Annotated in this window: 40 protein-coding genes and 3 pseudogenes (2 of these 43 only partly in view); 24 read left to right on the top strand and 19 right to left on the bottom strand. The window is 70.6% G+C overall.

The annotated features are described in order from the left end of the window. The 5 genes from OG734_RS05175 to OG734_RS05155 form a co-directional block, all read left to right on the top strand. Positions 1 to 542 carry the end of a xanthine dehydrogenase family protein molybdopterin-binding subunit gene (locus tag OG734_RS05175; RefSeq protein WP_330293570.1) on the top strand. The gene continues 1573 nt to the left of window position 1, outside the view, so the window shows 542 of its 2115 coding nt (coding positions 1574-2115); its start codon lies beyond the left edge, outside the window; its stop codon occupies positions 540 to 542. A 69-nt stretch (positions 543 to 611) separates the two neighbouring features. Then, entirely contained in the window at positions 612 to 1073 is a 462-nt protein-coding gene (locus tag OG734_RS05170; protein WP_330286266.1) for a (2Fe-2S)-binding protein, read from the top strand. A 328-nt stretch (positions 1074 to 1401) separates the two neighbouring features. After that, positions 1402 to 1980, top strand: coding sequence for an RNA polymerase sigma factor (locus OG734_RS05165; protein WP_443064828.1), 579 nt, complete (start codon positions 1402 to 1404; stop codon positions 1978 to 1980). Positions 1981 to 2070: 90 nt separating this feature from the next. Then, on the top strand, positions 2071 to 2655 hold the full coding sequence (locus OG734_RS05160; protein ID WP_330286264.1) for a hypothetical protein: 585 nt from the start codon (positions 2071 to 2073) through the stop codon (positions 2653 to 2655). A gap of 124 nt (positions 2656 to 2779) precedes the next feature. Then, a complete protein-coding gene (locus tag OG734_RS05155; RefSeq protein WP_330286263.1) occupies positions 2780 to 4333 on the top strand; it encodes an ABC1 kinase family protein in 1554 nt (517 codons plus the stop codon). Here OG734_RS05155 and OG734_RS05150 read toward each other — a convergent pair. From OG734_RS05150 to OG734_RS05140, 3 genes are all read right to left on the bottom strand, one after another. Continuing rightward, complete coding sequence (locus tag OG734_RS05150; RefSeq protein ID WP_443064827.1) at positions 4327 to 5694, bottom strand: aspartate aminotransferase family protein; 1368 nt, start codon at positions 5692 to 5694, stop codon at positions 4327 to 4329. The genes OG734_RS05155 and OG734_RS05150 overlap by 7 nt on opposite strands. Continuing rightward, positions 5691 to 6803, bottom strand: a complete 1113-nt coding sequence (locus tag OG734_RS05145) for an SDR family oxidoreductase (protein WP_330286262.1) — start codon at positions 6801 to 6803, stop codon at positions 5691 to 5693. The genes OG734_RS05150 and OG734_RS05145 overlap by 4 nt, the downstream gene beginning before the upstream one ends. 78 nt (positions 6804 to 6881) lie before the next feature. Further along, positions 6882 to 8021 carry an acyl-CoA dehydrogenase family protein gene (locus tag OG734_RS05140; RefSeq protein WP_330286261.1) on the bottom strand — a complete coding sequence of 380 codons (1140 nt, stop codon included), beginning with the start codon at positions 8019 to 8021 and terminating at the stop codon, positions 6882 to 6884. A gap of 212 nt (positions 8022 to 8233) precedes the next feature. On the opposite strand from OG734_RS05140, the gene OG734_RS05135 reads away from it, so the two are divergent. The 5 genes and pseudogenes from OG734_RS05135 to OG734_RS05120 all read left to right on the top strand — a co-directional run bounded on the left by OG734_RS05135 (position 8234) and on the right by OG734_RS05120 (position 12218). Further along, positions 8234 to 8353: a putative leader peptide gene (locus OG734_RS05135; protein WP_330286260.1), complete on the top strand. Its 120-nt coding sequence runs from the start codon at positions 8234 to 8236 to the stop codon at positions 8351 to 8353. Positions 8354 to 8441: 88 nt separating this feature from the next. Then, positions 8442 to 9310: pseudogene (locus OG734_RS05130) on the top strand (glutathione S-transferase C-terminal domain-containing protein). Between the two features lie 155 nt (positions 9311 to 9465). After that, positions 9466 to 9555, top strand: a complete 90-nt coding sequence (locus tag OG734_RS47880; RefSeq protein WP_443064826.1) for a putative leader peptide — start codon at positions 9466 to 9468, stop codon at positions 9553 to 9555. Between the two features lie 48 nt (positions 9556 to 9603). Then, a complete protein-coding gene (locus OG734_RS05125; RefSeq protein ID WP_330286259.1) occupies positions 9604 to 10821 on the top strand; it encodes an LLM class flavin-dependent oxidoreductase in 1218 nt (405 codons plus the stop codon). Positions 10822 to 10841: 20 nt separating this feature from the next. Next, positions 10842 to 12218 carry an NtaA/DmoA family FMN-dependent monooxygenase gene (locus OG734_RS05120; protein ID WP_330286258.1) on the top strand — a complete coding sequence of 459 codons (1377 nt, stop codon included), beginning with the start codon at positions 10842 to 10844 and terminating at the stop codon, positions 12216 to 12218. 191 nt (positions 12219 to 12409) lie between these two features. On the opposite strand, the gene absR1 is transcribed toward OG734_RS05120, so the two are convergent. Then, positions 12410 to 13495 carry a beta-glucuronidase AbsR1 gene (absR1, locus tag OG734_RS05115; RefSeq protein WP_330286257.1) on the bottom strand — a complete coding sequence of 362 codons (1086 nt, stop codon included), beginning with the start codon at positions 13493 to 13495 and terminating at the stop codon, positions 12410 to 12412. 100 nt (positions 13496 to 13595) lie between these two features. Between absR1 and OG734_RS05110 the strand changes: the two genes are divergently transcribed. Then, positions 13596 to 15470, top strand: coding sequence for a LuxR family transcriptional regulator AbsR2 (locus OG734_RS05110; protein WP_330286256.1), 1875 nt, complete (start codon positions 13596 to 13598; stop codon positions 15468 to 15470). Between the two features lie 162 nt (positions 15471 to 15632). On the opposite strand, the gene OG734_RS05105 is transcribed toward OG734_RS05110, so the two are convergent. Further along, positions 15633 to 18239 carry a CHAT domain-containing protein gene (locus tag OG734_RS05105; protein WP_443064825.1) on the bottom strand — a complete coding sequence of 869 codons (2607 nt, stop codon included), beginning with the start codon at positions 18237 to 18239 and terminating at the stop codon, positions 15633 to 15635. A gap of 176 nt (positions 18240 to 18415) precedes the next feature. On the opposite strand from OG734_RS05105, the gene OG734_RS05100 reads away from it, so the two are divergent. The 3 genes from OG734_RS05100 to OG734_RS05090 all read left to right on the top strand — a co-directional run bounded on the left by OG734_RS05100 (position 18416) and on the right by OG734_RS05090 (position 21137). Continuing rightward, positions 18416 to 19855, top strand: coding sequence for a S8/S53 family peptidase (locus OG734_RS05100; protein ID WP_330286255.1), 1440 nt, complete (start codon positions 18416 to 18418; stop codon positions 19853 to 19855). Positions 19856 to 19896: 41 nt separating this feature from the next. Further along, positions 19897 to 20541 carry an RNA polymerase sigma factor gene (locus OG734_RS05095; protein WP_330286254.1) on the top strand — a complete coding sequence of 215 codons (645 nt, stop codon included), beginning with the start codon at positions 19897 to 19899 and terminating at the stop codon, positions 20539 to 20541. Between the two features lie 62 nt (positions 20542 to 20603). Beyond that, on the top strand, positions 20604 to 21137 hold the full coding sequence (locus OG734_RS05090; RefSeq protein ID WP_443065064.1) for a hypothetical protein: 534 nt from the start codon (positions 20604 to 20606) through the stop codon (positions 21135 to 21137). Positions 21138 to 21209: 72 nt separating this feature from the next. Here the strand turns inward: OG734_RS05090 and OG734_RS05085 are convergent, their stop codons facing one another. The 6 genes from OG734_RS05085 to OG734_RS05060 are packed head-to-tail and all read right to left on the bottom strand — an operon-like array spanning position 21210 to position 27956. Then, positions 21210 to 22238: an ABC transporter ATP-binding protein gene (locus OG734_RS05085; protein ID WP_330286253.1), complete on the bottom strand. Its 1029-nt coding sequence runs from the start codon at positions 22236 to 22238 to the stop codon at positions 21210 to 21212. Continuing rightward, positions 22235 to 23281, bottom strand: a complete 1047-nt coding sequence (locus OG734_RS05080; protein WP_330286252.1) for an ABC transporter ATP-binding protein — start codon at positions 23279 to 23281, stop codon at positions 22235 to 22237. The genes OG734_RS05085 and OG734_RS05080 overlap by 4 nt, the downstream gene beginning before the upstream one ends. Next, positions 23274 to 24242 carry an ABC transporter permease gene (locus OG734_RS05075; RefSeq protein ID WP_164416406.1) on the bottom strand — a complete coding sequence of 323 codons (969 nt, stop codon included), beginning with the start codon at positions 24240 to 24242 and terminating at the stop codon, positions 23274 to 23276. The genes OG734_RS05080 and OG734_RS05075 overlap by 8 nt, the downstream gene beginning before the upstream one ends. A gap of 4 nt (positions 24243 to 24246) precedes the next feature. Then, the gene (locus OG734_RS05070; RefSeq protein ID WP_330286251.1) at positions 24247 to 25278 is read right to left on the bottom strand and encodes an ABC transporter permease; all 1032 of its coding nucleotides are present in this window, start codon (positions 25276 to 25278) and stop codon (positions 24247 to 24249) included. Beyond that, positions 25275 to 27014, bottom strand: a complete 1740-nt coding sequence (locus OG734_RS05065) for an ABC transporter substrate-binding protein (protein ID WP_330286250.1) — start codon at positions 27012 to 27014, stop codon at positions 25275 to 25277. Before OG734_RS05065 ends, OG734_RS05070 begins: the two co-directional genes overlap by 4 nt. Before the next feature lie 36 nt (positions 27015 to 27050). Further along, positions 27051 to 27956 (bottom strand): proline iminopeptidase-family hydrolase, encoded by a 906-nt coding sequence (locus tag OG734_RS05060; RefSeq protein WP_330286249.1) that lies wholly within the window; start codon positions 27954 to 27956, stop codon positions 27051 to 27053. Positions 27957 to 28222: 266 nt separating this feature from the next. Between OG734_RS05060 and OG734_RS05055 the strand changes: the two genes are divergently transcribed. Beyond that, positions 28223 to 28993, top strand: a complete 771-nt coding sequence (locus tag OG734_RS05055) for a FadR/GntR family transcriptional regulator (protein WP_330286248.1) — start codon at positions 28223 to 28225, stop codon at positions 28991 to 28993. Positions 28994 to 29160: 167 nt separating this feature from the next. Here OG734_RS05055 and OG734_RS05050 read toward each other — a convergent pair whose 3' ends face one another. After that, a complete protein-coding gene (locus OG734_RS05050) occupies positions 29161 to 31380 on the bottom strand; it encodes an NADP-dependent isocitrate dehydrogenase (protein ID WP_330286247.1) in 2220 nt (739 codons plus the stop codon). Between the two features lie 228 nt (positions 31381 to 31608). Between OG734_RS05050 and OG734_RS05045 the strand changes: the two genes are divergently transcribed. Continuing rightward, positions 31609 to 33177 carry a M1 family metallopeptidase gene (locus OG734_RS05045; RefSeq protein ID WP_330286246.1) on the top strand — a complete coding sequence of 523 codons (1569 nt, stop codon included), beginning with the start codon at positions 31609 to 31611 and terminating at the stop codon, positions 33175 to 33177. 33 nt (positions 33178 to 33210) lie between these two features. On the opposite strand, the gene OG734_RS05040 is transcribed toward OG734_RS05045, so the two are convergent. The 3 genes and pseudogenes from OG734_RS05040 to OG734_RS05030 all read right to left on the bottom strand — a co-directional run bounded on the left by OG734_RS05040 (position 33211) and on the right by OG734_RS05030 (position 36206). Beyond that, positions 33211 to 34335 (bottom strand): mechanosensitive ion channel family protein, encoded by a 1125-nt coding sequence (locus OG734_RS05040; RefSeq protein ID WP_330286245.1) that lies wholly within the window; start codon positions 34333 to 34335, stop codon positions 33211 to 33213. Positions 34336 to 34545: 210 nt separating this feature from the next. Then, positions 34546 to 35211 (bottom strand): annotated as a pseudogene (locus OG734_RS05035) (GTP-binding protein). 32 nt (positions 35212 to 35243) lie between these two features. Continuing rightward, on the bottom strand, positions 35244 to 36206 hold the full coding sequence (locus OG734_RS05030; protein WP_330286244.1) for a lysylphosphatidylglycerol synthase transmembrane domain-containing protein: 963 nt from the start codon (positions 36204 to 36206) through the stop codon (positions 35244 to 35246). Between the two features lie 156 nt (positions 36207 to 36362). Between OG734_RS05030 and OG734_RS05025 the strand changes: the two genes are divergently transcribed. Both OG734_RS05025 and OG734_RS05020 read left to right on the top strand, forming a co-directional pair. Beyond that, positions 36363 to 38252: an ABC transporter ATP-binding protein gene (locus tag OG734_RS05025; RefSeq protein ID WP_330293566.1), complete on the top strand. Its 1890-nt coding sequence runs from the start codon at positions 36363 to 36365 to the stop codon at positions 38250 to 38252. 195 nt (positions 38253 to 38447) lie between these two features. Next, a pseudogene (locus OG734_RS05020) lies at positions 38448 to 38537 on the top strand (DNA-binding response regulator); the annotation flags it as partial. A 13-nt stretch (positions 38538 to 38550) separates the two neighbouring features. On the opposite strand, the gene OG734_RS05015 reads toward OG734_RS05020, so the two are convergent. After that, positions 38551 to 39882 (bottom strand): Gfo/Idh/MocA family protein, encoded by a 1332-nt coding sequence (locus tag OG734_RS05015; protein WP_330286243.1) that lies wholly within the window; start codon positions 39880 to 39882, stop codon positions 38551 to 38553. A gap of 326 nt (positions 39883 to 40208) precedes the next feature. Between OG734_RS05015 and OG734_RS05010 the strand changes: the two genes are divergently transcribed. The 5 genes from OG734_RS05010 to OG734_RS04990 all read left to right on the top strand — a co-directional run bounded on the left by OG734_RS05010 (position 40209) and on the right by OG734_RS04990 (position 50610). Further along, positions 40209 to 41813 (top strand): TIGR02677 family protein, encoded by a 1605-nt coding sequence (locus OG734_RS05010; RefSeq protein ID WP_330286242.1) that lies wholly within the window; start codon positions 40209 to 40211, stop codon positions 41811 to 41813. Then, on the top strand, positions 41813 to 43150 hold the full coding sequence (locus tag OG734_RS05005; protein WP_330286241.1) for a TIGR02678 family protein: 1338 nt from the start codon (positions 41813 to 41815) through the stop codon (positions 43148 to 43150). The genes OG734_RS05010 and OG734_RS05005 overlap by 1 nt, the downstream gene beginning before the upstream one ends. Further along, complete coding sequence (locus tag OG734_RS05000; protein WP_330286240.1) at positions 43147 to 47358, top strand: TIGR02680 family protein; 4212 nt, start codon at positions 43147 to 43149, stop codon at positions 47356 to 47358. Before OG734_RS05005 ends, OG734_RS05000 begins: the two co-directional genes overlap by 4 nt. Beyond that, positions 47355 to 48653 carry a TIGR02679 family protein gene (locus tag OG734_RS04995; RefSeq protein ID WP_330286239.1) on the top strand — a complete coding sequence of 433 codons (1299 nt, stop codon included), beginning with the start codon at positions 47355 to 47357 and terminating at the stop codon, positions 48651 to 48653. The genes OG734_RS05000 and OG734_RS04995 overlap by 4 nt, the downstream gene beginning before the upstream one ends. Before the next feature lie 304 nt (positions 48654 to 48957). Continuing rightward, on the top strand, positions 48958 to 50610 hold the full coding sequence (locus tag OG734_RS04990; RefSeq protein WP_330286238.1) for an N-6 DNA methylase: 1653 nt from the start codon (positions 48958 to 48960) through the stop codon (positions 50608 to 50610). A 39-nt stretch (positions 50611 to 50649) separates the two neighbouring features. On the opposite strand, the gene OG734_RS04985 is transcribed toward OG734_RS04990, so the two are convergent. Genes OG734_RS04985 through OG734_RS04975 form a run of 3 tightly spaced genes read right to left on the bottom strand, consistent with a single transcriptional unit; the run spans position 50650 to position 55905 of the window. Beyond that, on the bottom strand, positions 50650 to 52776 hold the full coding sequence (locus OG734_RS04985; RefSeq protein ID WP_330286237.1) for a UvrD-helicase domain-containing protein: 2127 nt from the start codon (positions 52774 to 52776) through the stop codon (positions 50650 to 50652). A 40-nt stretch (positions 52777 to 52816) separates the two neighbouring features. Beyond that, positions 52817 to 54094, bottom strand: a complete 1278-nt coding sequence (locus OG734_RS04980; protein ID WP_330286236.1) for an McrC family protein — start codon at positions 54092 to 54094, stop codon at positions 52817 to 52819. After that, complete coding sequence (locus tag OG734_RS04975) at positions 54091 to 55905, bottom strand: DUF4357 domain-containing protein (RefSeq protein WP_330286235.1); 1815 nt, start codon at positions 55903 to 55905, stop codon at positions 54091 to 54093. Before OG734_RS04975 ends, OG734_RS04980 begins: the two co-directional genes overlap by 4 nt. A 128-nt stretch (positions 55906 to 56033) precedes the next feature. Between OG734_RS04975 and OG734_RS04970 the strand changes: the two genes are divergently transcribed. Continuing rightward, positions 56034 to 57671 carry the 5' portion of a DUF2786 domain-containing protein gene (locus OG734_RS04970; protein WP_330286234.1) on the top strand. The gene runs 654 nt beyond the window's last position, so 1638 of the gene's 2292 nt are visible here — the first part of the coding sequence; the start codon lies at positions 56034 to 56036; its stop codon lies beyond the right edge, outside the window.

The following is a 57671-nucleotide window of genomic DNA, read 5'->3' as shown; positions in this document are numbered from 1 at the left end:
GCCTCGGCAAGGACCCGGTCGCCTTCCGGCGCACCACACTCCGGAGCAGGGCCGTGCGCGCCGTGCTCGACAAGGCGGCGGCTGCCGGGAGTTGGGGCCGGGCCATGCCGGCCGGACACGGGCAGGGCATGGCGGTCCATGAGGAGTACGGCTCCTGTGTGGCCTGCCTGATCGAGATCGACGCCACCGACCCGAAGAACCCGCGCGTGACCCGGGCGGTGATGGCGGCCGACGTCGGAACGGCCGTGAATCCACGCGGACTTGAGGCCCAGCTCATGGGCACCACCATCGATGGCATCTCCACCGTGCTGCGGGCCGGCCTCCACATCGACCGGGGCGCGGTGCGCGAGGGCAGCTTCGCCGACTTCCACTACGCCCGCCAGCGGCACGCCCCCCTGCGCTTCGAGGCGCACATCATGCCGTCCAAGGGGGAGCCCGGCGGGGCCGGGGAACTCGGGGTGCCGGCCGCGGCGGGCGCGGTCGCCAACGCGTACGCCCGGGCCACGGGCACCAAGCCCCGGCGCTTCCCGCTCAACTTCTGACCCCCCGCCCCCTGTCCCAGACTCCTGTTCCGGCCCCCCCGCCCCGAACTCGCCTCCGAGAGGGTTCCGATGCCCCGCTACACCTTCGTCCTCAACGGCAAACCGGTCACTGTCGAGGCCCCGGCCGACATGCCGCTGCTGTGGGTGCTGCGCGACCTGCTGCAGGTGACCGGCCCCAAGTACGGCTGCGGCGTCGGGGTCTGCCGCGCCTGCACCAGTCATCTCGACGGCGCCGAGATCCAGCCCTGTGTCGTGCCCGTCGCCGACTGCGCGGACCGCAAGGTCACCACCATCGAGGGGCTGGCCGACGGCGACACCCTGCACCCCGTCCAGAAGGCGTGGCTCGACCGCGACGTCGCCCAGTGCGGCTTCTGCCAGCCCGGGCAGATCATGGCGGCGGCGGCGCTGCTCCGGCGGACGTCCGAGCCGACCGACGCGGACATCGACGCCATCGAGAACGTCTGCCGCTGCGGCACGTACTCCCGGATCCGCGAAGCCATCAAACAGGCCGCCGCGGAGACCGAGGGCTGATCTGCGGGGCAGAAGCAGGTCGGCCGGTATTGGCGAGTTCAGTGCCTCGATGGCCGATATGGGTATGCTGTCGCGGAATGATTCCATCGGCCTGATCCTGATGTGACGTTTCTGCGTAAAAGCGCCGCCCCGGCAGTCGTGGGGATTTTATAGCACGATGCGCTGGGCGCCGGATGTGGTTCTTTCTTTTTCCATTCGGACGAGTGGTAGGCAATCGGCTCGGTTTGTCCGTGAGTTGACCCGGACAGTCCTTTCCCGTCGGGTTGGGGATAGGACGTGCGAATATTCTGGTTCGCACCCAAGGAATCATTTCGGGGCCGTGTACTGCATGAATTCGGAAGCCCGCTCAGATGAGTTCGTAATCGTCGATCGAGTCACTCATGAAGCCGAGGGAGAAATTCTTCGGGAGTTGTCCTGGGGAGAGATCGCCGGCCACCGGGAACGACTGATGCGACTGGTCCGCCAGCGGCTGCCGACCGCCCAGGACGCGGAGGACTGCGTCCAGGAGACGATGTTGAGGGCGGCGGCCCACGACAACCTCGACCGGGAGCGGATCGGGCCCTTTCTGACCTCGGTCGCGCTGCGGCTGTGTGTCGACCACTATCGCGAACTGGAGCGCAGACGGCGGCTGGTGGGCCGTACCGCGCACGTCAGCAGGCCCGAGCTGCCGGACGAGGACGTGTGCGACGAGGACTTCGGACGCTGGCTGCTGCGCCAGGTCCAGCAGCTGCGGGGCCGTGAGCGTCAGGTCATGCTGGCCCGCGCCGACGGTATCTCCACGATGGAGTTCGCCCGTATGCACCAGATCTCGCTGAAGGCGGCCGAGGGCGCGTTCACCCGGGGGCGGGCGCGGCTGCGGCTCGTGTGCGCCCAGACGCTGGACGGGGTCGCGGCACACCACAGGTAACGGACGGCCGAAATATAATTCGGTGGATGTCCGGCCTCTTGTGAACGACTTCCGGGTTACGGGAGTTCAGTCGACAGGGAAGGCATCGTAGTGGGCAGGAACAATGCGCAGGACACGATGAAGGACTTCATCGGCGATATCGCCGACAGTACGAAGAAGGCCTTCGACGAAATTCTCGACCGAAGGGGCGACGACTCCCGTGGCGCGGACTGGATCTCCGCGGGGAATCCGTACCAGGTGCTGAACGGATTGCCCGGGGATGTGCTGCGAACCGTCAGTGCGCTCTCAGCGCTCGGCGGGGTGGCAAATCCCGTGGCGGCACTGGCGAACGCCGCGGGCGTCGCCGGCGGCGCCGCCAATCCGCTCGCCGCTCTGACGGGCGCCGCCCCCAATCCGTTGGCCGCTCTCACCGGCGCGGCCCCGAACCCCCTCGCCGCACTCACCGGCGGGGGCGCGAATCCGCTGGCCATGCTCGGACAGGTGGCGGGCGGGGCGTCGTCGGCCGTGTCGGGAGCGGCCGACATGGCGGAGGGGCTGGCGGCACTGCCACGCCAGATCGCCCAGCTCTCCGAGCTCGTCGCGAACCTGGTCGGCGTCCTGGAGAGCGTCCAGGGAGTCGCCGGAGCGGTGACGGGCGGTGGCGGCCGGGCGCCGGCGGCGAGGAAGAGCGGCTGACACAGGGCAGCTGACGGCGGGGCGGGGCCGGTACCGCCCCGCCGGGTCGGCCACCGCCCACTCCCACACCCCGTACGCACGCACGCACTTCAGGAAACGCGGCACACACAGAAGGTCGTGACACATGGGCAGTGCCCTGCTCGGCAGTCGGCTTCGGCTGGTCGTGAAGGTGCTGGGAAGTCTCGCAGCCGAAGAGGCCGGCCGACTGGCCCGGGACCGGCGCCGCTCCCGGCGCGGAACCGACGGCGAGGACGACGGAGCGGAGGGCGACGACGGATCCCGGCGCGCCAGGGCCGTACGGCACGCGCTCGAAAGTCTCGGCCCCTTCTACGTGAAGCTCGGGCAGATCCTCTCCACCCGGCCGGACATGGTGCCCGCCTCCATGATCGCCGAGCTGCAGAACCTGCACGACCAGGTCGACGTGCAGCCCTTCGCCGTCTTCGAACCCGTGCTCAGGGACCAGCTCGGACCGGACTGGAAGCTCCGCTTCGACGACATCGACACCGTACGACCGCTCGGCGCGGCCTCCCTCGCCCAGGTGTACCGGGTCACCCTGCCCGGCGGGCGCCCGGCGGTGGTGAAGGTGCAGCGGCCCGGCATCCGGGACGCGGTCCGCGCCGACATGGCCCTGATGCGCAAGGCGTCCAGGATCCTCGCCCGCACCGCACCCCGCTTCAACGAGGTCATCGACATGGAGGCGATGCTCGGCTCGATCTTCGACGCCATGGAACCGGAACTCGACTTCACCGGCGAGGCCCGCAACATGGACGAGGCCCGCGAGCACATCCGGCGGTATCCGACCCTGGCGGTGCCCCGGGTCATCCACGCCACCCCCAAGGTGCTGGTGCAGTCCCTCGCGCCCGGCGCCTCCGTACGGCATCTCGACCGCGGCACGTTCAGCGACCGGGAGCGCACCGAGATCGGCAAGGACCTGCTGCGCTTCATGTACCGCGGCTACTTCGTCGACCGCATGTTCCACGCCGACCCGCACGCCGGCAATGTCTTCGCGCTGCCCGGCGGCCCGGCCACGCTCATCGACTGGGGCATGATCGGCCGCCTCGACCGGCGTACGAGCCTGCAACTGCTGCCCCTCCTCATGGCCCTCGCCCAGAACGACGGCCACGGCCTCGCCTGGGCCTGGGCGGACATGGGGCGGGTCACCCCGTGGTCCAACCTGCCCGCGTTCGCCGCCGACATGGCCGCGCTGGTGCCCAAGGTCGCCACGGCCTCCCTGGAGGACATCAACTTCGGGGTGTCCCTGACGACCGTGCTGGAGAAGGCGACCAAGCGGGGCATCGGCTCGGCGCCCGCCATCTCCCTGCTGGGCAAGTCCTTCGCCAACCTGGAGGGTTCGGTGCGCTGCCTGGCTCCGGACATCGCCCTCGCGGACGTCTTCAAGGCGGAGGCGCGGGGGATCGTCATGGCTCTGCTGCGCGAGTACTTCTCGCTCGACCAGGCGGCCCGCAACACGATGGACTTCCTGTCCTTCGCCGTGTCCGCCCCCGAGCAGCTGCGTGGCCTCCTCTCCGACGCCGCGAACCGGCAGTTCGCCCTCCAGCTCCACGAACCGCACACCCCGGCCGGCATGGGAGGGCAGCGGCCCTGGACCCCCTCGCGGGGTCTGCTGGCGCTCGGTGCCGCCGCCCTCCTCTTCGACCGCCGCCGCCCGCATCACTGAACGGGGTCTCGGCCCACCCGTCGCGCCACGTCGCGCATCGACTCCGCCAGGGTCGTGAGGAAGAGCCGTACCTCGTCGTCGCCGACGATCGCGGGTGGTGTCAGGCGCAGCACCCGGGAGGCGTTGAGGGAGTGGTTCACGAGGACGCCCCGGCCGACCAGTTCGAGGATCAGCTCGCCGACGGCCCGCTCCTCGGTGAACTCCAGGCCGATCAGCAGTCCCCGTCCGCGCACCTCACGGACGAGCCCGCCGAGGTACGGCGCGCAGACCGCGCGGACGCCCGCGAGCAGTCGCTCGCCGAGCGTGCGGGCCCGGGCGACGACATCCTCCCTGGCCAGCGCCTCGACCGCGGCCCGCGCCGCCGCACAGGCGATCGGCGAGGCGGCGAACGTCGAGGTGTGGAGGTAGGGGTCACGGGAGAACGGGCCGTACGCCGCCCCGGTCGCGACCATCGCCGCGACGGGCACCACCCCGCCGCTCAGCCCCTTGCCGACGAGGAGGACGTCCGGTGTGACCTGCCCGGCGCCCTCGACACCCTCCTGCCCCTCCCCGTCCAGACCCCACCACGAGCCCAGCCGTCCCAGTCCCGTCTGGATCTCGTCGACGATCAGGAAGGCGCCGTACGCCCGGCACAGTCGGCTCACCTCCGCCAGATATCCCGGTGGCGGAATCCGTACCCCGCCCTCGCCCTGCACCGGCTCGACGATCACACAGGCCCGTTCGCCGAGCAGGCCGAGCATCGCTTCCAGCGCGTCCGGGTCGCCGTACGGGACGACGTTGCTGTCCGGCAGCAGCGGACGGAACGGCTCCTGGTACTTGGCGTTGGCGGTGGCGGAGAGCGCGCCCAGAGTCTTGCCGTGGTAGCCGCCGGCCGTGCTGACCAGCGCGGTGTGCCCATGGGCGCGCGCCAGTTTCAGGCCCGCCTCGGTCGCCTCCGCGCCGGAGTTGACGAAGTGCACCCGGTCGAGGCCGGCCGGGGTGCGGGCGGCGAGGGCCTCGGCGGCGCGGGCCGCGACCGGCTCCAGGAAGACCCGGGAGGCCAGTGGATGGGCGTCCAGCTGGCAGTGCACGGCCGCTGTCACGGCGGGGTGCCGGTGGCCCAGGATGAAGACCCCGTAGCCGCCGAAGTCGAGGTAGCGGCGGCCGTCGTCGGTGAAGATCCACGCCCCCTCGGACGCGGTCTCCAGCATGCCGCCGAGCACGGTTCCCATGACGGCACGGCCGGAGGAGAGGTGCTCGCGGTAGAGGTGGGCGATGCGATCGCGGCTGTCGACCGTGGCGTCGGTGGGGGCTGTGGTGGCTGTGGGTTCGATGTCCGGCCGGAGCAGGGAGCCGACAGGGACGGTGGGGACAGTGGTCACGACGCCAACTCCCTTGTCTGGGTTGCCTTCTGGGATACGGCGGAGGCAGTCGCCGACTGGCTGCGCTGTCGGCCGCGCATTCCGCCCGGGCGGACGGCCCAGGCGACCAGATTGCGTACCAGGGCCTGGCGCAGCTCGTCCTTCGACACCGGACGGCCGCAGTGCGGTGTGCCGAGGGACGACTCGAAGGGCAGCGCCCGCTGGAAGACCAGCAGCAGTTCCGCGTACGTGTGGAAGCGGCGGCGCAGCGACTCCGGGAACGTGGGCCCCTCGATCAGCGGCAGCAGCAGCCGGTGCACCGACTCCAGCGGAATCAGCCGGGGCGGATGCGGCCGGGGCCCGTACAGGTCGGCGAACTCCAGGCAGGTGTCGATGACTTCGGTCTGGAGCAGCACCTCCGAGCCGGCCGTCAGCCAGTACTCGCCGCCGGTGACCCCGCCGCGCATCAGGTCGCCCACCGCACGGGCGACGACATCCTGCGGCACCATGTCGATCCGCGAGTCCGGCCCGCCCGGCATGACCGGGACCTGGCCCTTGACGATGGCACCCAGCGCCCGCGTCAGCCCCTGTACCCCGGCGATCCGGCCGGTCACCGAGTCGCCCATCACCACCGACGGCCGCATGATCACCCCGGGCACCGGAGCCTCCCGCACCGCCTGTTCGGCCGCCGTCTTCGAGGCGAGATAGGCGGCGGCGCCGGGAAAGCGCTCCTGCTCCTCCGGGGCCAGCGGATTGGCGACGAACGCGGTGCTCATGTGGAAGAAGGGCGCGTCGGCGAGGGCGGCGAGGTCGAGCATCGTGCGGGTGCCGTCGAGATTGGCGCGCCGGATCAGGTCGGGCTCCCACTGCCAGTTGGTGGCGGCGGCGGAGTGCAGCACCAGGTCCACGTCGGCGGCGAGACGCGCGAACTCGACCCGGGACAATCCAAGTTGAGGCTCCATCAGATCGGCGCGGAACTCATGCACCCGCGGGTCGTTCACCGGGGTGCGATGGCGCAGACAGACGATGCGGAAGTCGGGCAGGAGCTCGTCGATCAGAGCTCTGCCGAGCACTCCGGTGCCACCTGTGAGCAGTACGGTGGGCCGGGTTCCGGTCCAGGATTCGGGCATGGCGAATTTCCCCCTCGGTCGGTTGGGCGTCGGTTGGCGTCAGGTCGTACGGCGCTGTGGGCCTCGTACCGGAAACCCTCAGGCGACCGTCAGCGGTGCCTCGTCCAGATACGCGGCCAGTGGGCCCGTCATCCGTGACCTCGACGGCGGGTGCAGGGCGAGACCGTTGGTGCAGGCGGCGAGGTAGCCGATCTCGTCCGAGGTCATGAAGCCGAGCCCGCCGAGCAGTTCCACCGCACGCGGGACAACACGGGCGAGCGCGTCCTGCACGGTGTAGCGGACGTACAGGGAATCGGCGAGCGCGGACTCGTCAGGGGTCGCCTCGTCCACCCGCCGGGCCAGGCCCTCCACGGCGGCCATCGCGCCCTCCGCCTCCACCAGCAGCCGCACCCGTTCGGCCTCGGGCACCCGGTCCTTGCGCAGCACCCGCTCCACCAGGGCGCTCGCGGCGCCGAGATAGCTGCCGGTCATCAGCAGCTCGAACCAGACGAGCCCGGCGGTCTGCACCTCGTCGAGCCGGGCCCCGGCCGGAGACGCGGTGCGCACCAGCAGTTCCGGTGGCACGAGGACGTTGTCCAGCGTGACCTGGTCGCTCTCGGCGCCCGCGAGGAAGCTGCTCGCCCAGAAGCCGCTGACGCTCAGCCCCTCCGTCTCGGCCGGCACCAGAGCCACGGCCAGTTCCTCGCCCTCGCCGTTCTCGCACGGCACCATCACGCTGGCGGTGAGCAGATCCATGGAACGGGCCAGACTGCACGGCCGTTTCACCCCGGTGATGCGTACGCCCTCGGGGGTCACCGTGGCGGACATCGCGGGGGAGAGGATGCCGGTGCCGCTGCGGCCCTCCGCGAAGCCGGACGCCATGAGCCGGTTGTCGGCCGCGACGCCCTGGACGAGCATCCACTCCAGCCCCTCGCCCGTGCCGGACTCGCTCAGCCCGACGAGCGTGGCCATCGAGAAGTGGTGCATGGTCGTCGCCACGGCCAGCGAGGGGGAGCGGCTGCCCAGCGCCCGCTGCACCCGCACCGCTTCGAGGGCGGTGGCTCCCCGCCCCTGGAGGGCCGTCGGTGCCAGCAGCCCGGGGCCCCCGCACTCACGGAACAACCCGATGCCCGGACTCTTCGGGCTCTCCAGCGTCATCAGCGGCAGGGCCCGCAGCCCGTCGTCGAGGCCGGGCAGCAACTTGGTGAGGGCCGCGCGCTCGCGCTCCAGGAATCTCATGTCGTCCCCTGCTTTCTGGGTCCTCGAAGCCCGTCGGCGTCGTCGTTTCTCTGTTCACGAGCTTTACGAGCCAACTGGGAGGACCCCTCGGCGGAGGGGACACGGAGGTCTGCCGGGCCCGGCGCCGTCCGCCGTGCGAGACGCCCTTGACGTGGGCCGTGAGCCGATCGACACTCCCCTTGGGAATCCTAGTGAAAAGGTAGGGAAACGTGATGCGCGTGGAGTCGAGAGCCAGTCGGGTGGTTCACACACCCAGGCCGACCCCGCTGCTGACCTCCCGCCGACACATAGACCTCCAGCGCGTCTGCAGCTCCCTCAGCCCTCAGCACTGAGCCCGGCCGCCCTCCACGCGCCATACCGGCGGCCCACGACTACGCCTTCCGCCGCGCGTACGTCTGCGCACCACACCTGGGGAGACTCATGTCCGTCACACCACTGGCCGCCACCTCCGCCCGCCCCGGCCCCGCCTTCCGCGGCCGACTCGGCCGGGACTCGCGCAGCGGCCACTACGCCGTGCCGCGCCGCTACCGCCTCCACCTGTCCCCGGCCGACCCCGACTGTCTCCGGATCGCCGTCACCCACAGCCTCCTTGGCCTTGACGCGGCCTGTCCGGTCACCGAGTTGCCGGCCGTCCCCGACGCCCCGGCGGCGGCCACTCCGCACTGCGCCCGCTGTACGAGGCGAGCGCACACCGCTACTCCGGCGCGGCCACTGCCCCCGTACTCAGCGACGACTGGTCGGGGCGGATCGTCAGCACGCACACCCCGGACATCCTGCGCGACCTGTCCCGGCACTTCGGTGCCGGCCGCCCCACGCTGTACCCGTGCGGCCTGGAGGCGGAGATCGAGGCCGTCGAGCGGTTGTGCGCCCACGGCATCGACGCGGCGGCCCAGCGAGCGGGAGATGCCGTCGGCGAGGACGACGAGCGTGCCGACGCGCTCGCCTCCCTGCTGCGCACCCTGGGCTCGCTGAACGCGCGGCTTGCTGCGGACCCGTATCTGCTGGGTCAGCAACTGACCGCTGCGGATGTGGAGTTGTGGGTCAGCCTGGTCCGCCTCGATACTGTGCACAGGTGGCACCTGGACGCTGCGGCTGTGCACCGCGTTGCCGATCATCCGGCCCTGTGGGCCTATGCCCGCCGTCTTGCCGCCCATCCGGCCTTCGGGCCGCACCTCGACCTCGACGCGATCGCCCGTCGGCACCATGCCGATTGCCGGGGGCTGGAGGCGGCTGGGGCGGCTGTGCAGATCCTGGACTGGGCGGCGTATGCGGGGCGCTCCGCGGGATAGGCGGTTTGTTGGCTGCGGGCCGGTGGGGGCTGGTCGCGCCCCGCGGCGGAGCCGCATGTCGACACAGCCCCGCGCCCCTTTGGGGCGCTGCCGTTGTTCATCCGGCCGACACAAAGAGCCGGAACACCCAACGTCATCGCATTGTTGACCACATCGTGCCGAAGCCAATTCCGTGCCGTCCGAGGTTGTACTCGCGGCGGCACATCGACCTGCTGCGTGTGGCAGGCGCGCTCTGTCGTTCCTGAGCCGCTGTCTCGTTCCTTCGTGCGGTCGATCAGGAAGGCACCACACTCGTGTCCTCGTCACACTCTTCTCTCCACCTCGCCGTCGCCCTCGACGGCGCCGGCTGGCACCCGGCCGCCTGGCGCGAACCCGTCGCCCGGCCCCGGGAGTTGTTCACCGCCCGCTACTGGGCCGACCTGGTCTCCGAGGCCGAGCGCGGGCTGCTCGACTTCGTGACCATCGAGGACGGCCTGGGCCTCCAGTCCTCGCACCCGCTCGAACAGGACGGCCGCACCGACCAGGTCCGGGGCCGCCTCGACGCGGTCCTGATCGCGGCCCGCGTCGCCCCCCTCACCCGGCACATAGGCATCGTCCCGGCGGTCGTCGCCACGCACACCGAGCCGTTCCATCTCTCCAAGGCGATCGCCACCCTCGACTACGTGAGCACCGGACGCGCGGGCCTGCGCGTCCAGATCACCGCCCGCCAGAACGAGGCCGCCCACTTCGGCCGCCGCCCGATACCGGACGTCGGCTCGCTGAACGACCCGCGTGCGTGGGAGTCGGTGGCCGGCCTCTTCGACGAGGCCGCCGACTACGTCGAGGTGGTCCGCCGGCTCTGGGACAGCTGGGAGGACGACGCGGAGATCCGCGACACCGCCACCGGCCGCTTCATCGACCGGGAGAAGCTGCACTACATCGACTTCGAGAGCCCGCACTTCAGTGTGAAGGGACCGTCGATCACCCCTCGCCCGCCCCAGGGGCAGCCGGTCGTCACCGCGCTGGCCCACGACACCGTCCCCTACCGGCTGGTGGCCCGCTCGGCCGACGTCGGCTACGTCACGCCGCACGACACGAGCCAGGCCCGCGCGATCGTCGAGGAGATCAGGGCCGAGCAGTCGGCGGCCGGCCGTGCCGGTGAACTCGTGCACGTCTTCGGTGACTTGGTGGTCTTCCTCGACGACACCCCGGCCGCCGCGACCGCCCGTTGGGAGCGCCTGGACGCCCTCGCGGGGTACGAATACACCAGTGACGCCCGGATCTTCGCCGGTACGCCCACCCAACTCGCCGACCTGCTCCAGGAGTTGGAGTCGGCCGGGCTGAGCGGCTTCCGGCTGCGGCCCGCCGTCGCCGGACACGACCTCCCGGCGATCACCCAGGGACTGGTCCCCGAACTCCAGCGCCGGGGCGTCTTCCGGCAGGCCTACGAGGCCGACACCCTGCGCGGGCTGTTGGGCCTGAGTCGCCCGGCCAACCGCTACGCCACCACTGCTGCTTCTGTCAGCGCCTGAGCCGGAGGGACCGTACGACCATGAGCAAGCCGCTGAAGCAGATCCATCTGGCCGCGCACTTCCCCGGTGTCAACAACACGACCGTGTGGAGCGACCCGCAGGCCGGCAGCCATATCGAGTTCAGCTCCTTCGCGCACTTCGCGCGGACCGCCGAACGCGCCAAGTTCGACTTCCTGTTCCTCGCCGAGGGGCTGCGGTTGCGTGAACAGGGCGGAAAAATATACGACTTGGACGTCGTGGGACGGCCCGACACCTTCACCGTGCTGGCCGCGCTCGCCGCCGTCACCGAGCGCCTCGGCCTCACGGGCACCATCAACTCCACCTTCAACGAGCCCTATGAGGTGGCCCGCCAGTTCGCCAGCCTCGACCACCTCTCCGACGGCCGCGCCGCCTGGAACGTCGTCACCTCCTGGGACGCCTTCACCGGCGAGAACTTCCGCCGCGGCGGCTTCCTCCCCCAGGAGGAGCGCTATTCACGGGCGAAGGAGTTCCTGCAGACCGCGGGCGAGCTCTTCGACTCCTGGCGCGGCGACGAGGTCCTCGCCGACCAGCAGACCGGCACCTTCCTGCAGGACGCGAAGGCCGGCGCGTTCGTGCACCAGGGGCAGCACTTCGACATCGAGGGCCAGTTCAACGTGCCCCGCTCCCCGCAGGGCCGCCCGGTGATCTTCCAGGCCGGTGACTCCGACGAGGGACGCGAGTTCGCCGCCTCGACCGCCGACGCGATCTTCAGCCGGTACGCCACCCTCAAGGAGGGCCAGGCCTTCTACGCGGACGTCAAGAACCGCCTCGCCAAGTACGGACGCCGCGCCGACCAGTTGCTGATCCTGCCCGCCGCGAGCTTCGTCCTCGGCGACACCGACGCCGAGGCGGAGGAACTGGCCCACGAGATACGCCGCCAGCAGGTCAGCGGCGCCACGGCGATCAAGCACCTGGAGTTCGTCTGGAACCGGGACCTGTCCGCGTACGACCCGGACGGCCCGTTGCCCGACATCGACCCCGACCTCGGGGAGCACACCATCGCCCGCGGCCGGGCCCAGGTGCGGATGTACCGGGACCCGCTGGCCACCGCCCGCGAGTGGCGGGAGCGCGCGGAGGCCAACAACTGGTCCATCCGAGACCTCGTCATCGAGACCGGCAACCGCCAGAACTTCGTCGGCTCCCCGGCGACGGTCGCCGCCACCATCAACGAGTTCGTCCAGGCCGACGCCAGCGACGGCTTCATTCTCGTCCCCCACATCACCCCGACCGGCCTCGACCCCTTCGCCGATCAGGTGGTCCCCCTGCTCCAGGAACGCGGCGTCTTCCGCACGGAGTACGAGGGCACCACCCTCCGCGACCACCTGGGCCTGGCCCACCCCGACGCCGAGGCGGCGGGGCAGCGGGCGGCGTCCTGACGGCGCCCCGGCGACGCCGCCACTCCGGCCGGTCGAACCGCAGCCCGACAGGTTCGAACACGGCGCACATGGCGTGGTCGAGGACGTCACCCTCCCCCCAGAAGGTGACGTCCTCGACCGCTCCCCCGAGTGCCCGATGGTGGCTTGGTTCGTCCGTGGCGGCCGTCATGTGCTGGTTTCTTCCCCCAGCTTCACCAGCACATGACGGCCGTTTCCCCCGATCCCCAGGTGGAGTAGAGGCGGACGCGGACGAAGTAGTGGCGGCCCTTGACGAGCCGGACCCTGACGTGGGCGGTGTGCGGAGCGCCGCCGTCGTCCTCGGCGGAGAGGTAACGGGGCTCGCCGTCGATCTCCTCGAAGACCGCGACGACCGTGTCGCTCTCCCCGAAGGTGCCGACGGTGTAGTCGCGGGTCTCCGGCGGCGCGATGCCGAAGTCGGCCTGCTCGCCCGCGCCGAGCCGCAGCGGAGCGGACCGGAACGGTACGAGTTCGGGCGGCCTGCGCGTGCCCGTCGGCGGATACCAGCGGAGCACGAACTCCTTGTCGGCCGGGGAGAGGGTCCCCGGCGGCCGAACCCCGGACCGGAACTGCTCCGGTTCGAGGATGAGCCCCGCCGAGAACGGATACTCCATGATCGACAGCGGGTCCCAGACGGAGCCGTTGACCTCGTCAGGGTCGAGCTTGCGCAGAATGTTGACGTATGTCTTGTCCCGGCCCCAGAAGTTCGGCGGCCCGGCAAGGTCGTCGTAGACGGCCTCGTCGTCCCAGTGGAGGCCGGCGAACGGGCTCTGGTGCTCGTGCAGCAGGCCCAGGGCGTGCCCGATCTCGTGCAGGGCCGTCGCGCGCTCCCCGGGCGCGGTCAGGTCCCAGCCGAAGTTCATCGTGCGCCGCCCCAGGCCCACCGAGAGTGCGTCCCGCCCGACCGTGGAGTACGAACCGTCACCGGTCTGGAACCCGATGCGCAGTTCGGCCTCCGAGCGGTCGCGCACCTCCACGAAGGAGAGCCCGATCCCCAGGTCGAGCCACTCCCTGAAACAGTCGCGGACGACATCGCGCTGTGCGGCGCCGCCGACCCACGACTCCCACCGGGTCTCCCCGGTCCCCGGCAGGGGGATGACCGAGCCGTCGCCGTCCCGGTCGAAGAAGTAGTAGTGGAGCACGGTGCCGTTCACCCACATCAGGCGCCCGGAGAGGAGCGCACTGAGCCGCTCGGCCGGCAACCCCGGTGGGAACGTGGGGGCCGGCTGCTGCGGGAGTGAGCAGAACCGTGCGTTCATGTGGAACAGGTTGCGGGTCACAGGCGCTCGGGCGCCTGAGTCGGGGGGTACTCAAGTCGGCCTGTATCAAAGCTGAGTAGCCCGGCTCTTGTTCAACGTGATGACTTTCGAACGGGACGCCAAGACCCTGGAACTGCCCTGGCCGTTCACCGGCCGGGACAACGAACTGGAGCTGATCCGCCGGTCACTGGCGGCCGAACGGCACGGCGTCGTGGTGACGGGTCCGGCCGGGCACGGCAAGACCCGTCTCGTCACGGAGGCCGTCCGAGGCACCGACTGCGCGAAGGTGATCGGCACGCCGGAGACCCGGGGCATCCCCTTCGCCGCGTTCGCCCACCTCCTCCCGGAGCAGGTCTCCTTGCACCGCGCGGTCCAACTCCTCACCGGTGTACGGAATTTGCTGGTCGACGACGCCCATCTGCTGGACGACTCCTCCGCCGCCCTGGTCCACCAGCTAGCGGTGCACGGACGTACCCGGCTGCTCGTGGTGGCGACGGACGGCGCCCCGGCGCCCGGCGCGGTGTCCCGGCTGTGGACCGGCGAGGTGCTGCCGCGGCTCGCGCTGGAGCCGCTGCCCCGCGAGGACACCGCCCAGCTGATCGCGGCCGGCGCCGGCGGCCAGGTCGAGCCGCTCACGGCACGACGCCTCCACCACCTCTGCCAAGGCGACCTGCGGCTGCTGCGCGACCTGATCGGTGCGGTGCGCGAACGCGGCGAACTCACCTTGGAAGCAGGCGAGTTGATGTGGCGTGGCCCGGTTCCGGTGACGACGGCGGTGCGTGAACGAGCCGGGCAGGCCCTGGACCGCGCCCGCGCCGAGGAGCGGGACGTGCTGGAACGCCTGGCGTTCAGCGAACCGCTCCCGCTGGACCTCGCGGCCCTGGATCTGCGCGCGCTGGAGTCCCTCGAAGCCGACGGCCTGATCCGCGTCGACGCCCTGTCCGAGGTCCGCCTCGCCCACCCACTGCACGGCCCCGTCCTGCGCGCGGTCGCCGGGCGACTCCGGGCCCGGCGGCTGTCCCGCACCCCGGCCGAGTGCGCGTCTGCCCTGGACACGGAGCGTGCGGAACTGGCCGACCGGATCGAACGCACCGACGTCCAGGAGCCGGCGGGCCCCGTCGGAGACTGGCTGACGGCCGAGAACACGGCTCCGCACCCCGCCGTACCGGCCGACTACGCGACCGTACGGGCCCGCTTCGCCCGACTGCGCGGAGAACTGCGCGAGGCCTTGTCCTGGGCCAGGGAAGGCTTGCGCGCCGCCCCGGGCGACCGGCCCTGCCGTACGGAACTGGCGCTGGCGGCAGCCCAGTTGAGTGAGGTCGCCACCGTGGGCGAGGCCCTCGCCGGCCACGCGTTCCCCGGGCGGGCGACCACCTGGCTACGGTCGGCGCACGGTGACCTCACCGGCGCCCTGGAGCCGACCACCGACCCCGACCCCGAGGACGGGGAGGGCGAGGCGTACGTCCTCTACGACGCCGTACGCCTCGGGGCCCCGCACCTGGTCGCGGACCGGCTCGCCCAACTGCCCGGCGAGCAGGCCGAACCCCTGGCCCGGCACGCCGACGCACTCGTCCGCCAGGACGGCCCCGCGCTGGACCGTGCCGCCGAACTCCTGGAGCGGCGGGGCCTGTTGCTCTTCGCGGCCGAGGCACACGCCCAGGCCGTCCCGGCACACCGCGACCCGCGCGCCGCCCGCAGGTCCCGCTCCCGTGCGATGACCCTGGCCCGACGCTGCCAGGGCGCCCGCACCCCGGCCCTGTCCGGTCTCGTACTCGGCGAACTCACCGCCCGCCAGCGCCAGATCGTCACCCTGGCGGCGGCGGGCCTGAGCAACCGCCAGATCGCGGACCGTCTGACGCTGTCCATCCGTACGGTCGGCAACCATCTGTACAGCGCGTACACGCGCCTCGGTGCGAGCGACCGGGGCGCCCTCCCGTGGCTGCTGGAGGAGGTGCCGGCCGCGCAGTCGGCGTGACCGCCGGGGGCGTTTCAGCGGGCTCTGGTGGCCCCGAACGCCGAGAACGCGCGGCCGACCGTCGTCTGGTGCGTCGCGTCCGCCGCGGCGTCGACCGGCGCCCTCCCGTGGCTGCTGGACGAAGCCCCGGCCGCGCAGCCCGCGTGACCGCCGGGGGTCGGCTCAGGCGGAGCCGAAGGCCGAGAACGCCCACCCCGTCGCCTGGTGGGTCGCGTCGCCGGGCAGGGACGCGCGGGCGTCGCGGAGGGCCTCGGCGAGGGAGAGGCCCACGCTGAGACCCTTGTGGAGGGCCAGCATCAGGGGGACCACCGCCGCGTCGTTGACCGGCGCGCTGCTCGCCACCACACCCGCCGTGCCCAGCGGCAGCAACGCCGTGACCAGGCCGAGGAGTTCGTCCGCGCCCACCGTCGCGAGGCGGCCGGTGTCGCAGCTGGACAGGATGATCCGGTAGGGACTGCGGCCGAGGCGTTCGAAGTCGTGGACGATGAGCGGGCCGTCGGCCATCCGCAGCGACGAGAAGAGCGGACTGTCCGCCCGGAAGGTGCCGTGGGCCGCGATATGGGCCAGCGCGGCCCCGTCGAGCGCGTCCAGCACCGCCGGTACGCGCGCGCCCTCGTGTTCGAGGACCGTCGGTCTGCCGTACCGGTCGACCAGGTCGGGCACCTCCGCCCCACCGCTCGCCAGGCCCGGCCCCCGTACGAGGACATGCCGGCCGCCCGGCGGGGGCCCGGTCTCCTGGGCGCGCAGCCAACTGCTCGCCGACGGGGACACGCTGAGCACCCGCTCCCGCAGCGAGGGCAGCAGGGCCCAGGGGACCCGGTGCAGCCGCCCCGGCGGGACCACGACCACCGGGCCGGAGCCCAGATGCGGCACCGCCGCGCCCAGCAGCAACTCCTCCAGCCGGCGGCCCGACGCCTCCAGTACCGGCAGCCTGCCCTCCGCCCCTGGGTGCGCGAGCCGCCGCAGCCCGGCCTGTACGTGCTCCGCCTCCGTCACCGCGTCCGCGATCAGCCCCGCCTCGAAACGGCGCACCCGCCCCTCGCCGCACAGCAGCACCTGCACCCGGCCGTCGACGACGGCGATCTCGATCAACCGCGCACCGCTGCCGAGACGTTCGAGCAGCCGACCGGGTTCGAAGCGGCTCCCGCTGCCGGGGGACTCGCCGCGGATGTGGAGGGTGCGGGAGCGCACCTCCCGTTCCAGGCGCCGCTGTTCGCGCTCCAGCGCCGGTACGGGACGGCCGTCGATCCGGGCCTCCTCCGCGCGGGCGGCGATCTCCCGGAAGGCGGTCAGGCTCTGCACGAGCGCCAGGTCGTCGGGGGGCCGGGCGGGCGGCGCCGACAGGACCGTGGCCCGCCACCGCTCGCTCCACACCAGCAGCCGCCGAGGCCCGCCGGACACCAGGGTCACCCGCTGCGCCAGCGCGGCCAGTTCGGCGCCCTGCGCGGTGGCCCGGGCCCGCAGTTCCGAAGCGCCGAGCGTCATCCGGTGGTCGTCCAGGACGGCGAGCCCGCGCCAGCAGGCCTCCAGCACGCCCCGCCCCGACCCGGCCGCCTCCGCGCGCAGCGCCTGTGCCGCCCAGCCCGTCATCCGCGCCAACGGCGGACCGACGCGCCGACTGCGGGCGGCGATCCTCAGATGCTTCTCCGCGTCCTCGGTCCAGCCCAGCGCGAGCGCGATCCGGCCGGCGAGCAGCGATGCCTCGGGCGCGGCCGGCGAACCGAAGGCGGCAAGCCGGTCGGCAACCGCCGCCGCGTCCGCGACGAGCCGCCCCGAGGTCCGCCCGGTCGCGACCCGCGCATCGAGCAGCACCAGCCGGGCGTGCGCCTCCCACCAGCTGCGCCGCTGCCCGGCGAACAGACGTACGGCCACGGCCGCACGGGCGATCGCGGTGTGCGGATCGTCCGCGAGCCGGGCGGCCTTCGCGGCGGTCAGCAGCAGCTCCGCCTTGCGGGTGCTCTGTCCGCCGATGCCGTCGAGCACACCGAGAGCCGCGTCGGCCTCCGCGACCGCCTCGGGAGCCAGCCCGGCGGCCATCAACACCTCGCAGCGCCGGATGTAGAACATGAAGATCGGCGTGCCCAGCCGGTCGTACCGCTCCGCCGCCTCGTCGAACAGCCGCAGCGCCGCCGGGATGTCGCCCGCCCGGTACGCGGCCAGCGCCCGGCTCTCGACGACGTCCGCCTTGTCGTGCTCCTGGCCGGTGGTGTCCCACATCTGTTCGGCGGCGGTGAAGTCGGCGTCGGCCCGCTCGGGGCGCCCGAGCGCCAGATGCACGGTGGCCCGCAGAGTCAGCGCCCGCGCCGTCCAGATGGTGTCGTCCGCCTGCCGCAGCACGGGAATGGCCCGCCGGACGTCGTCCAGCGCCTCGCGATGATGCCCGAGCACCCACCACGCGTACGCCCGCCGGTACAGCACGCGCGCGCGTGTATGGCCCGTACCCCGGTCGACGCCCTGCTCGAACGCCTCCAGGCCCTGCCGGGTACGGCCCGCGTGGACCAGTGCCACGCCGAGCGTGCCGAGAACGTCCGCCTCGCGCTCAGCCGACCCGGCGTCCGCCGCGAGATCGCGGGCGCGCCGCAGATGACGCAGGGCGATGCGCATGTCGCCGAAGTCCCGCTGCCACAGACCGATCACCTGATGGGCGACGGAGGCATGCAACGGCGTCGGATCGTTGCCGAGGACGTTCTCCGCGCGCGCGAGGGCGTCCTTCGGGCGGGCGAACACCATCGGAAGTAGTTCGAGAACCGTGTCGCTTCCCGCTGTCACCCAACGGATGGTAGTGCTCCGCGCGCACCGTCACACGGGTTTGGCCATGGATAACTCGCTGTCCATCGCTGATCGATCCCTGTATCAACAAATGTGCCGCGGCACGTGTATCACGCGAGGGCCCGGCGGCTCTCAATAGAGGCAACAGGGGATCGGTTCAAGGGGGAGGACATTCCATGGCACCTCAGCGTTTCCAGGAGCAGTTCGACCAGATCCAGCGCTCCATGCCCGGCGTCGAGCTGGCGACGGGGCCGGACGACGCTGCCGAGTTCATCTACGAGAAGGGCGTCGTCCTGGCCCGCGACGGCGAGGAGGCGCGGATCGTCGAGGACACCGTACGCGCGCACTTCACCACGTTCGCCGGCCTGACCGCCGACGAGGTGCGCCGGGCGAGCCCGGAGACCAACCGGTCGGGCATCACCCGGATCCGGGTCGGCGACCCGGGCCGGGGCGACCCGCGCGGCGACCGCGCGGTGGCGGGCGCGCTGCGCGCGCTCAGGGAGACGGAGGGCAACGCGGGGCGGCGCCTGATCAGCCGAAACCACGTGGTGCACATCGCCGTCAACGCCTGTCCCGGAGACGAGCCTGTGCCCGTTCCGTACACCGCGGGGCCCAACCCGGCGGTGGCCGAGAGCGGCTACGACGCGGACAGCGCCGTCGGCGTCCTGGTCATCGACACGGGTCTCACGCACGACTACGCGTCCTACCCGGCGATGGCCCACGTCCAGGGCGACACCCAGATCGACGAGTGCGACGCGAACGGTGTGCTCCAGCAGTACGCGGGGCACGGCACGTTCATCTCGGGACTCGTGGCGGCCGTCGCCCCCAACACGAACATCGTCTCCCGCAACACGCTCAACGAGGCCGGCGCGATCCTGGAGTCCGAGTTCGGCGACAAGCTCTTCGAGGCCGTCGAGCGCGACGGCTGGCCGCCCATCATCAGCCTCTCCGCGGGTACGTCGAACGGCAGCACGGAAGGCCTGCTCGGCCTCGCCGCGTTCATGGAGGCCCTGCGCGAGCAGCCGCGCACCCTGCTGGTCGCCGCCGCCGGCAACAACGCCAGCGCCACCCCCTTCTGGCCCGCCGCCTACGCCGACAAGCCCGAGTACGCCCAGTCCGTGATCTCCGTCGGCGCCCTGCGCAGCGACGGCGAGTTCGGCGCCTGCTTCACCAACCACGGCGCATGGGTGAAGGTCTACGCCCCCGGTGAGCGTCTCACCGGCGCACTCACCGGCTTCGAGGCACCGGTGCCGTACATCTACCAGCACAGCACCTACGAAACCTGCCGCCATCACTTCACCTACGCCTGCACCTGCCAGGCCCCCCAGCACCTCGGTGTGCTCTCGGGGGATCACGAGACCACCTCGGGCACCCCCGACCAGGTGATGTTCGAGGGGTTCGCGCAGTGGAGCGGCACCTCGTTCGCCACCCCGGTGGTCGCTGCGCTGATCGCCGCCCACATGACCGCCCACAAGGAGGCCGACCCGCGCGTTGCCCGTCAGCAACTCCTCGCGGCGAACACCGAGTTCGCGGAGGTCCGGGGAGCGGTCGTACCCGCGCTGATCCCGCCGACCTGGAGCCCGGTGCCGGTCGTGGACATCCCGCCCGCCATATGAGGTCAACAGGCCTCCGTACAAGGACAAATCGAGTGAGGACCATGCGCAGGACGAGTGGAGCACCCCCTTCCACGGCGTACGATGACTGGCCGTACACGAGGGGTGGGGACGTGGACCGAGCTGCGGTCGGCGCGTTGGTCCAGTCCGCCGTCGACGGTGACGCGGCGGGCTGGAAAGCGCTGGTGGAAGGGCTGAGCCCGCTGGTGTGGTCGGTGGCGCGCGCCCATCGGCTGTCCGACGCGGACGCGCACGAGGTGTACTCGACCGTCTGGTTCCGTTTCGCCCAGCATCTGGGCCGTATCCGTGAACCGGAGAAGGCGGGCTCGTGGCTCGCCAGCACCGCACGGCACGAGTGCCTCAAGGTCATCAAGAGCACCCACCGGATGACACCGACGGACGACGCCCAGCTACTCGACCGGATGAGCGACGACCGTACGCCCGAGCAGTGGGTGATCGAGTCCGAGGAGGCCTCCACCGAGGCGGAGCGCATCCGGAAGTTATGGCAGGAGTTCGAGGAACTCGGCGCCCGGTGCAGGCAGTTGCTGCGCATGCTGATGTCCGCGCCGCCCCCCAGCTATCAGGAGATCTCCGCCGGCCTCGGCGTAGCCGTCGGCAGCATCGGCCCCCTGCGCCAGCGCTGCCTGCGGCGGCTGCGGATACGGCTCGCCGCCCGGGGGGTGCTGTGAACAACGCGCACGACAACGACGGACCACCCCACGCCTTTGACGATATGGACGGCACGGCCGACATGAACGGCATCGACGGTATGGACGGCTTCGACGACGCCGACGACGAACTGGACGGCGAAACCGACGACTTGGCGGAGTTCGAAGGCGACGACTCACTGGACAACGACCTCCTGGAAGAGACGCTCCGCCAGGCCGCCGCCATCATGGATCCGGTCCCGGCGCAGCTCCAGCAGACGGCCGTCGAGGCCTACACCCTCTACTCGCTCGACACCCAACTGGCGGAGCTGACCTTCGACTCGCTCGTCCACGGCATCCCCGTCAGAGGGGCCGTGGACGCACCCCGCATGCTGACCTTCCGCGCGGACGAGCTGACGGTCGACATCGAGGTGACCGCGCACGGTCTGATGGGCCAGGTGCTGCCGCCGCAGGGGGCCAGGATCGAGGTGCTGAGCGGCCCGCAGCTCGCGTCGCCGCCCGCCCTCACCGCGGACGACATGGGCCGCTTCGCCGGCGAACTGCACGTCACCGGCCCGTTCGCGCTCCGGCTGCGGACGGACGCGGAGGTCGTCATGACGGAGTGGCTGCGCGCCTGACCCGAAGTACGGCTGCCCGGGCGGGCCGGTTCACTGCGGACCCGCCCCCGGCAGAGCTGTCGACCGCTGCTCTCAACCCACCGCCACCAGCGGATGGTGGCAGGCGACAGCACGCCCCGACGCCGCCCTGACCAGCCGCGGCCGCTCCACCGCGCACACCTCCCGCGCATACGGACACCGTGTGTGAAAGGTGCAACCGGCCGGTTTGGCCACCGGGTCGGGTACGTCCCCGGTGAGGACGATCCGTTCCCGGCGGGGTGCGTCCGGGGCGCCGGTCCCGTCGTCGATCTCCGGGACCGCTGACATCAGCGCCTCGGTGTAGGGGTGCGCGGGAGCCCCGTACAGCGTCTCGGTGTCGGCGAGTTCGACGACCTCACCGAGATACATGACCGCGATCCGGTCCGAGACATGACGGACCACGCCCAGGTCGTGCGCGATGAAGACGTACGTCAGCCCGAACTCGTCCTGGAGATCGGCGAACAGGTTCAGCACCTGCGCCTGGATCGACACGTCGAGCGCGGACACCGGTTCGTCGGCGACGATCAGCTTCGGGTTGGTGGCCAACGCCCGTGCGATACCGATGCGTTGACGCTGGCCGCCCGAGAACTCGTGCGGGTACCGGTCCAGATGTGCCGCCGCCAGCCCCACCACGTCGAACAGTTCGGCGACCCTGCGCCGGACGGCGGCGGTATCTCCGTACCGGTGGATGAGCAGTGGCTCGGCGACGATGTCCCCGGCGCGCCGACGCGGGTTGAGGGAGGCCTGCGGATCCTGGAAGACGAGCTGCATCCCGGGCCGTACGGGACGCAGTCGGCGCGCGGACAGGGTGGTGATGTCCTGCCCGTCGAACTCGACCCGCCCGCCCGTGAGGTCGGTGAGCCGGACCAGACAGCGGCCGAGCGTCGACTTGCCGCAGCCCGACTCGCCGACGATGCCGAGGGTCTCGCCCCCGCGCACCTCCAGCGAGACCCCGTCCACGGCCCGCAGCACCTTGCGGCGGCGGGTGAGGGAGTCGCCGCGCAGGGGGTAGTGCTTGGTGACGTCCGTGGCGCGCAACAGCACGTCGGCGCCACCGGTTTTGGTCTGCAGGTCCGTGGTCACGGCGCCGCCTTTCTGTCCAGTGTCGAGTGCGCCGTACGGACCGAAGCGCGCTCCCCGTCCGGCAGCCAACAGGCGTCGAGATGCCCCGACTCGCCGGTGAGGACCGGGCGTTCGTCGCACCGGTCGTGTCGCGCCGGGCAACGCGGCGCGAACGCGCACCCCTGCGGCACACTGTCCGGCGACACGGGCACTCCCGCGATGGTGGGCAGCCGGCGCAGCCGCGGCCCGCCGACCCGGGGCACCGAGTCGAGCAGACCCCAGGTGTACGGATGCCGGGGACCGTGGAACACGGCCTGGCGCGGGCCCTCCTCGGCCGCCCGCCCGCCGTACATGACCAGCACCCGGTCGGCGATCTCGGACACCACACCCATGTCGTGCGTGATGAGCACGACCGCCGAACCGCGCCCGTTCAACTCCCGCATCAGGTCGAGTATCTGGGCCTGGATCGTCACATCGAGCGCGGTGGTCGGCTCGTCGGCGATCAGCAGCGCCGGACCGCAGGCGAGGGCCATCGCGATGACCGCCCGCTGCCGCATCCCGCCCGAGAACTCGTGCGGGTAGGCGCCGACGCGCGAACCGGCGTCCGGGATGCCCACGTCCGACAGCAGCCCGACCGCCCGAGCGAGGGCCTCCTTCCTGGACACCTTCTCGTGCGTCCGGATCTGCTCGGCGATCTGCCAGCCGACCGTGTAGACCGGGGTCAGCGCGGTCATCGGGTCCTGGAAGACCATGGCGATCTCCCGGCCGCGAACCGACCGCATCTCCTGGTCGGGAAGGGTGAGCAGGTCCCGCCCACGGAAGCGGACTTCGCCCGTGACGGTGACGTTCGGGCTGGTCAGCAGCCGCAGTACGGCCAGCATCGACACGCTCTTGCCGGAGCCCGACTCGCCGACCACGCCCAGGATCTCGCCGGGGGCGACCGAGAAGGAGAGTCCGTCGACGGCCGTGACCGGGCCGGTGCGGGTACGGAAGGTGATCCGCAGATCCCGTACATCGAGAAGGGGTTCAGGGAGAACGGGTTCAGGGAGTAGGGGTTCAGGCATGGCGGGCCCTCGGATCGAGTCGGGCGTACAGGATGTCGACCAGGGCGTTGGCGAGGACCACGAAGAAGGCCGCGTACATGACCGTTCCCATGATCACGGGCAGGTCCAGGTTCTGCAGCGCGTCGAAGGTGAGCTTGCCGACTCCGGGCAGGCCGAACACGACCTCGGTCAGCAGGGCCGCGCCGCCCACCAGCGCGCCGAAGTCCAGGCCGAACAGCGACACGATCGGGATGAGCGAGCAGCGCAGCGCGTGCCGGACGAGGATCCGCCGCTCGGACAGCCCCTTGGCCCGCGCGGTGCGTACGTAGTCCTCGCCGAGCGCGCTGACGACCTCGCCGCGCAGCAGCCGCGCGTAGATGCCGGCGTACAGCAGCGCCAGGGTCAGCCACGGGAAGAGCAGGTGCAGCGCCCACTGGCCGGGATCCTTGCCCAGTTCGACGTACCCGGGTGGCGGTACCCAGGAGAACACCGAGTCGTGCAGGCGTTTCTGGGTGAGAAGGTTGACGACCTCGCCGAGCCAGTAGGCGGGCAGCGAGACGCCGACGACTCCCACCAGCATGATCAGCGGGTCGGCGGCCGTGCCGCGCAGGGCTGCCGCCACCGTGCCCATGAGGATGCCGACCGTCATCCAGATGACCGCAGCCCCGATCACCAGCGACAGCGTCACAGGCATGGCCTGCACGATCTGCGGGATGACCTTCGAGCCGCGGTTGACGAACGACTCCAGGTCCCGGTCGATCAGCAGGTGCCGCATCATCAGCAGATAGCGCACGGGCAGCGGCCGGTCGAGGCCGAAGGAGTGCCGTACCTGGGCGAGGGTGGCCGGGTCGGCGTTGCGGCCCGCGATCCGGGCGGCGGGGTCGACTCCCGGGGTCGCGAAGAAGATCAGGAACACCAGCACACTGATCGCGAACATCACCAGCAGTGCGGAGAGGAAGCGCCGGAGCGCGAAGTACAGCATCGGATCACATCCCTCCGCGGAGCCGGGCGCTCGGGTCGAGGGCGTCGCGCACCCCGTCGCCGAGGACGTTGAGGGCGGCTGTCGTCAGCGCGATGAGCAGTCCGGGGGCGATCGTCACGGTCGGACGGGTGTACAGCAGTCCGAGGCCGTCCTCGATGATCGTGCCCCAGCTGGCGTCGGGCGGCTGGACGCCGACCGAGAGGAAGGACAGTGCCGACTCCGTGAGCATCGCCAGCGCGGTCATCAGCGGCAGGAACACGATCGCCGTGGGCAGCACGTTCGGCAGTACCTCCCGGCGCATCACGCGCAGCGCGGGCGCGCCCGACCCTACGGACGCCTGGATGAACTCCTTGTTGCGCAGCACCAGCACCTGCCCGCGCATCGGCCGGGCCACGTAGGGCACGTAGATCGCCGCGATGATCACGACCGGCAGCCACAGACTCCCCGCCTCGACGGTGACCGGTCCGAGACTGAGCCCTTCGGTGAGCAGGACCACGGACAGACAGATGGCCAGCAGATAGACCGGGAAGGCCCAGATGACGTCCAGGACACGGGAGATGACCGCGTCGACGACCCCGCCCGCGTACCCGGCGACGACGCCGACGGCCGTACCGAGGACACAGCACAGCAGCGCCGCCGTGACCCCGATGAAGAGGCTGGTACGGCCGCCGTAGAGCAGCCGGGCCATGACGTCCCGGCCCTGGTTGTCGGCGCCGAGGAAGTAGTGGCCGAAGTCCCAGGTGGGGCCGATGGGTGTGACGCCGAGGCCGAGGCCGGTGGTGCTCGGGGTGAGCACCGGCACGGCCTTGCCATCGATGACTGTCGTGCCGGAGACATGGGACTGGAACGGGTCGGTGTGCGCGATGTGGTCGGCGTACAGCGGGGCGCACAGGGTCACCGTGACGACGGCGAGCAGAACGAGGGCCGCGGCCACCGCCGACCTGTTGCGCAGCAGGTCGGCGGCGGCGGTCCGCCAGGGGCCCGGCGAGCGCCGCCGGGCCTCGGGGACGGCCAACTGGGTCGCGATGGCGCTCACTTGACCCACAACTGCCCGACGAGCATGTAGAACTGCTTGCTGAACCGGTAGTTGCCGACCCGCTTCGACGTGAAGTCGATGATCTTCGGATTGATCACCGGGACCACCGGGGACTGAGCCATGATGTCCTGGTCGATCGTGCCCCACTGCTGGTCGGCGGCCTTCTGATCGGTCTGCCCGGCCTTCAGCGCGGCCTGCATCCGCGCGTCGATGCCCTTGTCGCAGAACCCGGAGATGTTGATGCTGGAGTCGCTGCCCGGGTGGAACGAGGCGCAGGACAGCAGCACGTTGAGGAAGTCGGAGGCCGCCGGATAGTCCTGGTACCAGGAGGTCAGCGCCAACTGCACCTTGTTCTTGGTGTTCTGGATGTACGTGAACTGGATGTTCCCGGACAGCGGCTTGAGCGTCGCCTTGTAGCCGAGCTGGGTCAGCAGACTCTGCAGGTACTGCCCGATCGACTTGTTGACCTCGTCGTCACTGACAACGATGCCGACCTCCTGCCCGGCCGTACCCGACTGCTTGACCAGCGCCTTCGCCTTGGCGAGGTCAGGCGCAGACCAGGTCGTCCCGCCGCCCTTCGTGTACTGGCACTTGTCGACGTGCCCCGGGAAGCCCGGCGGCAGGATCGTGCACGCGGGAGAGGCGAGGTTCTTGCCGCCGTACAGCCCGACCACCGCGTCCCGGTCGATCGCCCAGTTGATGGCCTGGCGCGCCAACTTGTTGTTGAACGGTGCCGAGTTGACGTTCAGGGTGGCGTACCAGAAGGCGGTCAGCGGATTGACGTGTGCCTGAGAGGCGTACTGCGTGCCGATCTCGCCCAGCCGGTCGGCGGGCGGCGGGTCGTACATCCAGTCCGCCGAGCCGTTCTGGACGGCGGTCACCTCGGACTCGACGGTCTGCCCGAAGCTGTAGTCGACGTCGTCGGCGTACGCCTGCGGCTGGGCCTCGCGCGACCACTCCTTGAAGTACGGGTTGCGCACCAGCTTCAACGCCCGGTTCGGGTCGTAGGAGGCCGCCATGTAGGGGCCGGTCGTCGGGAGCGGCTTGGTGCCCGCGTCCTTCGTCGGCGAGTCCTTCGGCACGATGCTCGCGTGCGGGACGGCCAGCTTGTACGGGAACTCCGGGTCCGGCGCGGTCAGATGGACGGTGACCGTGCCGGCCGCCGCGTCACCGACGACACCCTTGGCGAGCGTGCAGGACGCCGGGGTCTTCAGACAGGCGTCCGCGCCGACGATGCCGTTGTAGAAGGTGCCCGCGGTGGGGCTGGACACCTTGAAGATCCGTTGGAAGGACGCCACCACGTCGTCGGTGGTCACCGCCTTCCCGGTGGAGAACTTGATCCCCTTGCGGAGCGTGAAGGTGTACGTCTTCCCGCCGTCGCTGACCACCGGCATGGCGGCAGCCAGATCCGGGACGACGGTGAACGACTCCTGTCCGCCGGTCTTCTTGAACGCCAGCAGACCGTCGTACATCGACTGGTACAACTGCCAGTACTGGAGCGTGTAGTTGACCTGCGGATCGAAGGTTCCGGCGGCTGCGTGGGCGACCAGCTTCAGCGTGCCGCCCTTGTGCGCGGGCTGGAACACGGCCGACTGGGCGCCGCCGGTGGCGGTGGAGGTCGGGTTCGAGACGCCGTCGCCGCCGTCGTCGGAGGACGAACAGGCGGTCGCGGTGAGGGCGAGGGCGGCGGTCACGGCGGCGAGGGTGGTGCGTCTGGTTCCGGTGATCCGGGACATCGAGTAACTCCCGTCGGTGGAGCGGTGGTTGACGTCTCAGTCGGTGGAGTCGGTGGAGTCGAGGAAGTCGCCGACGACCTGGAGGTACAGCTCCTCCTCCTCGACGTGCGGCATATGGCTGGAGTGCTCGAACATGTGCCAGCGCACATCGGGGACGAGGTCGGCGAAGGGCCGGAGCGTCTCGGGTGTCGCCTCGTCGTAGCGGCCGGACACCAGCAGCGTCGGTACGTCGATCAGGTGCAGCCGGTCCACGACCGACCAGTCCTTCATGGTGCCGACGACATGGAACTCGTTCGGCCCGTTCATCGTGTGATACACGGTCGGGTCGGCCTCGATGTTGTCCCAGGTGGCCTGGACCTCGGCGGGCACCGGGACGGTACGGCACACATGGCGCTCGTAGAAGACCTGCTCGGCGGCGTGGTAGTCGGGGTGGTCGGTGGTCCCGGCCGCCTCGTGGGCGAGCAGGGTCTTCTGGACCTCGGGCGGGAGCGCGGAGCGGAGTTCGGCGGCGCCCGCCAGCCAGAGCTCCATGGAGGCCGGGGAGTTGGCGATGACCAGACCACGCAGCCCGGACGGACGGCGCACGGCGTGCTCGGCGGCGAGCATGCCACCCCATGACTGGCCGAGCAGATGGTAGGCGTCGGTGATGCCCAACTTCCGGAGCAGGTTGTCGAGTTCGTCGAGGAAGAGCTGGACGGTCCAGAAGTCGGCGCCCTCGTCGGGCAGATGGGTGGACCGTCCGACGCCGAGCTGGTCGTAGTGCACCACCGGGCGCCCCTGCCGGGCGATGCCGGCGATGCGAAGCGTGTAGTCGTGACCGGCGCCGGGGCCGCCGTGCAGGACCACCAGCGGTGTCCTGCCGGGTTCGCCGGTGATCCGGTACCAGGTGGACCAGCCGTTGAAGTCGATGGTCCCGGTGTGGTTCGGTTCGGGAATCGCCACTGAAGAGCCTCCGGGGGCGGGCAGAATCAAGCCAGTCCGTGTCTGAAATGGGTTGGGCGTCGGGGGATGGCTGACATACTGTTTGGGTAAATGCTCAGTCCACAAGACCTTTTAAGGCTTTTTAGCGGTGGCCCGGCAGAAGTAACTGCGCGTTCACGCGTCCGGAACCCGCGACCGACCGGGGAGGACCGCTGACCGCCACACCGGAGTCACCACAACTGCCTGAGCCGCCAGGGCGATCAGGTGCCGGGGACGAGTTCTCGCGGGTGTTCGACCGTGCCCTGTCCGGCGGCGGCGCTCCCTCGCCCGAACTGCGCCCGGTGCGCGTGGCCTCGGCGGTCGACGAGGTCTCCGACCGGTTGCTCACCGCGATCGCCGTGGGCGACTTCCTGCCGGGGGAGCGGCTGCCGGTCGAGCGCGAGCTGATCACCCTGCTGGGGGTGAGCCGCCCCACGGTGCGCGAGGCGGTCGGGCGGCTCCAGGCCGTGGGTGTCATCGAGATCCGCCGGGGCCGCAACGGCGGCGCCTATGTGCGCGACAGCTGGACCGAGACCTCCGGCGCCGCCGTCCGGCGCACCCTGGTGCCGCGCTGGGCGGAGTTCGAGCAACTCTTCGACCTGCGGGGGCTGGTGGAGGGGATGGTGGCGGCGACGGCGGCCCGGCGACGGCGCCCCGAGGACCTCGTACCCATGCGCGACGCCCTGACCGCCTACCTCTCGGCGGGCGACCCGCGCGAGGAACGCGCCGCCGACAGCGCCTTCCACCGGAGCATCTGCGACGCCACGCACAACCCCCAGATCGCCATGCTCAGCCGCGACCTGCTGGCCCGCGCCAGCCTCGGCTTCCCGGTCGAACCCTGGGGCAAGGGCGAGCGCACCCACTTCCACCGCGGCAGCGAGGACCACAAGGCCCTCTACGAGGCGGTCGCTGCCGGAGAGCCCGAACAGGCGGAGGAAATCGCCCGGGCCCACTTCACGATCAGCGCGGACATGATCCGCGACGTACTGGCCCGTGTCAGGAACGCCGGCCAGTCATGACAATCGGCCCCCAGGACGCGGGTCCCGGGGGCCGATCGGTGAGCCTGGTCTACGAGGGTGCGCATAAGGGGCGCGGGGCTGTATCCATATCCATCAGCGGCTCCGCCGCGGGGCGCGACAAGCCCCCACCGGGCCCGCGGCCCAAGAACCGCACACCCGGCCGAGCGCTAGCTGAACGTCGCCAGCGTCTCGTTCCACGTAGCCGACGGCCGCATGACCGTCTTCGCCTTCTCGACGTCCGGCTGGTAGTACCCGCCGATGTCGGCAGGCTTACCCTGAACGGCGATCAGCTCGGCCACAATCGTCTCCGCGTTCGCGGTGAGCGCCTCGGCGAACGAGGCGAACGACTTCGCCAGGTCCGCGTCCTCCGTCTGCGCCGCCAGCTCCTGCGCCCAGTACAGGGACAGGAAGAAGTGGCTGCCCCGGTTGTCGATGCCGCCGACACGCCGGGTCGGCGACTTGTCCTCGTTGAGGAAGGTCGCCGTCGCGCGGTCGAGGGTGTCGGCGAGGACCTGGGCCCGCGCGTTGCCCGTGGTCGTGGCGAGGTGCTCGAAGCTGGCCGCCAGCGCGAAGAACTCGCCCAGGCTGTCCCAGCGCAGGTAGTTCTCCTTGACGAGCTGCTGGACGTGCTTCGGGGCGGAGCCGCCGGCGCCCGTCTCGAACAGACCGCCGCCCGCCATCAGCGGGACGACCGACAGCATCTTGGCGCTGGTGCCCAGCTCCAGGATGGGGAACAGGTCGGTCAGGTAGTCGCGCAGCACGTTGCCGGTGACGGAGATCGTGTCCTCACCGCGGCGGATGCGCTCCACGGACAGCTTCGTCGCCTCGACGGGGTTGAGGATCCGGATGTCCAGGCCCTCGGTGTCGTGCTCCGGCAGGTACGCGTTGACCTTGGCGATCAGGTTGGCGTCGTGCGCGCGGGTCTCGTCCAGCCAGAACACCGCCGGGTTGCCGGTGGCGCGGGCGCGGGTGACGGCCAGCTTCACCCAGTCCCTGATCGGGGCGTCCTTGGTCTGGCAGGCGCGGAAGATGTCACCGGCGGCGACCGGCTGCTCGATCACCACGTTGCCGGCCTGGTCGACGAGGCGGACCGTACCGGCGGCCGGGATCTCGAAGGTCTTGTCGTGGCTGCCGTACTCCTCGGCCTTCTGCGCCATCAGACCGACGTTCGGGACCGAGCCCATGGTCGACGGGTCGTAGGCGCCGTTGGCGCGGCAGTCGTCGATCGCGACCTGGTAGACACCGGCGTACGAGGAGTCCGGCAGGACCGCCAGCGTGTCGCCCTCCTGGCCGTCCGGGCCCCACATGTGGCCGGAGGTGCGGATCATGGCCGGCATCGACGCGTCGACGATGACGTCGGACGGGACGTGCAGGTTGGTGATGCCCTTGTCGGAGTCGACCATGGCCAGCGCCGGGCCCTCGGCCAGCTCGGCGTCGAAGGACGCCTTGACGGCTGCCCCCTCGGGCAGCGCCTCCAGGCCCTTGTAGATGCCGCCGAGACCGTCGTTCGGGGACAGGCCGGCCGCGGCGAGCGTCTCGCCGTACTGCACGAACGTCTTCGGGAAGAAGGCGCGCACGACGTGGCCGAAGATGATCGGGTCCGAGACCTTCATCATCGTGGCCTTGAGGTGTACGGAGAACAGCACGCCCTCGGCCTTGGCACGGGCGATCTGCGCGGTGAGGAACTCGCGCAGCGCGGCGACGTGCAGCACGGAGGCGTCGACGACCTCGTCCGCGAGGACGGGTACGGACTCACGCAGGACGCTGGTCGAGCCGTCCTCGCCCACCAGCTCGATGCGCAGCGAACCGGCCTCGGAGATCACCGCGGACTTCTCGGTGGAGCGGAAGTCGTTCTGGCCCATCGTCGCCACGTTCGTCTTGGACTCGGGGGTCCAGGCGCCCATGCGGTGCGGGTGGGTCTTGGCGTAGTTCTTCACCGAGGCGGGGGCGCGGCGGTCGGAGTTGCCCTCGCGCAGCACCGGGTTGACGGCGGAACCCTTGATCTTGTCGTAGCGGGCGCGGATGTCGCGCTCCTCGTCCGACTTCGGGTCGTCCGGGTAGTCGGGCAGCGCGTAGCCCTGGCTCTGCAGCTCGGCGACCGCCGCCTTGAGCTGCGGGATCGAGGCCGACACGTTCGGCAGCTTGATGATGTTCGCCTCGGGGGTCTTCGCCAGCTCGCCCAACTCGGCGAGGGCGTCCGCGATGCGCTGGCCCTCCTCCAGGAACTCGGGGAAGACGGCGATGATGCGTCCGGCCAGCGAGATGTCCCGGGTCTCGACGTTCACCCCGGCCTGCGAGGCGTACGCCTGGATCACGGGCAGGAACGAGTGGGTCGCCAGTGCGGGCGCCTCGTCAGTGTGCGTGTAGATGATGGTCGAGTCAGTCACCGGGTGCTCCGCTCCACGTCTGCAACATTGCTCGACATCAAGATATCTCCTGCTCGGCTCTCACTCGACAGGGGTCCGTGCGGAACTCGACACAGGCCGGTACGCCACTCGCTCGAATTCTGTGCGAATCGATGCAACCGATTCCGCCGATCTTGTGGTCTAGGGGGTAGACCTCACACCGGATCGGCGGCCGGATCTGACCACCCGGCGCCCGAGCGAAAGCGAACCATGAGATATCGCACCCGACTGACGGCCCCTGCGGCAGCCCTGCTCGGCACGGCCGCGGCCACCACCCTGGCCCCTTCGGCATACGCGGCGTCCGGGGGGACGTCGAAGGCGGCTTCGGGCAAGGACGCCGCCGCCCCGGGCGCCGAGACCCTCGGTGACCCCGTCTACCCGAGCCTGGGCAACGACGGCTACCGCGTCGCCGCCTACCACCTCGACCTCGCCTACGACGCCACGACCAAGCTGGTCGACGGCGAGGCGACCCTGCGCATCCGCACCACCCAGGCCCTCACCCGCCTTTCCCTCGACGCCCTCGGCCTGGACATCCGCTCCGTCCGCGTCGGCGGCCGCACGGCCACGTTCGAGTTGGTGGACGAGAAACTGCGGATCACGCCCGCCCGCAGCCTGCCGGCGAACACCGGAACGACGATCTGCGTCGCGTACGGCGCCGACCCGCGCCGCGCCCTGACCCACACCGCCTGGGTCCCCACCCCCGACGGCTTCGCGGTGTGCCCGCAGCCCAACTCCGCGCACACGGTCTTCCCGTGCAACGACCACCCGGTCGACAAGGCCGACTTCACGTTCCGGATCACCGTCCCGAGCAGCCTGCGCGGCGTCGCCAACGGCACCCTCGTCCGCACGGAGAGCCTGGCCGGCGACCGGACCGCGTACAGCTACCGCTCGCGCTCGCCGATCGCCACCGAGCTGGTGCAGATCACCGTCGGCGACTACGTGGTGAAGGACCGGCAGGGGCCGAACGGGCTGCCGCTGCGGGATGTCGTCCCGGTCGCGCGCGCTGCGGCCCTCGAACCGGCGCTGGCGCTCACGCCCGGCCTGGTGGCGTGGCTCGAGCAGCGGCTCGGCGCCTACCCGTTCGAGACGTACGGTCTGCTGCCGTGCAACTCCGACGACCCGGCCGCGTTCGACTTCACGGGCCTGGAGACCCAGACCCTCACCCTGTACAAGCCGAACTACCTTCTCCAGGAGGAGAAGTTCATCGGCTCGCACATGATGCACGAGCTGGTCCACTCCTACTTCGGCAACAGCGTCAGCCCCGGCACCTGGGCCGACCTGTGGCTCAACGAGGGCCATGCCGACTTCTACGGGCTGCTCTACCGCTACGAGCGCGGCTGGACCGACTCCCTCGGCCTGACCACCATGGAAGCGCGTATGAAGAACACGTACGCGCGCGGCGACCAGTGGCGCCGTACCTCCGGGCCGGTCGCGGCACCCAACGAGGTCAACCTCTTCGACAGCCAGCGCTATCTGGGCGGCGTCCTCGTCCTCTACGCGCTGCGCGAGTTCGTCGGCGAGGCCACCTTCAACGCGATCGAGCGCACCTTCCTCGACCGCTATCGCAACTCCTCGGCGACGACCGAGAACTACATCTCGGTCGCCTCCGAGATCGCCGGCCAGGACCTCTCCGGCTTCCTGCGGGACTGGCTGTACGGAACGACGACACCGAGGATGCCCGGCCACCCGGACTGGACGGTCACCCCGGTGCCTACGTCACTGGTCGCGCCGAAGAACCGCACGGTGGCCGGTCATCACGACAACTCGGCGACCCTCTGAAACCCGCTGCGCCTGCCTGCTGAGACCTGAGTCTCATCTGTCGAGCAGGGCGGACGCCGCTCCGCCCTGCTCGAGGCCGAGGCCCAGGTCGGGTTCCGCGTGGCTGCCCCGCTGCTGTGGAATGACCACCGCACCCTGCTGCAGGGCGACCGTCCGGGCGGGCGCCGGGATGCTGATGCCCTCGGACCGGTAGCGCCTGTGCAGGCGCTTGATGAACTCGTGCTTGATCCGGAACTGGTCGCTGAACTCGCCGACCCCCAGGATCACCGTGAAGCCGATCCGCGAGTCGCCGAAGGTGTGGAAGCGCACCAGCGGCTCGTGCTCCGGCACGGCCCCGGTGATCTCCGTCATCACCTCGGTCACGACCTCGCAGGTGACCCGCTCGACCTGCTCCAGGTCGCTGTCGTAGGCGACGCCGACCTGGACCAGGATCGTCAGCATCTGCTCGGGGCGGTTGAAGTTGGTCATGTTCGTCCCGGCGAGCTGCCCGTTCGGGATGATGACCAGGTTGTTGGAGAGCTGGCGGATCGTCGTCTGACGCCAGTTGATGTCGACGACGTACCCCTCCTCGCCGCTGCTCAGCTTGATGTAGTCACCGGGCTGGACGGTCTTCGAGGCGAGGATGTGGATGCCCGCGAAGAGGTTGGCGAGGGTGTCCTGGAGGGCGAGCGCGACGGCCAGACCGCCGACTCCCAGGGCGGTGAGCATCGGCGCTATGGAGACGCCCAGCGTCTGCAGCACGACCAGGAAACCCAGGGCCAGGATGACGACCCTGATGATGTTGACGAAGATCGTCGCCGATCCGGCGACCGCCGACCGGGACTGGGTGACGGTGCGCACCAGCGTGCTGACCACTCTCGCGGTCGTCAGCGTCGTGACCGCGATCAACAGGACGGTCAGCGTCTGGTTGACGTTGTGCCCGACCGTCCTCGTCAGCGGCAGCGCGGCCGCGGCGACCGCCACGCCCCCGGTGAACGCCGACCACGGCACCACCGTACGCAGCGCATCCACGATGACGTCGTCCCCGCTCCAGCGGGTGCGGTCCGCGTGCCTGCCCAGCCAGCGCAGCAGCATGCGCAGCAGGAAGGCCGCCAGCAGGCCCACGGCGAGGGCGATGCCCGCGACGACCAGATCGTCCACGGTGAGTTCTCGCTTCACCGGTCACCTCCGAGGAGTGGTTCCGCGGCGCCCCGCGCCACCGACGGCCGGATGTGAAGTCTCGTCACTTGCCACCTGTTCGAATGTTCGAAAAGCCTTGAAATGCGCGATCATCGTCCGGACGTCTGTACGACGTCCGGCGACCGCTCATCCTGCCGCATCCGGCCGGCCGATCGTCACCGAGCAGTGGCAAACCCGCCATTGAGCAGCTCAGGCGGGGAGTGCATCACAGACGTCCACCGGGTGCACCTCCCACGCGGGGAAGGGGTCCTCGTACGCCGTGTGCGCCAAGTCGACTGCGTACGCGGCCAGTTCCTGCTCCGTCAACAGGCAGCGCGACAGCGCCAGTCGCAGCGACTGGCGGCGCAGATCGGTGCCGATGAACACCAACTCCTGTCCCTGTACGGGAGATTCGTCACTCATGCCGGCATTCACGGCGATCGGCTCGAAGCGGGCCACTGAACCCGCCTGTGACCACAGGCCCGCGGTGCCGGGACGGGAGGCGAGAGTGAAGAAGCCCTTGGAGCGCAGCACTTGGCCGAAGTCGCCCGCGTCGAGCGGGCCGGTGAGGAGGTCCCAGAGGCGGCCGGGGTGGAAGGGGCGCGGGGTCGCGCAGGACGAGGGAGGAGATGCCGTACTCCTGCCGCGGACGGTGCGGTGGACGCGGGCGGCCGAGTTGAGGCGAGATTCCGGAGCTTTCGATGAGCAGGTAGTCGAAGCGGCCCGCTTGGGCCAGCTTCTCGACCTCCTCCAGACCGTGATTCGCAGGCCCTGGCGGTTGCCGAGGGCGTGGTTGAGCGGTGTCGTGTTCCCGGCCCCGAGGAAGCCGGAGAGAACGGTCACGGGCAGGCGGGGGGCGCTGGAAGTGGTGGGCATGCCTCCGCGCGGATGCCGTCCCGAGGTGACCGTCAGATCACCTTGAACCGCACCAGTGCCCCCAGCGTCAACGCCCCCGGCAGCAGCGGCACCCAGACGGTGATGATCCGGAACGCGAGCACCACGGCCGTGGCGACGGCCACCGGCCCGCCCACCGCGACCAGGGCCACGATCAGCGCCGCCTCGACGGAACCGATGCCACCGGGCGTGGGGATCAGCGCGACGGCGACCGTCGCTGCGAGATACGCGAGCGCCATGTGCCAGGGCGGCACCGGCAGCCCCAACGCCGTCCCCACCGCGGCCAGCCCGGCGGCCTGCAACGCCGGGAACGCCAGCGACCCTCCCCACAGCGCCAGCGCCCGGGACGGCCGCATGTGCACGGAACGGGCCTCGCCGAGCGCCGTGCGCAGGAAGGAGACGGCGACCGTGCGCAGCCGCCGTACGCATACCAGCGCAACCGCCGCCGCCAACAGCACCGCGCAGACGCCCATGACCAGCGGGCCGAGTGCCGCGCCGGGAACGAGACCTCCGAGCCGCAGGGCGTGCGGGAACGCGATCAGCAGCGCCGCCAGCAGGCCCAGTCGGCCGACCGCCTCCGCCAGCATGTACAGGGCGAGCGCCGCCGAGGAACGGGCCGGCGGCAGACCGCACACCGTCATGAACCGCAGATTGACCGCGCCCGCGCCGAGCCCCGTCGGCAGCAGATGGTTGGCCGAGCCCGCCGCGAACTGCGTGGCGAGCAGCCGCAGCCTGGGCAGCCGCTCGACGACAGCTCCCTGCCGGCTGACGGCGGCGGCCACCCAGGTCAGACAGGTCGCGCCGGCCGCGGCCAGCAGCCAGGGCCACTTGGCCGCCGCCAGGTGACCGAAGCCGTCGGCGAGCACCTGGCGGTGGCGCACCGCAGCCATGGCGACCAGGAGGAGCGGGAGCAGGCACAGGACCTGCCGTACCGGTATGCGTCGGCGCCGGGCCGGGGGAGGGAGAACCGCTGTCACAACCGGAGAGGTTCTCCGTACCGCACCAACACCGGGTTGCGGGCGCACGGCCACCGGTCGACGCGCCGGGCAACGGCACGAGGGGGTGCGATGCCCATCCGTGATGCGGCCGTTGACCTCAAGGTTGCTTGAGGTCGTACGGTCAGTGTCATGAGTATGGAGACCACAGCCTGGATGCAGTTGCACAGTGTCATGAACGCCCAGCAGGAGCGGCGTCCCTTCGACCCTGCGACCCTGCGCCGTATCGCGCAGTTCGCGCGCCCGCACCGCCGCCGCATCATCCGCTTCGTCGTGCTGAGTGTGCTCACCGCGCTGCTCGCTGTCGCCACCCCCGTCCTCGCGGGCCGCGTCGTCGACACGATCGTGTCGGGTGGCGACGAGAGCACGGTCGTCCGGCTCGCGCTGCTCATCGCGGTGATCGCGGTCGCCGAGGCGGTCCTCGGGATTCTCGGCCGCTGGCTCTCGTCGACGCTCGGGGAAGGGCTGATCCTCGATCTGCGGACGGCTGTGTTCGATCATGTACAGCGCATGCCGGTCGCGTTCTTCACCCGCACCCGTACGGGAGCACTGGTCTCCCGTCTCAACAATGACGTCATCGGCGCGCAGCGCGCGTTCAGCAACACCCTGTCCGGTGTGGTGAGCAACCTGGTCACCCTGGTGCTCACCCTCGTTGTGATGCTCACCCTGTCCTGGCAGATCACCCTGCTCGCCCTGGTGCTGCTGCCGGTGTTCGTCGTCCCCGCCCGGCGGATGGGCAGCCGGATGGCCAAGCTCCAGCACGAGGCCGCCGACCTCAACGCGTCGATGGGCACCCGGATGACCGAACGCTTCTCGGCCCCGGGCGCCACCCTCGTCAAGCTCTTCGGGCGGCCCGACGAGGAGTCCGCCCAGTTCGCGGCCCGCGCCCGCCGGGTCCGGGACATCGGCGTACGGACGGCCCTCGCGCAGTCGGTCTTCATCACCGCCCTCACCCTGGTGTCCGCCCTGGCACTCGCCCTGGTGTACGGGCTCGGCGGCTGGTTCGCGCTGCGCGGCAGCCTGGAACCGGGCGCGGTGGTCGCGCTCGCCCTGCTCCTGACCCGTATGTACGCGCCGCTCACGTCGCTCGCAGGGGCGCGCGTCGAGGTGATGAGCGCCCTGGTGAGCTTCGAGCGCGTCTTCGAGGTGCTCGACCTGAAGCCCCTCATCGAGGAGAAGCCCGACGCCCGCGAAGCCCCCGAGGGCCCGGTCGCAGTGGAGTTCGACAACGTCCGCTTCGCCTACCCCGCCGCCGACCGCGTTTCCCTCGCCTCCCTGGAGGAGGTGGCCGCCCTGGACACCAGAGGCGGCACAGAGGTCCTGCGCGGAGTCAGTTTCCGCGCCGAACCCGGTCAGACGATCGCCCTGGTCGGCTCCTCCGGCGCCGGAAAGTCGACGATCGGACAACTCCTGCCCCGCCTGTACGACACCGACGAGGGCGCCGTACGCATCGGCGGCGTCGACGTCCGTGACCTGAGCGCCGCCTCCTTGCGCGCCACCCTCGGGATGGTCACCCAGGACGGCCACCTCTTCCACGACAGCGTGCGCGCCAACCTGGTGCTGGCCCGTCCGACGGCGACGGACGACGAACTGTGGGCCGCCCTGACCCGGGCCCGCCTCGACGACCTGGTCCGCGACCTGCCCGACGGCCTGGACACGGTGGTCGGCGAACGCGGTTACCGTCTCTCCGGCGGTGAACGCCAGCGCATGACCATCGCCCGACTGCTGCTGGCCCGCCAGCGCGTCGTCATCCTCGACGAGGCGACGGCCCACCTGGACAACACCTCGGAGGCGGCGGTCCAGGAGGCCCTGGCGGAGGCCCTGGCGGACCGCACGGCCATCGTGATCGCCCACCGCCTCTCCACGATCCGCGCGGCCGACCTGATCCTGGTGGTCGAGGCCGGCCAGATCCTGGAACGCGGGACGCACGACGAACTGCTGGCCCTGGACGGGCGGTACGCGGAGCTGTACCGGACACAGTTCGCGCAGCGGCCCGGAGAGCACGCGGAGGTGACGGAGGCGGCGTAGCCACGGGGGAGCGGCCCGCGGAAACGGCGCACGGACATACCGCGGTTTCTGTAGGTGCTCCTCCCCTCTCCTTCCGTTTCGGTAGGGCGGATTGCCAGCAGCGGGACGACGACCGGGAGGCCCTCCCCGGGACAGCCTTGCCAGGTACGTCCGACCCGAGGTGACGTTCCCTGCCGTGGCTGCTTTTCTGTATATCTGACCAAACTCGGCGCCCGTGACCGCGCCCAGCTGGTCGTCATCGCCTACCAGACCGGCCTCGTGCGCCTCGCAGTCCGGGATCTCTGACGCTTGACGCTCGTCAGAGATCCAGCAGATCCCGCGTCCGCACGAGAAGACCCGTCTCGAAGGAGCGGTTCGCGGCCAGGCCGGTGACCAAAGAGTGGGCGCCGTCGGCCGCGTCCGCCGCGCGGTGCAGGGGGTCCTGGACCCGGGTGCCGAAGACGTCCTGGAGCATGCGCGCGTCGCCGCCCCCGTGCCCGCCCTCGCCGGTGGCGACCCCGATCTCGCGAGGCTCCTCCCAGAAGCGGCGCAGCGTCAGCCCGGTACGGCCGACGGTGTCGTCCACCTCCGCGCCGTGCAGCACGGCAGCGGAGGTGCTCGCCGGGACCCGGGGGCGCGTCCACGTCGACTCCTCCACCAGCAGCTCCAGCCGCCCTTCGCTGCCGTTGAAGGCGATCCGGTATCCCTCCCAGGGCGCGTACGCCGTCAGGTGGTACGTCAGCGTCGCGCCGGTCGCGTACCGCACCAGGACCGCCATGTCGTCCTCGATGGTCACGCCGGGGCCGAACACGTTCTGGTCGCGGTGGTAGCCGTCCTCCGCCTCCGCGTCCAGGTACAGCGCGCTGAGCACGGGTGAGTCCTCGAGATGTACGGCGAAGGGGTCGTCCCGGGCGGCGGGGGAGCCGTGGGCGCGGCTGTAGTCCCGGGCGAGGCCGCGGCATCGGCCGGCCTCGTCGCCGTAGAAGAAGAGCCCGCCCTGCGCGAAGACGGACTCCGGACGCGTTCCCAGCCACCAGTTGACCAGGTCGAAGTGATGGGTGGCCTTGTGCACCATGAGGCCGCCGGAGTTCGCCTTGTCGCGGTGCCAGCGGCGGAAGTAGTCGGCGCCGTGGCGCAGGTCGAGCAGCCACTCGAAGTGCACCGAGCCGACCTCGCCGATCTCCCCGGCCGCGATCAGTTCCCGTACGGCCGAATGCACCGGGTTGTAGCGGTAGTTGAACGCCACCCGCACTTCGCGGCCGGTGCGCCGGACGGCGTCCAGGATGCGGCGGGCCCTGCCGGCGTCGGTAGTCATGGGCTTCTCGGTGACCACGTCGCAGCCCGCCTCCAGGGCGCGCACGATGTAGTCGTCGTGGGTGCGGTCCACGGAGCAGACCACGACGAGGCCGATCCGCTCGCGGCGCAGCATCTCGTCGAAGTCCTCGGCGGCGTACGCCGGCACGGGCGCCCGGCCCGGACCGGCGTCCGCGAGCCAGCCGTTGTGGACCGCCATCCGGTGGGAGTTGACATCGCAGAAACCAGCCAGCTCGAACCGGTCCGCGTAGGGACCGGCCAGGGCTTGTGTGAACAGCCGGGCGCGGGCACCCAGACCGACCACGGCGGCGCGACGGCGTGCGGTGTCGGGGGACATACGGGTCTCCATTCGGCGGGGCGAACGAGGCGTACGAGGGGTCCTGAGGTCCGGCTGTTCAGGTTGGCACGGGCAGCCGACCCTGTGTACCGGATGTCGATGACCGTTCAATTGGTCAGCATCAGTGCTGACTCGGGTTCCGACGTCGTAGGCGATCGGCCTGTGGACGGGTTGCTTCGCTCCAGCGGTATCGGAGAGGTGGTCTCCCCTGTGCCCGGGAGCCGTGCGCTTCGCCGATGCGACGGTGCAGGGGATCCGATACGCGAACGGCCTGTTTTCCGCAACCCTCCTCCGCCGTGTCAGTGGCGGTCCGTACCCTCGACGGCATGGAGGGGAACGAGCGGAAAGTCCCGCACGGGGAGGAAGCCGACACCGAGGCCTGGCAGCGGCTGAGCGCGTACGCGTACCTCAGCGCGCCCGAGCGCTTGGAGTACGTCGCGGTGATGCGGGTGTTCTGCGGCACTCTGCTCGCCGACCTGTCCGTACCTGACCTCCTCGCCAAGCTGGCCGAGAAGGACATCCCGGGTGCGGCGCTGGACGCGGAAACGCTCACCCGCAGGCTCGAAGAGCTCGTTCGCTGGGGCAATCTGCTGCGCAGCACGCACACCGTCAAAGCGACCAGCATCACCGAGTACCAGCGCTCGCGGTCGCGATACCAGCTGTCGAAGCTGGGGGAGCGCGTGCAGCGGGGCGCGGACGAGGTACTGGCCGGGGCGGACGCGGCACGCGAGGTGAGTAGTGAGCTGCTGGTCCTCGTCGACCGCGGACTACGCGAGATCGCCGCCATGGCCGCGGCGCCGGGCGGTGCCGATCCGCGGCAGGCGCTGGAGCGGATCAGCACGCTCTTCGTGCAGTTCGCCGAATTCGCCGAGTCCGTCCGGGACTTCTACGCATATCTGGGCCAGGTGCTGGCGCGCTACGACCTCGACTCGGCCGAGTACCAGGGGTTCAAGGAACTGCTGCTCGACTACGTGGAAGCCATCACCGAGGACGTCTCCTTCCGTGCTCCGCGCATCGCGGCTCACCTGGACGCCGTCCGGCCCCACCTGCCCGGGCTGCTCGCCCGGATCGACGCACACGCGGCGGGCATGGGAGCACTCGCCGATGGGCTGCCCGAGACGCGGGTGCAGCGCAGCCGCGGACGGGACATCGGGGACTGGGATGGGCTCCGTGAGTGGTTCACCGACACCGGAGGACACTCCAGCCAGGTGGATCAGCTCAGGGACGCCACCCTGCGGGCCCTGCAGTCGCTGCTCGCCAACGCCAAGCGCATGCTGCGTTCGGCGTCCGGTGAGATGTCCCGTCGTAAGGACCTGCTGCGGCTCGCGGCCTGGTTCGACGCGGCGGAGCCGGAAGAAGCCCACGACGTGGCGGTCGCCGCCTTCGGCCTCTACGGCGCGCGCCACTTGGGGGTGGCACCGGACCCTGACCGGTCCGTGCCGGCGTACGTGAGCTGGTGGACAGGACCCGTGGTGGACGTGCCGGTGGCGCTGCGCGAGCGCGGCAGCAGGGCGCCGCGCGGACGGGCCGCGGCGGCCGAGAACCACTCGGAACAGAAGCGCCGCCTCATGGAGCAGGCGCGGCAGCAGGCCGAGGCCCGGCAGGCGGCCGCCGACGAACTGCGCAGTGCCTCGGGCAGGTTCGATCAGGTGCGCTTCAGTGCCCCTGCCATGCGACTGCTCCTGGAGCTCCTGACGGCGGCTCTCGGCAACGCCCGACTGAAAAAGAACGCCCGTGACTTCCTGCTCGACGGCGCGCAGGCGGACGACGTGGACCTTGGCATCCGGCTGACCGCGTGGCGCACACCCGGCCGGTCCACCGTCCTGCGGTCGGTGGACGGCGACCTGACGGCGGATGATCTCACGCTGGCCGTCGAGGGCCTCGCCGTCGAGACGGCATCCGCACCGGCGATGGGGGAGGTGAGCGCCTGATGCCCCTGCCCTCCGCGCACGATGTCGCCCTCGCGGCCGAGCGCCGCACTGCCGCCCGGCTCCTGCTGGCCCACCCCCTGGTCACCAGCACCGGACCGCACAGCGACACCTTTCCACTGATCCGGCGCCACGCCGACTGGCTGGCCCAGCGCTTCCAGCAGGTGTTCGGATATCGCCTGCTGGTGGAGGCCTCGTACGCCCGGCTGTTCAAGGCGGGCCTCGGCCTGGGCTCGGGCCACCGCCTGGAACGACCGTCGACCGGAACGCCGTTCAGCCCGCGGACGTACGCCTATCTGGCCCTCGCGCTGTCGGTCCTCGTCACTGCACCGGAACAGCTCCTGCTCTCCCAACTCGTGGCCGACCTGCGGGCCGCGGCCGTCGACGCCGGCATCGAGATCGCCGACACTGGGCGGCAGACCGAGCGGCGGACCCTCGCTGCCGCCCTGCGGCAACTCGTCGACTGGGGCGTTCTGGTCGAGACCGAGGGGCATGTCGCGGCCGTCGCCGAGGAACGGGCTGGGGAGGCCTTGCTGACCGTCGACCGCGAGATCGCCCGGGCCGTCGTCGCCGGCCCGCTCGCCCAGAGCCGCGACGGCGCGGACCTCGTGCGTCGGGCCGCCGACCCCGGCTTCGGAGGGCCACGTACGTACGTCCGCAGGCGTCTCGTCGAAACCCCTGTCGTCCACCTCGACGACCTCACGGACGCCGAGCGCGAATGGCTGCGTACCAGGCAGCGGCGCGAGGCGCAGGCATTCTCCGAACTGCTCGGCCTGGAAGCGGAGATCCGCGCCGAGGGCATCGCCCTGGTCGACACCGAGGACGAACTCACCGACCTTCACCTGCCGGGCACCGGGACGGTGGCTCAAGCCGCGCTGCTCCTCGTGGAGCGGCTGGTCGACCGGCTGCGTCCCGAGGATCCGGGCCATCCGGCGGTCGGCGGACGGCTGGTCATCGGAGTACCTGTCCCCGAAGGGCTGCTGCCCGACCTGCTCGACGAACTGATCGAGGAGTACGGCAGGCGCACCAACTGGCAGCGCGGTCACCTGGAGGACCGGGACGGATTCCTCGCGGTTGTGCTCGACCTCCTCGTCCGCATGCATCTGATGACTTCCGCTGGGCCTGTGCGCGCGGACGGCCACGGCCTGCCCGAGGGATACGAGCAGACGGTGGCCGACGGGCGCTCCGTCACCGATGTCTCTCAGGCGCGGGGCTGTGACCGTCCGGCCGGCGGCTGGATTCTGCTCGCCGCAGCCGCCCGGTACGCCACCACGGTGGCGGTGAAGTCCCGTACCGACCAGCCCCCAGCGGACGACGTGTCCGAGGAGTCGCCCCGATGAACAGCCCGCTGACCCTGCATCGCTACCAACTGCACCGTGCGGGCATCCGGAACGTCTGGCAGTACGACGAGCAGGAGTTTGCCTTCGGCGAGGGGCGCCTGCTGCTGCGCGGCAAGAACGGCGCCGGTAAGTCCAAGGCCTTGGAGCTGCTGCTGCCCTACCTCCTCGACGGCGACGCCCGTGCGCTGGACGCCACGGGAACCGGACGCACTACCCTGGCCTGGCTGATGCTCGACGGCATCGAGCACACCAACCGGCTGGGCTACCTGTGGCTGGAGTTCGCGCGGACGGACGAGGACGGGAACGACCACCATCTGACCATCGGCGCGGCCATCCGCGCGTCCCAGTCGACCAAGACGGCGAAGCCGTTCTTCTTCACCACCCGGCTGCGGATCGGTGAGGACCTCGACCTCGCCCCCGCAGGGCTGCCCCTCCCCACCGACCGGCTCAAGTCGCTCGTCGGCTCGGAGAACGTCACCGACCGCGCCGTCGAGCACCGGGCCAGGGTCGCCCGGGAACTGTTTGGTCTCACCGACCCTGCGCGCTACCGCAACCTTCTCCACCTGCTGCACCGGCTGCGCCGTCCCACAATCGGTGACCGCATCGACTCCGGCGGACTGGTCTCGGTCCTCGCCGAGACCCTGCCCGCCCTCGACGACGAGGTCGTGGAGAAGGTGGCCCGCAGTCTGGACGACCTGGACTCCGTAAGGGCCTACCTCGGGCGCCTCGAACGCACCGACCAGGCGCTGCGCACCTTCCTCACCGACTACCGCGGCTACCTGCACGGGGCACTGCGCCACCGCACGGACCAGGTGACCGGTGAGCTGGAGCAGTTGATGGAGGACCGCAGGTCCGCGGGTGACGCGGCGCGCAGGGCGGAGGGGCTCCGTGAGCGCGAGCAGGAACTCGACGCCCGCATCGAAACCCTCACGAGCGAGTCGAGTGCCGCCGAGACGGACCTGGCCGCTCTGCACGCCAGCGCCGGATACCGCAGCCTGCAGGAACTCGGGGAGAAACGCACCACGGTCACTGCCCTGCACAGCGCGGCTGCCACCGCCTTCAAGGCCGTCCGCCAGGCGCACAGCAACCAGGAGGAGGCGGGGCGGCGACTCACCGCCGAGTCCCGACGGCTCGGTGAAGAACTGGTCGAACTGAGCACCACACATGGCGAGTTGGTGCTGGAAGCCGAGCGGTCCGGGATCGACCCCGTGCATCTGGGGGAGCCCGTGGCGACGCCCGTCGCACCGGTCGGCACCGCCACCACGGCCGAACTGACCGCACCGGAAGGCGACTTCCACCTGGTACGACGCAGCGAGGTGCTGGCAGTCGACACCGAGACCTGCGCGGCCGGACTGCAGGTCTGGGACGCCCGACTCGACGTCGCGCAGCCGGTGATCAGGAACCGCGTCAGGTTCGTCACGGAACTGGGCGCTCTCATCGCGCGGTCGAGTGACGCTCAATGGCAGGCGGACGAGGCCGACGGCGCCCGTGAACGTCTCGAGGAACAGGCGGACAACGCGCGGGCCCGGGCCGACGGGCGCCGACAGGAAACCGCGCGTGAGTCGGAGGCGTACGCCATCGCGGCCAGAGAGTGGAGCGAACGGCTGCGGACCTCCACCGGGGTGTCCCTGGACGCCGTGTACGCCCTTGTCGCGCAGGACGCGGCCGACGGTCCGCTGCCCGCGCAGACCCCCGACGAGGTAGTCGAAGCAGCCCGGTCGGTCGTCGACCCGTGGTTGGCGGAACGGGGCGCGGAGCGTGACGACCTCGCCCTGGCCGTCCGCGAACTGGAGGCCGAACAGGACCGCCTCCGGCGCCGACGCGAGGATTGGGAACGCCGCACCGATCCCGAGCCTCCGCCCTCACCCCACCGCACCGCTCCCCGCACATCCGGCACCGGAGCGCCCCTGTACCGGCTGGTGGACTTCGCCCACGACCTGGAGCCGGACGCGCGGGCAAACCTGGAGGCCGCGTTGGAGGCGAGCGGCCTGCTCGATGCCTGGGTACGTGCAGACGGCGCGGTCCTCGATCCGACCACCCATGACACCCTCCTGGTCCCGGGAGCCCCCGTGGCCGGGGTGACGCTCGCTCGGGTGTTGCGGCCGGTTGCCGCGCCCGACAGCGGAGTGACGGCGGAACAGATCGAGCGCGTACTCGGGGCGGTGGTTCTGGCCGGGGCTGGGGTCCGCATCAGCGATGCCGCGCCGGTGTACGAGGCGGCGGAGGCGGGGCCGCACACCGTGATCGGTACCGACGGCTCCTGGAGGCTCGGCATCGCCCACGGCCGCCACACCAAGGAGTCCGCCGAGTACGTCGGCGCGGAGGTGCGTGCGGAGACACGTCGCCGGGCGCTGGCGGAACTCGACGACGGACTGACCGAACTGGAAGGCGAGTTGACGGAACGTCGACATGGCCTGCACATCCTCACCGAGCACCGCGACCGTATCGGCGACACCCTGCGCCGCCCGCCCCCGGCACGTGGGCTGACGGACGCGTGGGCCCGTACGGTCGAGGCCGAGCGCACCGCAGAATCCCTCGCCTCGCAGGCGTCCGCTGCTGCCCGCGAAGCGGAGCAGGCACGCGCCCGCGCGGTCGCCGCCCGGCGCGAGACCGAGGCGACGGCGAGTGCCCAGGACCTCCCGTCGGAGCCGGCTGCACTGGAAACGGTCCGTCTGGCCCTGGACCGCCTCGGGCAGGGTACGCAGCGGCTTCGTCGGCGCATGCGCGCGGTCCTGTCCACGGCCGACGGCCACCTGGGCAGCCGGACGGACTACGAGCGCGCCGAATCTGTCCGCCGCGAGGCCGAGTCGGACTACGCGGAACCGCTCGGTCGCCTGGAGACCGCCCGCCGAACCATCCAGGCCATGGAAGAGGCCCTCGGAGCCACCGAGCAGGAAATCCTCGCCCGCGAGGCCGCGGCGACGCGCCGTCTGGAGGCCGTGGCATGTCAACTCCCGCACACGCGCAGGGACCTGGCCGAAGTACACGACCTGCGCGTACGGGCGGAAGAGGACGAGAGGGTCCGGCGCGAGACACTCGCCGCCGAGGAGGCAGAGGTATTGGCCTGCGGCAGAAGGCTGCGTACGGCCCTCTCGATGCCGGGCGTGCTAAGAGGAGCGGGTCTCAACTCCGTCGCGGACGACGGAGCCCTGAAGGCCTCGGACCCCGTCCACCGCGACGTGAGGGAACGCATCGCAGCGCTGCGCCTGCTGGCCGACGCCGTGCGTCGCGGCCTGGATTCCGAACGCAGTGACATCTCGGACACCACCCTCCTCAACCGCCACACCGACCTGCGCGACCAGCTCTCCGGCGGCTACGACGCAACGATCGAGGAACACGACGGCATCAAGTTGTGCCGGCTCGTCGACGACCACGGCCCGCACGACATCGCCGTGGTCGGCGAGCGCATCGCAGCGGAGGCCGTCGAGGCACGTGACCGTCTGACGGAGCGCGAACGCGAGGTCTTCCAGCGCTTCCTGACGGGAGAACTTGGTGACCATCTGTCCTCGCAGGTGCTGGCCGCAGGCGCCCTGGTCTCGGCCCTCAACAGCACTCTCGCCACGGTTCGTACGTCGCACGGCCTGGGCGTCACCCTGGACTGGAAGCTGGCGGACGGCGTCGAAGCCGACGTCAAGGCGGCCGTCGACCTCCTGCACAGCCCCTCCGGGCTGCGCACCCGTGAGCAGTCCGAGCAACTCCGCGACGTCCTCCAGCGCCGTATCGAGGACGCCCGCCGCGCCGACCCGGCCGCCGGCTATGCGGCCCACCTGCGCACCGCCCTGGACTATCGCGGCTGGTTCGCCTTCACCCCCTGGGTGGTCAACGACGCGGCACCGGGCAGCCGCCGTAAACTCTCCGGCCGCACGGGCCTGAGCCAGGGTGAACAGCGGGTCCTCTCCTACCTGGTCCTTTTCGCCGCGGCGGCAGCGCACTTCACCAGCCTCGCCGACAGCGCCCCGCACACACCCCGCCTGATTCTCCTCGACGACGCGTTCGCCAAGGTGGACGAGCCCACGCACGCCCGCCTCGGCCGCATTCTGGTCGACCTCGACCTCGACTTCGTCCTCACCAGCGAGCGACTGATCGGCAACTGGCCCGACGTACCGTCCCTCCACATCTACGAGTGCCTGCGCGACCCGCATGTACGGGGCGTGGCCACGCTCCACTACATGTGGAACGGGCGGCAGCGGAGGCTGATGTCGGCATGACAGGACGCGAAAGAGCCGACGAACCTCCTCCTGCCGCCGACGCCCTCGCCTTTCTCACCCGGCCGGGCCTCACCCGCCTTTGGACCGCGGCACGGACCCGGCTGGAACGCAACGGCCTCCAACCGGCCGGAACCATCAGACTTGAGGGCCTGGACGCACAGGAGCGCGAGGCACTGTCCCTCCTCCTGGCTCGACCGATCACCGGCCGCACCGCCGCGATCCGCCTGCCGGACCTGGACATCCGCCTGCGGGCCAGCGCGGTCGGACGGGGCCTGGCCTCGACACTGGAGGAAATGGGTCCGTCCTTGACGGACCGCCGGGCAGTCCGCGACGCGGCGGCGGCCGAACGAGCCCGTGTGTGGGTGGCAGCTCAGACTGAGGTGGAAGCCGCGTCGCTGTCGGCCCAGCCCTGGACGGCACAGTGGCTGGAGGAGATACGACGCGTCGGCACACTCGCCCGCCAGGATCCGCACACGGCAACCACGGTCGTCACTCAGGCGATCCATACCCTCGCGACGCTCTTCCCCGGCACAGACCCTCGCTCCACCCCGACCACCTGGGGCCGCGGCGAACTGGCCACCAGCGCCACCGGCTCGGCCCACGGCCTGGACGACGGCACGCTGCTGTCCCGGCTGGTCCTGCGCGGCATCGCGCTGGCCCGGGGTGTCGAGCTGCCCGCTGACGCGCCGGAGCGACGAGCCCTGTGGCGCATGGCCTCGGTCGCCCCGGACGAGGTCTCCAGCACGGTGCTCACACTCGGCTTGCGCCCCACTGGCGGTACCTGGCGGGAGGCAGCCCTGCGCGAGCGCGCCGACCACCACATGGAGACTCACGTGACCCTCCGCGAACTACGCACACTGAGGCTGGAGATGCCGCCCGGGACCCGCGTCCATGTCTGCGAGAACCCGCGCGTGGTCGAGGCCGCGGCCGACGCCAGCCGTAGGGCACCCCTGATCTGCACCTCGGGGAGCGCGACGACGGTCGTTCTCACCCTCCTGGACGCGTTGGCGGCGTCCGGTTGCACCTTCGCTTACCACGGTGACTTCGACTGGCCCGGCATCGCGCTGGCCAACCGGATCGTGCATCGGTACGGAGCTGAGCCATGGCGTATGCGAGCGGTCGACTACGAGTACATCGCGACTCGCACGCGGGTGCGCGGGACACCGCAGATCGCCCTCAGCGGTACACCGGCCGAGGCCGTGTGGGACGCGGAACTGGTCCCCACCATGAACGCCCTGGGCATCGCCCTGCACGAGGAGGCGGCGCTCGATCTGCTCCTGGAGGACCTCGGGTGAAGGCACCTTTCGGACGGCGGACCGGCTCGGCGGACTTGAGACGCGCATGATCAGCTTCCGCTCTTCTGCAGGTCGCCCAAGCCTTGGTCGTCGCGGACGCCTTCCGGGGCCTGGTCCTGCCCGTCATCCGCCAGCGCGGACAGTACGAGGCAGACGACTGGCGCCCAGCGGGCAGGGACGCCTCGGGAGCACTGGAAGACAGCCATAACATTCGGTACACGCATATGGTATCCGCGTATAGCGTTAACGCCGTCAACGAGTGCATGCATTGATAGCTGGATGGCCGCTGTGTACGGTTGTCCGTATGACGGACACTCCCGCCCCCATGGCCAACGCGCTGGTCACCGGCTCCGAGATCGCCAGGCTTGCGGGTGTGACCCGCGCCGCCGTCTCGAACTGGCGGCGACGTTACGACGACTTCCCCAAGCCGACCGGCGGGGGTGTCAACAGTCCGCTGTTCGACCTGGCTGAGGTGCAGTCCTGGCTGGACAGGCAGCGCAAGGGGCAGGAAGTCTCCTTGGAAGTGCAGCTCTGGCAGGCGTTGCGCGGAGTGTACGGCGACGACATGCTCGCCGGGCTCGTGGAGGTCGCCCGACTCCTTGCTGAAGGAGAGGCACATGAGGAGCTTCCGCCGGGCATCGTCCGGCTCGCGCGGGATCTGGCCGAGGGTGGGGGCGTGGCAGAGGCGGTGAGCGATCTCGCGGAGCGCTTCACCGACTCCGTACGCCGGGCCGGATCGGACCAGGTCACCTCACCGCGCGTCCTCCGTGCCGTACGCCACTTCGCCGGTGAGGTGGCACCTGACGCGACCCTTTTCGACCCAGCGTGCGGTATCGGCTCCCTTCTGCTCGCCGTCGGTCCCGAGCAGGGCGCCAGGCGGTGCGGGCAGGAGTCCGACGCCCGCAGCGCCGAGTTCGCGCAACTGAGGGCCGACCTCGCCGGGCGCGGCGGTGTCGGCATCGTGCCGGGGGACTCTCTGCGTGACGACCAGTGGACGGATCTCAAGGCCGACCTGATTGTCTGTGATCCCCCAGTCGGTGAACCCGACTGGGGGCGTGAGGATCTGCTGCTCGACTCGCGTTGGGAGTTCGGCACCCCCTCCCGTGCCGAAGGCGAACTCGCCTGGCTGCAGCACGCCTATGCGCACGCCGCGCCGGGCGGGCGTGTCCTGATGGTCCTGCCCGCCTCGGTCGCCTACCGCAAGGCGGGCCGCCGTATCCGCGCCGAGCTCGTGCGGCGAGGCATCCTCACCCAGGTCATCGCCCTTCCGTCGGGCACGGCGGCCTCGCATGCGCTTCCCGTCCACCTCTGGCACCTGCGTCGCCCCCGGACGCTGGGGGATGCCGTCACCAGTGTGCGCATGGTCGATCTGACGGCGAGCGATCCGGACGGCTCACTGGAACCGGGCCCCGAGCAGACGGCGGACGTTCCCCTGATCGATCTGCTCGACGATGCCGTGGACTTCACTCCCGGCCGTCATGTCGAGGATTCCCATCGTGACTACACGCTTGAGTACCAGACCCTGCGGCGGGAGCTGACCGAGCAGGTGAGGCTGTTGGCGGAGTTGCTGCCGGTGTTGGTCGAGGGCGATGGCCCAAGCGCTCTGGACGGACCTACCGTCAGCGTCGCCGACCTCGCGCGCGCAGGGCTCGTCGAGTACGGCGATCCGGAACCGGTCTCGATCAGCGACCAGCTCGACACCGACTACCTCCAGGGCTTCCTGCGCAGCGCGGCCAACACGCGGCGCTCCACGAGCACCAGCGGCACCTTCCGCCTCGACGGCAAGGGCGCCCGCATCCCGCAGATGGACATCACCGAGCAACGGAGGTACGGGGCGGCCTTCCGCGCGCTTCAGGAGTTCGAGGAGCGAGCGCGGCGAGTGGTGGAGCTGAGCCGGGACGCGGCGGCACTGGCCAGGGACGGGCTCGGCAACGGCGCGCTCGCCCCGGACAGCTGACGGAGAGCGTCACAGTGCCGGCCCTGTACGCCTGTTCGGTCACGGCACGAACGAACTGGCCGACCCGCTCCACGTCACGGCCAAAGCCTCCCGCGCACGTGTGCACGCCACGAAGAGCAGGCACCGCTCTCGCAGCAGATCCGAGTCGTGCTGCAGCGCGTCCACGGAGGCCGGTGTCACCTCACGGGCGAACGGCACCGCGCTTGCCGTCACTCCCAGGACGGTGACGCAGCGGAACTCCAGCCCCTTCATGGCGTGCATGGTGGCAAGCCGCACCCCGTCCGCGCCGGGCCCCGGGTTGTCCCTGACCCGGACCACCGGGATCCCCGACGCGGTCAGCTTGTCGTACGCCTTGTCGAGCAGCACGTTGAAGCGAGCGCACACCCCGATCTCCGACGGCCGGATGCCTTGGTCGATCCAGTCCTCGATGCGCTCGACGAGCGCCGCGACCTCCGCCTGCTCGGAGCCGTACCCGTCCACGTGGGGTCTCCGGCCGTGCAGCAGGGAGCGGTAGCCGGCCAGGCTGTCGCTTCCCTCGCCGCCCAGGTCGTCGACCGACACCGGGCTGAGGATGCCGGTCGACCAGACGAGGATCTCCTCCGTGGAGCGGTAGTTGATGCGCAGACGGTGGGTGCGGCCTGCCACCGAGATGCCCAGGGAGCCGAGCGACACCTTCGAGTCGTAGATGCGCTGGTGCGGGTCGCCAGTGATGAACAGGTCGTCGCTGCCGGGTGCCACCGCGCCACGTAGGACACGCCACTGTGCGGGGTGCAGATCCTGTGCCTCGTCGACGACGACGTGGTCGTGAGTGGGTGCCGCCCCGGTAAGGAGGTCGGCCGCACGCGCACACACCTTCAGATGCGTGGTGGCCTTCTGGGCACGCAGCATCGACTCGAACAGCTCGACGGCCGACCACAGTTGATCGCGTCGCGCCGATGGCAGCGCGCTGCCGCGTCCGCGCCGCAAGGCGCTGCGGTAGGCGTCAGGTGTGCGCAGATCTTGGGCGAGTACGACGTGTCGGTACTCCTGAGCCAGGAACTGCTCCGTCCACGGCAGACCCAGTTGCTTGACGACACGCTGCCACAGCTGCCGTTCCTCCCGATCGTTGATGGGGGAGGGAGCTTTGCCGTCGAGGCGGGTCACGACGCCGTGCGCGTAGGCGTTGACCGTGGTCACGTCGACACGGCCGAGCAGCGCGTCGTCACCGTCGAGGAGCAGGGACAGGTTCTCGCGCAGTGAGCCGGCCAGGGCGTTCGTGTAAGTGGTCAGCAGGACGCGGGTGTCGGGAGAGCGCGTGAGGAGATGCTTGACGCGGTGCAGGGCCGCGACTGTCTTACCCGTGCCGGGGCCGCCGGTGATCTGGACCGGACCGCCGTACGACACCCGGTAGGCGACGCGGCGCTGTGAAGGGTGCAGGAACACCCGCCAGGCCGTGAACGGCTTCTCCAGGATGTCCGCGAGCTCTTCGGGACCGGTGACCAGGGTGATGCGGTTCGTGGTGTTGGCGATGGCGACGGCGAGGCTCTCGTCGGGGTCGGGGCCCGCGCCGACCGGACGGCGGACGGCGACCACGTCCCGGTACACCTCGTCGGGGCCGAACCCTTCTCCGAGGTACTGGAGCACTTCGCACTGGTCCTCCGGCAGCAGTGTCTCGAACGCCTTGAGCTGTGCTTTGTCGATGATGGTCCGCGCGGCACGCAACACCTGGTCGTCGATGCCGAGTTCGCGCAGCACGGTGTCCGAGTACTTCGCGAAGAGCAGGGAATCGGCGGCCGCGGCTGCCTTCTCCAGGGCCGGGGTCAGCTGCTCGATGGCGGTCACGTTGCGGACTTCGAGCGCGCGCGTCGCGGAGTTCGTCGTGTACAGCCGCTTGGCGGCCCAGGTGTACGCGTCGTCGTGCCGTACGACGTTGACGAGCAGGAACACATCACTGCCGTCGTCCGGAGCGAGGACGACACCGCGCCAGAAGTCGTTGATGCGGATGGTCCGCATGCGCGGGTCCTGCGCGTTCTGCACGGACTCCAGGTGGAGCCCCTTGTCCGCGTGCAGTTCGGGCACGGAGAGCAGCTGGAACTTCTGCATCGCCTTGCGTACGCCTGCCTTGACGCGCTTCTCCAGGATGTCGTAGCTCTCCCAGAAGCTGTTGGCGAACGCGAGCTGCGGCACGAGGTGAACTCCCCACCCTGGACGGACACTCCGCAGTCGATCATACGCGCGGGGTGTTCACCAGCCGCTGGGCCATCTCCTCGATGTCCATGAGCAGTCCGGGGGGTTCCTGGTCCAGGTCGAGGGCGTGCTGATGGATGACGATGCCCGCGTGGCGCACCTGGTGGGCGGCGTGCGGAGCATTGCCTTTCGCGTACACCAGGTGACCTTCGCGCAGTCCGAGGGCCGTGCAGTACGCCAGCATCTGGTACAGGTCGGCGTCGGGATAACCGCCGGGTCGCTCGGCCTTGTACTTGGCGTCCACCACCGCGCACGGGGTGCCGTCCGGCCCGTACAGCACGAAGTCCGGCCTCATACGGATCGCGGCGGCCTCGTCGAGGTGGTGGGAGTCCTGGAGACGGGCGGTGTGGCCGCCCGAACTCAGGCCAGGGTCATGGCCCTGGCCCTGGCCTTGGAAGGTCTCCCGTAGGGCGGTCGTCACGAAGTCCTCGAAGAGCTTGTTCATGTCGAAGAGGAAGCCGTCGATGCGCAGATCGCCGGGGCCGTGTTCGGCGGAGGCGCCGTCCAGAACGACACGCGAGAGACGCAGGGCCTGGTGGTATTGGGAGTTGAGGCGGGTGGGACGCCAGTCGGGGATCGGCTGTCCGCGCACGACCGCCGTGACGTCGGTCAGGCGGGCGCGCTGGTGCAGCAGCCTGCGGCGTACGTCGCGCGGTATGCCGGGCAGGCGAAGGAGACGTTCGACGGCCGCACGGAGGATGCGGTTCTCCGCGATGTCGGTGGTGAACTCGTCGTACGCCACCTCGATCGGCAGCATCGCCCCGAAGCGCCGCCGTATCTGTTCTGCCTCTCTGACCCGGCCGCGGACGACGAGCGCGGATTCCTCGGTCGCCCGATAACCCTGCAACAGGCCCTGTCGCAGGGCCCGATCCACCTGTCGTTCCACGGCGTGGGCGAGCGCGGGCAGCAGATCGTGGTGCTCGGCGACCTCGACCTCGCCGTCTCGCCAACTCCTCCTCGGATCAAGGCTGTAGCCGAGCAGGAAGAAGAGCCGGACGATGGGCACCTTGGGTGTGATGCGCACGGTGACCGATCCGCCGCCGCCCGGTGCTGTGACGGCCACGGCCCCGACCTTGCTGCCGGCCCGCAGCGACCAGTGCCCGGGCGTGTACGGGTCGGGGGTCGCGTCCACGATGCCGGAAGCGGCGAGGGCACGGCCGACGGCATCCGGCAGGGCGAGTCGGGCCGCCGGCGCGTGCTCGACCAGCTCGACGGAGCGCGGGGCGTCCACCGCGGACGCGTCTACTGCGGACGTCACCCCAGCGACTCCCGCAGCGCGGCCAGCCCGTACCGCTTCTCGATGTCCACACCTTCCCCGTAGTGATGCTCCTCCATCAGGGGGAGGATCTTCGTCCGCCAGGTCCGTTCAAGGCCGCCCTCCCGGTAGACGCCCTTCTTCATCAGGTACGAGGGCCCGATACGGAAGTCGGGGTCGTCGATGCGGGAGTTGAGCGCGTCGAGCAGTTCGGCGGGCTCCGCGTCCTTGCCCTCCTTGGCCAGCCAACGGCGCAGCAGACCGCGTGTCGGCTCCGTACGCGGCGACAGTTCGACGAAGGCGAAGCGGCGGCGCATCGCCGCGTCCACCAGGGCGATGGACCGGTCGGCGGTGTTCATCGTGCCGATGACGAACAGGTTCGGCGGCAGCGCGAAGTCATCACCGGAGTAGGTCAGCCGAACCGACTTGTTGCGGTACTCCAGCAGGAAGTACAGCTCACCGAAGACCTTCGCCAGGTTGGCCCGGTTGATCTCGTCGATGATCAGGAAGTACGGGATGTGCCGGTTTCCCTCGCGGGAGGCCAGGTCCGCGAGTTCGCGCAGCGGGCCCGCGGTGAGCCGGAAGGCGACCTCTCTGGTCTGCGCGTCCTCCTGGGGCCGGAAGCCCTCGAAGAAGTCCTCGTAGGCGTACGACGGGTGGAACTGGACCAGTTTGACCTGCTCGGGACCGCCGCCCAGGAACTCGGCCAGTTTCAGCGCGATGAAGGTCTTGCCTGTGCCGGGCGGGCCGTACAGCACCAACTGCCGCTCGTCCCACAGTAGATCGCGTACTTCGCGCAGCCACTCGCTGTCGTGTACGAGGAGTTCGTCGGCCAGCTCCTCAGTCGGCTCGGGCAGCTCCAGCTCGCGGCGGGCGGTGAGCGCCGGGATCTCCATGCTGGGGTCCCGCTCTATGGCCTCCGCCTCCTCGACCAGCTCCTCGTCGGTCAGGCCGAGACCCTCGATGTGGGCTTGGACCGAGGTCAGGTCGACGACGTCATGCTGGATGGACAGCTTCTGCTGGAGCTCCTCCGGGAGTTCGTCGTACGGGTGCCCGGTCGGCTGCCACTCCACCGGGCGGCGCAGGTTGGACCGCCGGTCCTCGGACTCGGTCTGCTCCACCTCACCCGTGATCTCACCGACGTACAACTTCCCGCCGGAGATGGTGCACACGGTGTCACCGGGCTTCATGCGGGAGAGAAAGGCGTGCTGGTCCTCGACGAGCTGCTGCTTCTGGCCGTACGTGGCGGTCGACTCGTAGTCCTCCTGGACCAGGGCGCGCAAGTGCTCCTTGCTGATGCCCTGTTGGATGCCCTGCCGCAGCCGGGAGGCGGCCAGGGTGACGCGGCCCTCCGGTAGCCACAGGCGCTGGACCAGGTCGAGACCCGTGACGTTCGAACCGCGGACCAGCCAGGGGCGGTTGGGTCCGGCCCAGATCCCTGACATGAAGTCGGACAGGGGTGCGCCGTCCTCCGTCCGCCACTCGATCCAGCCATTGCGTGGGGCGCCGACGAGCAGCTCCGCGGCGAAGGACGGCGATCCGCACTCCACGTCCTCGGTCAGCTCCAGCCAGCCCGGCCAGCGCGCGGACGGGACCAGTACGCCCGCGGCCTTCAGCTCCTCGCGCCGTCTGAACTGTCCGCGGAAATGCTTGGCGAACGAGGGCATCACGTGATCACGAGCGGGAGATCCGGACCTCACCAGGAACTTCCTGCTCCCGTTTGTCCCGGTTTCGTCCAGAAGTAATCCTCGTGCCCGGTTGATTCCGTCTCCGCTTGGCAGCCGCAGCTGAAACTCCGGATATTTGGCCGCCATGAAACTCCCCCGTCACACCATTGATCCCATCTTGCTCGCAGCGTACTTCGAGCCACTGACATCAGACCGTCCGCGAGCAATGATCCCCCGCTTCCTACGATGTGCATTCGACTGTGGGAGGGGATCACATGGCGGACAGCGTTGCGGAAGGGGCGTCGGAAAGTGCTTTTCGACGGGGGCGCGCGGACTGGCTGGAGGCGAGAACCTGGGATCTCGCCGAGGTGATGGAGGGGGCCGGGGCGCGGCTGTACAAGGTGCTTCCCGCCGCCCCGGGGGATCAGCGACTGGTCGCGGCGGTGACGCTGGCGAGAGTGGCGGCGGACGAGGCACGGGCCCAGCCCGTGGCCGAGAGCGTCAGTTGGCTGGAGCGCCTGATTCCGGGAGGGAACCTGCATGATCTGGAAGAGGCGGTACGCGAACTCCGGTCCCGTCTCGCATCGAGCGGCGAACCCGCTCTCTGGTCGTGGAACGCCGAGGGCTGGGAGGAGATGCTGGGATGGTGGTGGGGGCGGAGACCGTCCCGTACCGGCCATCCGGAACGGGACTTCGCGGAGTGGCGGTCGCGCTGGTCGGCGGACGGCCTGCGGAACGACGACGTCGACCAACCCGAGAGGGCGCCTCGCCGGCACGGCCGGGAACTCGTCACACCCGCCGAGTTCTTCGCGCGTGAGCCCGAACCGCTGAGGCTCCTGGCGCACGCTGTCCTGACCGCACCCGCCACGGCCGCCGCGGTCCAGGATGCCGTACTGCTGCGCGAGGAACACCTGCAGGGCGCCGGGCACCTCGGGTGGCTGGCCGAGCAACAGGCGCGTGTCGAGCAGCTCGAAGCGTGGCGCCGCAAGCAGCAGAGTGCGGGTTCCGAGGCGACCCGGGCCTTCCTCGCGGAGTTGTCGGAGGCCGTCAAGCGATATATGTCGCTCGTGTTCCAGCCGGTGGTCGAGGCCCTCTCCCCCTGTGAGCGCGCCCTCCTGAGCGACAGCAGGAACGGTGCGCGGCGTTCCGCCGCCGACTATCTGGACGCCTTCCTCGACGCGCAGGTGCAGCCCGGCGAGGAGGCCTGGTGGGACGAGCGGCTGAGCGCGGATGTCGAGCAGCAGGCGCGGGAACGACACGAGCGGGGTGAGACGACGTGGCACGGCATGTCGGGCTCGGTCCCGGCCTGGTACCACATCATCGGCTCCAGGGAAGAGAGGGCGGCGGCCCTGGCCTACTCCGGGCGACCGTCGGCATCCGTCGTCCGAGTCAGGGCCGGCGAGGAGGAGCGGGGTGAGACCTTCGGCCTCTTCGACGACCTTTGGGCCGAGTCGGAGGAGTGGTACCCGGAGCCCGGGGTCGAGATCCGCTATGACGCGGACAGCGTGTTCGACCTGTGCGCGCTGCTGGCGGTCGCTCAGCTCGGTCATGCACGCCTGGAGTTCCTGATGCCGAGGGCCGACGGGAGTTTCCAGCGGCTTCGCTCGGTCCGCGCCGGCGTTCGCGCGGACGACACCGGCGCTTGGCGCCGCTGGGCGCTCGGTTCGCTGTCGGCACTGGTCCCCGACCCGGAAGACCTGGCCGACCTGATCGCCCGCGAGGACGATGACGGGACGGACGACAGCGACGAGACGGGCAGCCGTACGAAGTCCGAGGACCGCCCCTCACCTGACTCCGGCCGCCGGACCGTCGGCGAGGGTCTGCCGGTCGCACTCCTCAGTAAGGTCAAGGCGCTGCTGCGGAAATCCGAGAGCGCGGCGGCCACCGAGGAGGAGGCCCGCGTCTACCTCGAC

Origin of the sequence: Streptomyces sp. NBC_00576, assembly GCF_036345175.1 — a bacterium.
Taxonomy (GTDB): Bacteria; Actinomycetota; Actinomycetes; order Streptomycetales; family Streptomycetaceae; genus Streptomyces.
The sequence above is the reverse complement of the archived record's forward strand: the minus strand, read 5'-3'. Positions and strand labels throughout refer to the sequence as shown.

Coding starts and splice junctions, on each gene's coding strand:
- OG734_RS05100 (WP_330286255.1), top strand. CDS start 18,416: ATGGCACCTCAGCGTTTCCAGGAGCAGTTCGACCAGATCCAGCGCTCC.
- OG734_RS05140 (WP_330286261.1), bottom strand. CDS start 8,021: ATGAGATTCCTGGAGCGCGAGCGCGCGGCCCTCACCAAGTTGCTGCCC.
- OG734_RS05080 (WP_330286252.1), bottom strand. CDS start 23,281: ATGCCTGAACCCCTACTCCCTGAACCCGTTCTCCCTGAACCCCTTCTC.
- OG734_RS05120 (WP_330286258.1), top strand. CDS start 10,842: ATGAGCAAGCCGCTGAAGCAGATCCATCTGGCCGCGCACTTCCCCGGT.
- OG734_RS05155 (WP_330286263.1), top strand. CDS start 2,780: ATGGGCAGTGCCCTGCTCGGCAGTCGGCTTCGGCTGGTCGTGAAGGTG.
- OG734_RS04990 (WP_330286238.1), top strand. CDS start 48,958: ATGACGGACACTCCCGCCCCCATGGCCAACGCGCTGGTCACCGGCTCC.
- OG734_RS05075 (WP_164416406.1), bottom strand. CDS start 24,242: ATGCTGTACTTCGCGCTCCGGCGCTTCCTCTCCGCACTGCTGGTGATG.
- OG734_RS05145 (WP_330286262.1), bottom strand. CDS start 6,803: ATGCCCGAATCCTGGACCGGAACCCGGCCCACCGTACTGCTCACAGGT.
- OG734_RS05170 (WP_330286266.1), top strand. CDS start 612: ATGCCCCGCTACACCTTCGTCCTCAACGGCAAACCGGTCACTGTCGAG.
- OG734_RS05090 (WP_443065064.1), top strand. CDS start 20,604: ATGAACGGCATCGACGGTATGGACGGCTTCGACGACGCCGACGACGAA.
- OG734_RS05000 (WP_330286240.1), top strand. CDS start 43,147: ATGAACAGCCCGCTGACCCTGCATCGCTACCAACTGCACCGTGCGGGC.
- OG734_RS05025 (WP_330293566.1), top strand. CDS start 36,363: ATGGAGACCACAGCCTGGATGCAGTTGCACAGTGTCATGAACGCCCAG.
- OG734_RS05010 (WP_330286242.1), top strand. CDS start 40,209: ATGGAGGGGAACGAGCGGAAAGTCCCGCACGGGGAGGAAGCCGACACC.
- OG734_RS05045 (WP_330286246.1), top strand. CDS start 31,609: ATGAGATATCGCACCCGACTGACGGCCCCTGCGGCAGCCCTGCTCGGC.
- OG734_RS05095 (WP_330286254.1), top strand. CDS start 19,897: ATGCGCAGGACGAGTGGAGCACCCCCTTCCACGGCGTACGATGACTGG.
- OG734_RS05135 (WP_330286260.1), top strand. CDS start 8,234: ATGCGCGTGGAGTCGAGAGCCAGTCGGGTGGTTCACACACCCAGGCCG.
- OG734_RS05165 (WP_443064828.1), top strand. CDS start 1,402: ATGAATTCGGAAGCCCGCTCAGATGAGTTCGTAATCGTCGATCGAGTC.
- OG734_RS04995 (WP_330286239.1), top strand. CDS start 47,355: ATGACAGGACGCGAAAGAGCCGACGAACCTCCTCCTGCCGCCGACGCC.
- OG734_RS05065 (WP_330286250.1), bottom strand. CDS start 27,014: ATGTCCCGGATCACCGGAACCAGACGCACCACCCTCGCCGCCGTGACC.
- absR1 (WP_330286257.1), bottom strand. CDS start 13,495: ATGAACGCACGGTTCTGCTCACTCCCGCAGCAGCCGGCCCCCACGTTC.
- OG734_RS05005 (WP_330286241.1), top strand. CDS start 41,813: ATGCCCCTGCCCTCCGCGCACGATGTCGCCCTCGCGGCCGAGCGCCGC.
- OG734_RS05015 (WP_330286243.1), bottom strand. CDS start 39,882: ATGTCCCCCGACACCGCACGCCGTCGCGCCGCCGTGGTCGGTCTGGGT.
- OG734_RS05110 (WP_330286256.1), top strand. CDS start 13,596: ATGACTTTCGAACGGGACGCCAAGACCCTGGAACTGCCCTGGCCGTTC.
- OG734_RS04975 (WP_330286235.1), bottom strand. CDS start 55,905: ATGGCGGCCAAATATCCGGAGTTTCAGCTGCGGCTGCCAAGCGGAGAC.